General features: G+C 72.9%; 53 protein-coding genes and 1 tRNA gene (2 of these 54 cut by a window edge). 29 read left to right on the forward strand and 25 right to left on the reverse strand.

Annotated elements, in window-relative coordinates; genetic code table 11:
- A protein-coding gene (locus tag ASG41_RS21475; RefSeq protein WP_235564993.1) for a HAMP domain-containing sensor histidine kinase crosses the window boundary here: on the reverse strand, positions 1-670 show its beginning. The gene continues 824 nt to the left of window position 1, outside the view; 670 of the gene's 1,494 nt are visible here — the first part of the coding sequence; the start codon lies at positions 668-670; the stop codon falls past the left edge of the window.
- Between the two features lie 28 nt (positions 671-698).
- Entirely contained in the window at positions 699-1,025 is a 327-nt protein-coding gene (locus ASG41_RS21480) for a hypothetical protein (RefSeq protein WP_056300487.1), read from the reverse strand.
- 58 nt (positions 1,026-1,083) lie between these two features.
- On the opposite strand from ASG41_RS21480, the gene ASG41_RS21485 reads away from it, so the two are divergent.
- Positions 1,084-1,821, forward strand: coding sequence for a dienelactone hydrolase family protein (locus tag ASG41_RS21485; protein WP_056300491.1), 738 nt, complete (start codon positions 1,084-1,086; stop codon positions 1,819-1,821).
- Here the strand turns inward: ASG41_RS21485 and ASG41_RS21490 are convergent.
- Positions 1,811-2,434, reverse strand: a complete 624-nt coding sequence (locus ASG41_RS21490) for a methyltransferase domain-containing protein (RefSeq protein WP_056300496.1) — start codon at positions 2,432-2,434, stop codon at positions 1,811-1,813. The genes ASG41_RS21485 and ASG41_RS21490 overlap by 11 nt on opposite strands.
- 73 nt (positions 2,435-2,507) lie before the next feature.
- On the opposite strand from ASG41_RS21490, the gene ASG41_RS21495 reads away from it, so the two are divergent.
- A tRNA-Gly gene (locus ASG41_RS21495) sits at positions 2,508-2,581 on the forward strand.
- A gap of 351 nt (positions 2,582-2,932) precedes the next feature.
- Positions 2,933-9,637, forward strand: a complete 6,705-nt coding sequence (locus ASG41_RS21500; RefSeq protein ID WP_157519631.1) for an AAA family ATPase — start codon at positions 2,933-2,935, stop codon at positions 9,635-9,637.
- A gap of 253 nt (positions 9,638-9,890) precedes the next feature.
- Here the strand turns inward: ASG41_RS21500 and ASG41_RS23850 are convergent, their stop codons facing one another.
- Positions 9,891-11,360, reverse strand: a complete 1,470-nt coding sequence (locus ASG41_RS23850; RefSeq protein WP_235564994.1) for a pentapeptide repeat-containing protein — start codon at positions 11,358-11,360, stop codon at positions 9,891-9,893.
- Positions 11,361-11,693: 333 nt separating this feature from the next.
- Positions 11,694-14,180: a hypothetical protein gene (locus ASG41_RS23855; RefSeq protein WP_157519635.1), complete on the reverse strand. Its 2,487-nt coding sequence runs from the start codon at positions 14,178-14,180 to the stop codon at positions 11,694-11,696.
- Between the two features lie 1,229 nt (positions 14,181-15,409).
- Here ASG41_RS23855 and ASG41_RS23860 point away from each other — a divergent pair.
- From ASG41_RS23860 to ASG41_RS21525, 3 genes are all read left to right on the forward strand, one after another.
- On the forward strand, positions 15,410-15,997 hold the full coding sequence (locus tag ASG41_RS23860; RefSeq protein ID WP_157519637.1) for a hypothetical protein: 588 nt from the start codon (positions 15,410-15,412) through the stop codon (positions 15,995-15,997).
- Positions 15,998-16,082: 85 nt separating this feature from the next.
- A complete protein-coding gene (locus ASG41_RS23865) occupies positions 16,083-16,304 on the forward strand; it encodes an excisionase family DNA-binding protein (RefSeq protein ID WP_056300511.1) in 222 nt (73 codons plus the stop codon).
- 11 nt (positions 16,305-16,315) lie between these two features.
- Positions 16,316-17,476, forward strand: a complete 1,161-nt coding sequence (locus tag ASG41_RS21525; protein ID WP_056300513.1) for a tyrosine-type recombinase/integrase — start codon at positions 16,316-16,318, stop codon at positions 17,474-17,476.
- A gap of 537 nt (positions 17,477-18,013) precedes the next feature.
- Here the strand turns inward: ASG41_RS21525 and ASG41_RS21530 are convergent.
- On the reverse strand, positions 18,014-18,319 hold the full coding sequence (locus ASG41_RS21530; protein WP_056300521.1) for a hypothetical protein: 306 nt from the start codon (positions 18,317-18,319) through the stop codon (positions 18,014-18,016).
- Positions 18,320-18,823: 504 nt separating this feature from the next.
- Between ASG41_RS21530 and ASG41_RS23870 the strand changes: the two genes are divergently transcribed.
- From ASG41_RS23870 to ASG41_RS21550, 5 genes are all read left to right on the forward strand, one after another.
- On the forward strand, positions 18,824-19,036 hold the full coding sequence (locus tag ASG41_RS23870) for a hypothetical protein (RefSeq protein ID WP_157519639.1): 213 nt from the start codon (positions 18,824-18,826) through the stop codon (positions 19,034-19,036).
- 271 nt (positions 19,037-19,307) lie between these two features.
- On the forward strand, positions 19,308-20,111 hold the full coding sequence (locus ASG41_RS21535) for a hypothetical protein (RefSeq protein WP_157519641.1): 804 nt from the start codon (positions 19,308-19,310) through the stop codon (positions 20,109-20,111).
- A 413-nt stretch (positions 20,112-20,524) separates the two neighbouring features.
- Entirely contained in the window at positions 20,525-21,094 is a 570-nt protein-coding gene (locus ASG41_RS21540; RefSeq protein ID WP_056300526.1) for an NADPH-dependent FMN reductase, read from the forward strand.
- Positions 21,095-21,108: 14 nt separating this feature from the next.
- Positions 21,109-21,657 carry a GNAT family N-acetyltransferase gene (locus tag ASG41_RS21545; RefSeq protein WP_056300529.1) on the forward strand — a complete coding sequence of 183 codons (549 nt, stop codon included), beginning with the start codon at positions 21,109-21,111 and terminating at the stop codon, positions 21,655-21,657.
- Between the two features lie 134 nt (positions 21,658-21,791).
- A complete protein-coding gene (locus ASG41_RS21550) occupies positions 21,792-22,310 on the forward strand; it encodes a universal stress protein (protein WP_082557215.1) in 519 nt (172 codons plus the stop codon).
- A 52-nt stretch (positions 22,311-22,362) separates the two neighbouring features.
- Here ASG41_RS21550 and ASG41_RS21555 read toward each other — a convergent pair whose 3' ends face one another.
- The 3 genes from ASG41_RS21555 to ASG41_RS21565 are packed head-to-tail and all read right to left on the reverse strand — an operon-like array spanning position 22,363 to position 24,535.
- A complete protein-coding gene (locus ASG41_RS21555; protein ID WP_056300537.1) occupies positions 22,363-23,391 on the reverse strand; it encodes a type III polyketide synthase in 1,029 nt (342 codons plus the stop codon).
- A 22-nt stretch (positions 23,392-23,413) separates the two neighbouring features.
- A complete protein-coding gene (locus tag ASG41_RS21560; RefSeq protein ID WP_235564995.1) occupies positions 23,414-24,184 on the reverse strand; it encodes a bifunctional 2-polyprenyl-6-hydroxyphenol methylase/3-demethylubiquinol 3-O-methyltransferase UbiG in 771 nt (256 codons plus the stop codon).
- A gap of 9 nt (positions 24,185-24,193) precedes the next feature.
- Entirely contained in the window at positions 24,194-24,535 is a 342-nt protein-coding gene (locus ASG41_RS21565) for a DUF3140 domain-containing protein (RefSeq protein ID WP_082557216.1), read from the reverse strand.
- A 395-nt stretch (positions 24,536-24,930) separates the two neighbouring features.
- Between ASG41_RS21565 and ASG41_RS21570 the strand changes: the two genes are divergently transcribed.
- The 3 genes from ASG41_RS21570 to ASG41_RS23875 all read left to right on the forward strand — a co-directional run bounded on the left by ASG41_RS21570 (position 24,931) and on the right by ASG41_RS23875 (position 27,871).
- The gene (locus tag ASG41_RS21570; protein ID WP_056300540.1) at positions 24,931-26,640 is read left to right on the forward strand and encodes a CBM35 domain-containing protein; all 1,710 of its coding nucleotides are present in this window, start codon (positions 24,931-24,933) and stop codon (positions 26,638-26,640) included.
- A gap of 80 nt (positions 26,641-26,720) precedes the next feature.
- Positions 26,721-27,650, forward strand: coding sequence for a ribokinase (locus ASG41_RS21575; protein WP_056300543.1), 930 nt, complete (start codon positions 26,721-26,723; stop codon positions 27,648-27,650).
- Between the two features lie 44 nt (positions 27,651-27,694).
- Entirely contained in the window at positions 27,695-27,871 is a 177-nt protein-coding gene (locus tag ASG41_RS23875; RefSeq protein ID WP_157519643.1) for a hypothetical protein, read from the forward strand.
- Here the strand turns inward: ASG41_RS23875 and ASG41_RS21580 are convergent.
- From ASG41_RS21580 to ASG41_RS21615, 8 genes are all read right to left on the reverse strand, one after another.
- Entirely contained in the window at positions 27,868-29,493 is a 1,626-nt protein-coding gene (locus ASG41_RS21580) for an AMP-binding protein (protein WP_082557217.1), read from the reverse strand. The genes ASG41_RS23875 and ASG41_RS21580 overlap by 4 nt on opposite strands.
- An 11-nt stretch (positions 29,494-29,504) precedes the next feature.
- Complete coding sequence (locus tag ASG41_RS21585) at positions 29,505-30,662, reverse strand: acyl-CoA dehydrogenase family protein (protein ID WP_235564996.1); 1,158 nt, start codon at positions 30,660-30,662, stop codon at positions 29,505-29,507.
- Entirely contained in the window at positions 30,659-32,608 is a 1,950-nt protein-coding gene (locus ASG41_RS21590) for a biotin carboxylase N-terminal domain-containing protein (RefSeq protein ID WP_056300547.1), read from the reverse strand. The genes ASG41_RS21585 and ASG41_RS21590 overlap by 4 nt, the downstream gene beginning before the upstream one ends.
- A 74-nt stretch (positions 32,609-32,682) precedes the next feature.
- Positions 32,683-34,296, reverse strand: a complete 1,614-nt coding sequence (locus tag ASG41_RS21595) for an acyl-CoA carboxylase subunit beta (RefSeq protein WP_056300550.1) — start codon at positions 34,294-34,296, stop codon at positions 32,683-32,685.
- A complete protein-coding gene (locus ASG41_RS21600) occupies positions 34,293-35,444 on the reverse strand; it encodes an acyl-CoA dehydrogenase family protein (RefSeq protein WP_157519645.1) in 1,152 nt (383 codons plus the stop codon). The genes ASG41_RS21595 and ASG41_RS21600 overlap by 4 nt, the downstream gene beginning before the upstream one ends.
- A complete protein-coding gene (locus tag ASG41_RS21605; RefSeq protein ID WP_082557218.1) occupies positions 35,441-37,141 on the reverse strand; it encodes an acyclic terpene utilization AtuA family protein in 1,701 nt (566 codons plus the stop codon). The genes ASG41_RS21600 and ASG41_RS21605 overlap by 4 nt, the downstream gene beginning before the upstream one ends.
- The gene (locus tag ASG41_RS21610) at positions 37,138-37,914 is read right to left on the reverse strand and encodes a TIGR03084 family metal-binding protein (RefSeq protein ID WP_056300556.1); all 777 of its coding nucleotides are present in this window, start codon (positions 37,912-37,914) and stop codon (positions 37,138-37,140) included. Before ASG41_RS21610 ends, ASG41_RS21605 begins: the two co-directional genes overlap by 4 nt.
- A 49-nt stretch (positions 37,915-37,963) precedes the next feature.
- Complete coding sequence (locus ASG41_RS21615; RefSeq protein ID WP_200939174.1) at positions 37,964-38,677, reverse strand: TetR/AcrR family transcriptional regulator; 714 nt, start codon at positions 38,675-38,677, stop codon at positions 37,964-37,966.
- A 68-nt stretch (positions 38,678-38,745) separates the two neighbouring features.
- On the opposite strand from ASG41_RS21615, the gene ASG41_RS21620 reads away from it, so the two are divergent.
- The 9 genes from ASG41_RS21620 (at position 38,746) to ASG41_RS23880 (ending at position 44,688) form a co-directional block, all read left to right on the forward strand.
- Positions 38,746-39,795: a TIGR03617 family F420-dependent LLM class oxidoreductase gene (locus tag ASG41_RS21620; RefSeq protein WP_056300766.1), complete on the forward strand. Its 1,050-nt coding sequence runs from the start codon at positions 38,746-38,748 to the stop codon at positions 39,793-39,795.
- A gap of 45 nt (positions 39,796-39,840) precedes the next feature.
- Positions 39,841-40,833 carry a metal ABC transporter solute-binding protein, Zn/Mn family gene (locus ASG41_RS21625; protein ID WP_056300559.1) on the forward strand — a complete coding sequence of 331 codons (993 nt, stop codon included), beginning with the start codon at positions 39,841-39,843 and terminating at the stop codon, positions 40,831-40,833.
- Complete coding sequence (locus ASG41_RS21630; protein WP_082557219.1) at positions 40,830-41,630, forward strand: metal ABC transporter ATP-binding protein; 801 nt, start codon at positions 40,830-40,832, stop codon at positions 41,628-41,630. Before ASG41_RS21625 ends, ASG41_RS21630 begins: the two co-directional genes overlap by 4 nt.
- A 13-nt stretch (positions 41,631-41,643) precedes the next feature.
- Positions 41,644-42,555 (forward strand): metal ABC transporter permease, encoded by a 912-nt coding sequence (locus tag ASG41_RS21635; protein WP_056300562.1) that lies wholly within the window; start codon positions 41,644-41,646, stop codon positions 42,553-42,555.
- Between the two features lie 189 nt (positions 42,556-42,744).
- Positions 42,745-43,413, forward strand: coding sequence for a TetR/AcrR family transcriptional regulator (locus ASG41_RS21640; RefSeq protein ID WP_235564998.1), 669 nt, complete (start codon positions 42,745-42,747; stop codon positions 43,411-43,413).
- 61 nt (positions 43,414-43,474) lie between these two features.
- Positions 43,475-43,897, forward strand: coding sequence for a hypothetical protein (locus ASG41_RS21645; RefSeq protein ID WP_056300569.1), 423 nt, complete (start codon positions 43,475-43,477; stop codon positions 43,895-43,897).
- A gap of 28 nt (positions 43,898-43,925) precedes the next feature.
- Complete coding sequence (locus ASG41_RS21650; RefSeq protein WP_056300572.1) at positions 43,926-44,204, forward strand: lipopolysaccharide assembly protein LapA domain-containing protein; 279 nt, start codon at positions 43,926-43,928, stop codon at positions 44,202-44,204.
- A 37-nt stretch (positions 44,205-44,241) separates the two neighbouring features.
- On the forward strand, positions 44,242-44,475 hold the full coding sequence (locus ASG41_RS21655) for a hypothetical protein (RefSeq protein WP_056300574.1): 234 nt from the start codon (positions 44,242-44,244) through the stop codon (positions 44,473-44,475).
- Between the two features lie 36 nt (positions 44,476-44,511).
- Positions 44,512-44,688 carry a hypothetical protein gene (locus tag ASG41_RS23880; RefSeq protein WP_157519647.1) on the forward strand — a complete coding sequence of 59 codons (177 nt, stop codon included), beginning with the start codon at positions 44,512-44,514 and terminating at the stop codon, positions 44,686-44,688.
- A gap of 43 nt (positions 44,689-44,731) precedes the next feature.
- Here ASG41_RS23880 and ASG41_RS21660 read toward each other — a convergent pair whose 3' ends face one another.
- The 5 genes from ASG41_RS21660 to ASG41_RS21680 all read right to left on the reverse strand — a co-directional run bounded on the left by ASG41_RS21660 (position 44,732) and on the right by ASG41_RS21680 (position 49,077).
- The gene (locus tag ASG41_RS21660; protein ID WP_056300577.1) at positions 44,732-45,340 is read right to left on the reverse strand and encodes a response regulator transcription factor; all 609 of its coding nucleotides are present in this window, start codon (positions 45,338-45,340) and stop codon (positions 44,732-44,734) included.
- Positions 45,337-46,542 (reverse strand): sensor histidine kinase, encoded by a 1,206-nt coding sequence (locus tag ASG41_RS21665; protein WP_056300771.1) that lies wholly within the window; start codon positions 46,540-46,542, stop codon positions 45,337-45,339. Before ASG41_RS21665 ends, ASG41_RS21660 begins: the two co-directional genes overlap by 4 nt.
- A gap of 32 nt (positions 46,543-46,574) precedes the next feature.
- The gene (locus ASG41_RS21670) at positions 46,575-47,417 is read right to left on the reverse strand and encodes an ABC transporter permease (RefSeq protein ID WP_056300578.1); all 843 of its coding nucleotides are present in this window, start codon (positions 47,415-47,417) and stop codon (positions 46,575-46,577) included.
- Positions 47,414-48,385, reverse strand: a complete 972-nt coding sequence (locus ASG41_RS21675; protein WP_056300580.1) for an ABC transporter ATP-binding protein — start codon at positions 48,383-48,385, stop codon at positions 47,414-47,416. Before ASG41_RS21675 ends, ASG41_RS21670 begins: the two co-directional genes overlap by 4 nt.
- Positions 48,386-48,507: 122 nt before the next feature.
- Positions 48,508-49,077 (reverse strand): TetR/AcrR family transcriptional regulator, encoded by a 570-nt coding sequence (locus ASG41_RS21680; protein ID WP_056300583.1) that lies wholly within the window; start codon positions 49,075-49,077, stop codon positions 48,508-48,510.
- A gap of 24 nt (positions 49,078-49,101) precedes the next feature.
- Between ASG41_RS21680 and ASG41_RS21685 the strand changes: the two genes are divergently transcribed.
- Positions 49,102-49,482, forward strand: a complete 381-nt coding sequence (locus ASG41_RS21685; RefSeq protein WP_056300585.1) for a DUF1707 domain-containing protein — start codon at positions 49,102-49,104, stop codon at positions 49,480-49,482.
- A 46-nt stretch (positions 49,483-49,528) separates the two neighbouring features.
- Positions 49,529-50,356, forward strand: a complete 828-nt coding sequence (locus ASG41_RS21690; protein WP_056300588.1) for a tyrosine-protein phosphatase — start codon at positions 49,529-49,531, stop codon at positions 50,354-50,356.
- A 93-nt stretch (positions 50,357-50,449) separates the two neighbouring features.
- Here the strand turns inward: ASG41_RS21690 and ASG41_RS23885 are convergent, their stop codons facing one another.
- Positions 50,450-50,605: a hypothetical protein gene (locus ASG41_RS23885; RefSeq protein WP_162245593.1), complete on the reverse strand. Its 156-nt coding sequence runs from the start codon at positions 50,603-50,605 to the stop codon at positions 50,450-50,452.
- 308 nt (positions 50,606-50,913) lie between these two features.
- Entirely contained in the window at positions 50,914-52,629 is a 1,716-nt protein-coding gene (locus ASG41_RS21695) for a phosphoenolpyruvate--protein phosphotransferase (RefSeq protein WP_056300590.1), read from the reverse strand.
- Between the two features lie 282 nt (positions 52,630-52,911).
- On the opposite strand from ASG41_RS21695, the gene ASG41_RS21700 reads away from it, so the two are divergent.
- From ASG41_RS21700 to ASG41_RS21715, 4 genes are all read left to right on the forward strand, one after another.
- On the forward strand, positions 52,912-53,679 hold the full coding sequence (locus ASG41_RS21700) for a DeoR/GlpR family DNA-binding transcription regulator (protein ID WP_056300774.1): 768 nt from the start codon (positions 52,912-52,914) through the stop codon (positions 53,677-53,679).
- Positions 53,676-54,677, forward strand: a complete 1,002-nt coding sequence (locus ASG41_RS21705) for a 1-phosphofructokinase family hexose kinase (RefSeq protein WP_056300593.1) — start codon at positions 53,676-53,678, stop codon at positions 54,675-54,677. The genes ASG41_RS21700 and ASG41_RS21705 overlap by 4 nt, the downstream gene beginning before the upstream one ends.
- 74 nt (positions 54,678-54,751) lie before the next feature.
- Positions 54,752-56,896 (forward strand): fructose-specific PTS transporter subunit EIIC, encoded by a 2,145-nt coding sequence (locus ASG41_RS21710; RefSeq protein WP_056300596.1) that lies wholly within the window; start codon positions 54,752-54,754, stop codon positions 56,894-56,896.
- A gap of 40 nt (positions 56,897-56,936) precedes the next feature.
- Entirely contained in the window at positions 56,937-57,197 is a 261-nt protein-coding gene (locus tag ASG41_RS21715) for an HPr family phosphocarrier protein (RefSeq protein ID WP_056300598.1), read from the forward strand.
- A gap of 166 nt (positions 57,198-57,363) precedes the next feature.
- Here ASG41_RS21715 and ASG41_RS21720 read toward each other — a convergent pair whose 3' ends face one another.
- On the reverse strand, positions 57,364-57,671 hold the end of the coding sequence (locus ASG41_RS21720) for an AGE family epimerase/isomerase (RefSeq protein ID WP_056300600.1). The gene runs 871 nt beyond the window's last position; only the last 308 of its 1,179 coding nucleotides appear in the window; the start codon falls outside the window, past its right edge; its stop codon occupies positions 57,364-57,366.

Below are 57,671 nucleotides of genomic sequence, written 5' to 3' on the forward strand. Positions count from 1 at the left end.
CGGGCACCTCGATGCGCCCGGACAGGTCGGTCTCGGTGATGCCCTGCGCGGTGGCGGCGACGTCCCGGACCGGGCGCAGGATGCGGCCGGCGACGACCCAGGCGCCGCCGGCGGCGGCCAGCGAGGTGAGCCCGCCGACGAGCAGCATCAGCTGGGCGGTCCGGTCGGCGGGCTGCCGTTCCTCGTCGGCGAAGAACGCGGCGACGACGACGCCGGTGCTCGGGTCGCCTGCCAGGCTGACCGGCACCGCGATGTAGAGCACCTCGCCGGCCCCGGAGGCGTAGCTGCCGGTGCGGGTCTCGGTGACCGACCCGACGAGCGCGGTGAACGCGGCGTCCTGGGACAGCAGCACGGGGGCCTCGATGCGGCTCTGGAAGCGGTAGCCGCCGTCGACGTAGCCGAGGAACTTCTCGTTGGGCCGGGCCTGGTTGTAGGTGAGGACGGCCTGCAGGACGTCGGCGACCGAGGCGAAGGGCTGCCCGGTGCTGGGGTCCAGGCCGTTGTCGACCAGCGCCCGGAACTCGGTGATCTCCGCGCGCAGCGAGGACGTCATCCGGTCGTCGGCCTCGCGGACCAGCAGCCGCCAGGTGAGCAGCGTGACCGTGGCCAGGGAGAGCAGGACCAGCAGGAGGACCCAGCCGATGATCCGGGTGCGGGCAGCACGGGGCACCCACCGTCGCCGGCCCCGGCTGCCGCGGTCAGTCCTCACCGTCGTCGTCAACGTCGTCGGTGTCCGCATCGTCCCCGTCGTCGTCAGCGTCGTCGTCGTCCGCGTCGTCGTCCACCGGGGCCGGGGGGACGACGTCGGTCGGTGTGGCCGGGGTCTCCACCGGGGGCGGGGTGGTCGCCGGTGGGGCGGTGGTGGCCGGGGGCGTCGGGACGGCGGTCGGGGCCGGGACGCTGATCGGGGCGGGGTCGGGGCCCGGCTGGCCGGACGCGGGCCGCAGCGCCGTCCAGCCCAGGCCGACGACGGCCACGACCAGCAGCGCGGTGGCCAGCAGCCACAGGACCGAGCGGGTGCGCACCAGGTGACCGTGACGCAGGCTGGTGACCTGCTGGTGAGAACCCGATGAGAGGACTCTCATGTCCGCTGCTCCCGAGGACGTCTCGGTCCCCCTGCCCGACGGTCGGACGATGCGCGCGGTGGTGCTGCGTCCCGACGGCGAGGTCCCCGAGGGTGGCTGGCCCGGCGTGCTGGTCGTGCACGAGGCGTTCGGCCTGACCCCGGAGATCACCGAGGTGGGGCGCACGTTCGCCGACCGCGGGTGGGTCGCCGTCGTCCCCGACGTGTTCAGCGCGGGGTCCAGGCTGGGCTGCCTGGTCCGCACGGTGCGCGAGATGGCCGCCCGCCGGCCGGGGCCGGTCATCGACGACCTGGTCGCCGTGCAGCAGTGGCTCGGCGCCCGGGACGACGTGGCCGCCGACCGGACGACGGCGATCGGGTTCTGCATGGGCGGGGCGTTCGCGCTGCTGCTGGGCTCGATGGCCCCGGAGGGCCTGCGGGCGGTGAGCGCCAACTACGGCCAGCTCCCGCAGGACGACGTCGACCTGACCCGCTGCCCGCCGGTGATCGCCCAGTACGGCGAGCGGGACCGCACGCTGGCCGGCGCCGGTCCGGCGCTGGAGCGGCGGCTGGCCGCGGCCGGCGTGGAGCACGAGGTCACCACCCAGCCCGGCGCCGCGCACTCCTTCCTCACCGGGGACCACCGGCTCCTCGGCTTCGTGCCGCTGCCCGGGACCTCCTACGTGACCAGCGCCGCCGAGGACGCCTGGCCGCGCATCTTCGGGTTCCTGGAGGAGCACACCGCGGTCAGGCCCTGACCGCGGTCACCGCCCACAGCGGGTCGCCGCGGCCGGCCGGGGTGCGCAGCTGCACCTCGGGCTCGGTGAAGCCGCCGGCCCGGCGGACCAGCTCGGCGACCAGGGCGCCGTGCTGGGAGTCCGGCGTCCCGAGCCAGCCGTGCACGGCCTTGGTCGGGAAGCACCGGTTGGAGAAGGTCACCGCCAGGACGCCGCCGGGACGCAGCACGCGGGCGGCCTCGGCGAGCACCTCGATCGGCCGGGTCAGGTAGTCGATCGAGACGCAGCAGACGACGGCGTCCACGTCCGCGTCGGGCAGCGGGACGCGCGGGTCCACGTTGAGGTCGTGCACGACCCGCTGGGTGGCGGCCGGGTTGGCGTCCAGCTCGGCGGCGTTCATGCCCAGCACGACCAGCTCGGCCGGCGGGGTCTCGAAGTGCGAGACCCAGGAGCTCATCAGGTCCAGCGCCCGGCCGGTGATGCCCAGCTCGGTGTACAGCGCGCCGACCGCCGCGATCGCCCGGTCGTCGATGTGGGTGACCAAGCGCGGCGGGCCGTAGAAGACGTCGTCGGGAGTCGGGTCGTCGCGGTCGAAGAAGCCGGGCGGGAAGCCGTCGTACGGGTCAGCGGTCACCGTCCGAGTGTGCCCACGGTGCGGGGGCTCTGCCGGGGCTCGCGGGCCCTGCGGTAGTGTCTGGGAGCGCTCCGCGGGTGTAGTTCAATGGTAGAACATCAGCTTCCCAAGCTGACAGTGCGAGTTCGATTCTCGTCACCCGCTCCACCTGAAGCCCCAGGTCAGAAGGCTATTGGCCCCGTCTGGCGAGCCGGTCGATCATGGTCCTTTTTGACCTTAGAACCCCCTCTGTGACCTAACTTCGCCCCCACCTAGGTCATGACTAGGTCACGCCGACCCCTGTCCGCAGCGCGGGGATCGCACCGCCAACGTCACCCCGACGCGGGTGACAGCGACACAGGATCCGTGTTCGCCCACTAAGACGGGACCCGTTCACGGACCGGCCCGCTCGTCGTGTCTGCAAACGGGTGACGGTCCGGCGAGCAAGATGTTCGCCGTGACCGAGACCGCCCACGAGCGGACGCGCTGGTGCCAGACGGCGGTCGCTCAGTCCTGGTCTTGCTCGACGACCGGGCGGGCTTCGTCGGACGAGCTTCGTCCGGTGGGGCAGCGACGGGAACGTCGATCGTGACTGTCGAAGGCCAGGTGCTGACCTGGCCGACCGCCGACGCCATGCCCGTCGTTTGCAGTTCGCATGTCCACAAATCCGCTGGCGGCCTGTATGGCGAGGACGATGAGATAGTTGCGCGTGCACCAACCGCGACCCCGCCCGGCCCCGACGCCAAGGCTGGAGCGCTGCCGAGGGCGCCAGCGGCTGCCGTGGCCGAGCAAGCCGTTTTCGCGAGGGGTCGGGCGGTGACGGATCTAACCGCCGCGCACCGCGGCTATGAGTACCAGGACCTGCTGACGGCGTGCCGCCTCGTCGACGTCGTGCTGGGGACGGTCGCCGATGTCCTTGTAGACGAAAAGCTTTTCACCGGCGACCGGTTCGACGACCCCACGGCGAACGACCCGAACGCCGGGCGCGAGCGGACGCAGTTCAAGCACACGGACAGCGATTACAAGCCGCTGACACTCGCTTCCTTCACAGGAGACAAGCGGGACCTGCGGCTCGATCTGCTTGTCGCGGCGGCGGCATCCGACAACGCCGGGCCTGGCGCGGGCGCCGCGTCGGCGGCCTATCGGATCGTCCTTCGCGACGCCCGACCTGTGGACGAAAAGCTCCTCGCGGTTCTTCGCCCTGCGGCTCCCGACCCTGGCCCATACCAGCCCGGTATGGAGACGATCCGGCTGCGGTTCGATGCCGACGCGCTCTGGGGCTCGGCGGACAGCGGCAACGGCATCAAGGCCCCGTTTGCTTTCCTGCGAGAGGGCGACAGGCGTGTGCCGCGGGAGGACCTCGACTGGTTCTGCGACAGGGCCGTCATTGAAGTCGAGGCGCCGAGGGCAAGCTGGGACCTCACGGCGCCGGGCCCCGCCGAGGCGCTTCTGCTCGAACGGCTGCGAGCCGAGATCGGCGCCGGGGCCTACCCGAACCGCGACCGGTCCGCGGTCGACGTCGCCGAAGCATTCATCCGCCTGGCCCGCACGGCCCGACAAGGCACGGTGAACGTCTCCCGCGAGGACATCCTCCGTCGGTCGCAGCTGCGGCAAGACTACGGAGCGGTCGCCCGGACACGTCCTTCTGACCCGTCCGTCGCGATTGGCCGCGACACGGCGGTCGGCAAGGTCGCCGACGCCGCAGCGGCGGCCGCCCGCGGCGGCGGCTGCGTGGTCGTTACCGCACCGCCCGGGCACGGCAAGTCCTGGTTGTGCGACCAGCTCGTCTTCGGCCTCGCGAATGCCGGATGGCTCGTCGCGGAGCACTTCTGCTACCTGGGAGACGCAGACGACGATCGCGTCGCCCGGGTCGTCGCGGAGTCACTGTTCGGCAGCCTGCTCGCGCGGGTGGCCGACGCGGACCCCGCAGCGGTCGAGCAGCAGCGCCCGTTGCTCGCAGCAAACGAGGATGCCCTCGTCGGCGCGATCGCTTCAGCCGTCGCCAGAGACCCCGGAAGACGGGTCGCGCTCGTCGTCGACGGGCTCGACCACGTCACTCGCGTCAGGAACGACAGCATCGGCTTCGACGCCTCCCGCGCCATCGCCGAGGCGCTGGCCGCGCTCAAGCTGCCGCCAGGCAGCGCGCTGATCGTCCTAAGCCAGCCCGGCGGCCACCTCCAGCCCCTTCTCGACGGCACCCCGGCGACCGTCGAGGTTCCCGGCCTGACGCGGCCCGAGCTTGCGAAGCTGGCCGCGGCACTCGGCATGCCCGCCAGCCCGGACACCGGCGACACGGACGCGATCCTCGACGCGCTGGTAGAGCGGGCCGGCGGGAACGCCCTGTACGCCACCTACCTCTGCCGGGAGGTCCTCCGGGACCCCGCCCGGGCGGAGAACGCAGCCGCCGCAGTACTCAGGCTGCCGCCGTTCGACGGGACCCTCGCGAACTATTACCAACACCTGTGGTCATCCCTGGAGCAGCAGGCTTGGTGGATCGCAGAGGTAATCGGCGTCATTGACTTCGCCGTCACCCGCGACGAGCTCCGCGGGATCAACCCCGGCTTGGGGCACCGGGTCGACGGGGCGCTGGACGCGCTCGCGCCGGTCTTGGTCGAACGCCCGGGCCACGGGGCAGTCCGCATCTACCACGAGTCGTTCGGCCGGTTCCTGCGCCAGCGACTGCAACGAGACTCCGCCGCGCTTGCCGCCGTGCTCGGGTCAATCGCCGACTGGCTCCGGGCCCGCGGCATCTTCGAGGACAGCCGCGCGTTCCGGTCGCTTATCCCCGTGCTGGCCAAGGCTGGCCGTCATCGGGAGGCTGCCGAGCTGGTCGACCACGACTTCGTTGTCAACGCCGTAGCGGCTGCGTTCCCGATGTCGGCGATCCGTGCGTGCCTGGCGACGGCCGCGAGCAGCGCCGCCCAGGCCGGCGACTGGGCCGCGGCCGTCCGATGCGTCGAGCTCAGCCGGGCGGCCGCGACGCTGCAGGACGAACGATTCGAGTCGACCGTCGTGGCGTTCGCGGACGTGGCCACGTCCCTGGTCGGTGCTGACGCCGTTTCGGACCGCCTGCTGCACGAGGGCCGGCCCGTCATGGCCGGGCGGGCCGGCCTGCAGATGTGCGCGGCGGTGGACCGGCTCGGCGGAGTGCCGCCCTGGCATGAGTACATGGCCGCATACAGCGCCGAGGCCGACGACGACAGGACCAGCTACGGCGAGGAGTCCAACAGGGCGGTCGGGCTCGCGTGGCTTCGGGGCCGGCTCCGGCTGTCGGCGGCGTCGAGTGGCCCACCGCCCGCCACCGGGACCGGGACCGGGACCGGGACCGGGACCGGGACCGGGGACTCTCCGAGCCCGTCCTCGCCCGACAACGACTTCGGCGCGCCGATGAGGTGGGAGGAATTGGCGGACCACTACGACGAGGGGCGGCTGTCGGCCGCCGACCTCATCCGCCTCCTCGCCGACACCTACGGTGACGCAGCGGCCGACGCGTTCGCGCACCTGCCAGAGCGTGCCGGGCCGTACTGCCTGGCCATGGCCGAGGCAATCGCCGCGGATCGCGTGACCGGATCGTCTTGCACCGCCGTGGACTGGGCGTGGGCAGCAGTCGCGCATCGCCTGCCGAACGGCTCGCTCCCACGGCTCTTCGCCGCCGGGCTGAACCTGGACGACGTCGCCGCCGTGTCGCCGTACGACCGGGGCGCGCTGCTGCAGTTGACCCGCGATGTCCAGCAGTCCTCCGTTCGGTGGGAGCGCTCTGTCCTGCCGAAGTGGCTAGACAAGATTGCGTCGGCGGCCCGCGCAGACCCGGTTGGTTTGGACGCCGCCGAGGCGCTCGTTGACGGCCCCGGCTGGTACCGGTGCTGGCTGCGCTTTTGCATCGCCCTGGCCCGCAGTGAGACCGTCTCCGCTGCTGACCGGGACGCCGCGGTGGAGGCCGCGCTTGAGCTGCTCACGGCTGACCTGCGCCCGTTCGTCGGGGCCCCGCGGGCGTGCGACCTGAACCCAATTCATGGGACCCTGCAGGCCACCGTCCGCCGGGCCGTGTCGGCGATCGCCGACGACGACGCGTGGGAGCGGGCCGTTGGCGTTGTTCGGCGGGTCGGCGACGCCCTCGCCACGACGTTGTACGGCGAGGTCGGCGGGCCGCTGCCGTCCGACTGGCTGATGCTCCTCACGATCGAGACGGCGCCCGCGTCGAAGCTAACGGCGGTCCGCGCACTGGCCCGCGCCCAGATGGAGGAGTCCGGTGCGCGCTTCTACAGCGATATCGCTGAGACGCGGCTGTTCTCCGCACGGATCGAGCTCGCGGCCGGCGCGCGCGGAGAGGCAATCGCCCTGTGGACGCAGGCGTGCCAGCTGCTGGTCGCGTACGGGTGGCGCAAGGACAGGACGGTCTACGAGCTGCTAAACCCGTTCGCGGCGCTCATCGACGCGGACCCCCGGCGCGCGCGGCAGAGGCTCCCGGCGGTGCAGGGAATCTGCGAGCGGGTCTGGCTGCATACCGACGGGAAGGGAACCCGCGGCGCCCCCAGCCGGTGGTGGGAGCTGCTGGCCGCCGCAGACCCCGTCGCCCTTGCTGGGCTCGTCGCGCCGGCCGTGCAAGCCCGCTGCAACGAGCCGGACGACCACCTGCACGACGCGCTCGCCGAGCTCTGGCGCGCGTGCAGCGGGACAGCGGATCCGTTCGTCGCTGCCGCCTTGCGCCTCGCGATCAGCCTCCCGCTGGATCCGGCCGACCCCGATGCCGTCGCCCGGCTCGCCCAGATGTCGCCCGACCCGAAGAGCGGGCCGGGACGGCTGCTCGCGTCCTGCCTGGCCAGGTCCGACGAACGGCCGCCGCGGTACTCCTTCACCAACAGTGAGGAGATCGTGGCGTCCGACGAGAGCGTCGTCGTAGCCATCGACGCCGCCGCCCGATCGGCGCCCGGCGCGCCAACCGTGCGGCCGCTGCCCGTGGTCGCCGGGCCGCCTGAGCGCGACAACCCGTACAGCCGGCCCGCTCCGGACGCTCCGGACGGCCTCGCCGACCGGCTCGGCTCGCTGGTCCTGCCCAACTTCCCGACGGGACCGATAGGCCTGGCCCGTGCTATCCGGGCCTGGCAGTCCCGGCCGTACTCCGACCAGTCGGACGCCTGGGCCCTTGACAGAGCAGCGAGCGTCCTCGGCTACCGCCTGCTGGAGATGGCCCAGGACGGACGCTGTGAGGAAGCGTCCGCCCACCTGGAGCAGATCGCCGACGGCATCGGCCTGGGACGCGAGAGCGACCTGCTCGCCGCGCTGGCCGACGGGTTCACCCAACGGGGCGAGACCACGCTTGCTGCCGTGGCGGGTTCTCTGGCGTGGACACGCGCCCGCGGGCGCGGCGGTTGGCTTGCCTTCGGTGGAGAGACGCACCTGAACGCCCTGCGGACAGCGACCGCCGCCGACGCCGGCACCGCACTGGCAGTCATCGGCGACGAGATCGCCCGCGCCATCCGTAGCGACCACAGCGGGACCTGGGGCATCGCCCAGGCAATGGTCCTGGCGTTCGTCACCGGGGCGGCGACCCCCGACCACGCGGACGATGTCGACACAGCGTTCGCGTGTTTCGACGCAGCCCTGGAAGTCATCGACGCGCGGACGCCGCGCGTCCACCCCGACGACGACCCGGACCTGCCGTACAACGCGCCGTCGCCCGATCACGGCGAGAAGGCCCCCGGCGACGTCGACGCCGCTCTGGCCGCCGCCGCGATCGCGGGACTGGCCCGGCCCGAGCGCGAGGCCAAGCGCAGGGCGCTCCTGGCGACCGAGCACCTGCTCGCCGAACGGCCCGCGGCCGCCGCAGACGGGATCAGGCATGCACTCGAGAATCTGTCCGATCCGGCGACGCTGACCTGGCTGCTCTCACTGCTCGTCCGGTCCGCAGGCCCAGGTTCGGACGCGCTGGCCACGAGCGGCGACGCCCTGGCGGCCCTGGCCGGTGGACCGCACCTGGTCGTGCGCGCCCTCGCCCGGTCCCTGACCTACCCCCCGGCCTCACTCGGCTCGCCCGAGCCAGCCGAGCCGGAGCTGGTCGGCGCCGCGTCGACCAGACTGTGGACGCCCGACTCGCACAACCAAAACGATCACAACGACGACGGCACGGCGCAGGCGATCGTCGATGAAGTCGCCGGCCGGCGGCTGGCCGCCGCCGAGCCGCTCCTGCCCGGGCTTTCGGCCGCCGTCGTCCGGCTAACGGCCAGCGCGATCGACGACGGGAAACTAACGCAGAGGATGCGCCGCCAGCTCAAGGCGCTCGAGGACCGGCACGGCGACGAGCGCCGATGGCCCGATGCCTGGCTGGCGATCTCGGAGGCCGCTGAGGATGCGCTCCAGCGCGCCGCAGCCGGCGCCAGGTCGGCCGACCTACGCTGCGGCGCCCTGCAGGACCCTGGCGCGCGCGAAGCCGAACTCGCCGACTTCCTCTTAGACCCCCCGCGGCTGGCCCTGGCGCTCGAGGCGACACGCCTTCCCCGGCCGGCCGTTCCGCCTCCGCCGAGCCGCTACGACCGGCTCTGGAACACGCTCTCCCCAGCCCCTGCAGCAACGGCGGGCGCGGACGGACCCGAGCGACTTGCCGGTGCGGCGTCCGGGACCGTCGCCGCGCCGGTCATAACGGACTTTGGCGGGCTCGACGACGCTGGCGGTGGCTGGCGCGTCTTGGCCAGCGCCGAGGCGCTCCGCTCGTCTACGCCCCGCGGTGACAACCAGGGCGACGTGCTCGTCTTCCGGTTCCGGGGCCCAGAGGCCCGCGACGAGCACGAACAGACCGGCTCGGACCTGCCGCCGTTCGTCCGCGGCGATCTGGACCATTGGGAAGGGCTGCTATCGGTGCCCTTCCGGTTCAGCGACGTCGAACCGCTCGCAGGGCTTGACATGAGCGTCGGCGCAGCCACCGACGCTCGTGGCGGGCTTGGGCTCCCAAAGATGGCAGTTGTACCTGGGCCCGCACTGCTCGCCGCGTTCCGGGCGACCTCGACCGACAGGCCGTTCGAGCTGTACGACGGCGCAGGGCCGCTTGCCGCGCTGCGCACCTGGAGGACTCTCTACGAGACCAGCGATTACCACCAGCCGTGGCCGCGGCTGACCGGCGCCGCACTAGTCGTAACCAGGCGCGGATTCGACCTGCTCACGGCCGTCGCTCCACGGACGGTCATGCGCGACTACGTCAGCCGCGCTGCCTCCATCGACGGCGGCGGTTGACGGCGCGCCGGCCGGCGTGAGTGCGCCTAAGCCGTGGGCGGACCGAGGGGAGGCGGTCATCGGCGCTGCGGCAGAGACAGTCAGTGACGATAGAAAGCGAGACCGCCGACGAGCAGCAAGGGAATTTCGATGGCCCGTCACTCATCGGCAGGTTGTCGTTGCTGCCGACGTAACCGACAAGACCGTCCCAGCGTCGCGCGCCACCCGCGACCAGACATAAGAATTCATGGCTGCACGCGCGAGGCCGATCATTCTACGGCGGGCTGATGTCATCCGTCGCCGCAGCAATCAACCGTGCTCCGCCAGCCTGCGATGCTGCGGTCACGGCTCTTAGTGGCCCAGACCTCTGCGATTCCAGCATCACCACCTCACCGCCGGTCATGACCGGATTCAGAAAGCGGAGCGTGCCGGAGTCAACCTCACACGACGCTATGTTAAGGCGTCCATCCAGCATCTCGAAGTTTTCGAAGTGGACGTCACTGCCGTCGATGAGCACATGCCGTAGTGCGATCTCCCCGCCAGATACGCGCGCCCCGTCGAACGAAAATTCGGTCCCCTCTAGTCTTACTGGCCACTGAGACCACTCTGCCGCCCCAAAAATGAAGCTGCCCGCAGTCATATCGATGCCATTGCACCAGATGCTTCCCGCTTTGTGCTCGCCGCCGAGAATCCGAACGTCCGTCCCAGAGATTTTTGCCCTGCTAAATGCAATGGAGGCACCATCGTGAAGCATTGATGGATTCAACTCCAGCACGCCACCCGAGAAGTCAGCCTCGACAAAGCTGACGCTGCCGCCGTGCTTGCGCGGACCCAAGATTCGAAGCGTGCCGCTTGTTAGGGAAGCGCCTTGGAAGTTAGCGTCTGTTTTTTCCGTAAAGTCGCCGTAGAAAGTTATGTCCGATTCTTCGAACTTTGAGTACTCGAACCCAAGTCGCCCCGCGAAGACGGCATTCAGGAAGGACACGTCGCTGCGACGGAACGTGGTCTGCGAGAAACCGCATTCCCCTACAAAGAGGCAATCGTCAAAGCGCACATGGCAGTCCGAAAAGATGATTCCATCGAAAGATGCATCCTCCAGAACCGAGCCGGTGAAGTCGAACTCGGCGCCTTGCCAGGAGCGGCCGTCTTCAGATACGAGATGATCCCGCAGCACCTGAATGACGGTGGTGCGAACCTGCGCCTCACCCGCCGCGTCGACGTTTGGGCCTGCGACAGGCTCGCCGCCAATGAACATCTCCCACGGTCGGGGCCGTCGGTACTCCGGTTGGTCGAAGGTTGGAAGCGGCCCACGTGGCGCAAAAGGCATCCTGAGGTATGCACATAACACGTCAATGCAGGTTTGGCGCCCTTCGTGCCAGTCATCTGCAAGGCCAGCCATCGCATAGATTCCCGCTAGTCGGACTGCAGCTCTCTCCGAACCGATCTGGTCGGACGCACGCGCAAACCGCTCGTTGAACAGTCGGTTAGCGTCGCGTTGAGATGATTCCTCCTGCAAGCGGTGTTCTTCTTCGCCCAGCCGCTGCTTTCGGTAAGCGACGACCAGTGCAACGGCAGCACCGACTCCGGCCACCAGGCCCGCGGACACCTTTATCGCATCGAGGGCGCCTCCTGGCGACACCGCATCGACCTGCTGAAAGTCAGGCCGACCGTAGACAAGCCAGATACCGACGGTCGCGAGCCCGACAAGAGTCAGGCCTCCAAGAACGACGATCGAAACGCTCATTGCTAACCCATGCCGAAAGAGTGTGGCCCGCTGCTCAGACGACTTCACGTCCCGGTCCAATGTCGCACCCCCCTTTTCATCGCGCACCTTCGGTACCGGCCGGCCGCGGGCCGACCATTTCGGACACAGGCACCTCGTGGCGGCTCGATATATCTGCGGTCAATCTTCCTTATCCAGTCGACGATAGCTGGGCGGTCCGACGGACCTTCCTGAGCGCGCGGGTGCCGTCCTCAGGGCACTGGCTCGGGCCCCCCAAGCGGGGCCCGCTACCGTCGTGATTATTTCCTCTCAACCCCACATAGCCAAGATCCGACACGGCTGGTCGGCGTCCGGTCACCGCCTACTATTGCCCCGCTTCGCTCTTCCCGGTCTCGGCACCTTTGCGCCCATGGCATCAATCGGAATCAGTTGGGTCGCGTCTCGGGCTAGATTTTCGTCTGGGATCACGAGGCGGTTGTCGAATAGCAGCTCTAGTAGTTGCGCGTTACGCGAGTCGAAGAGCATCAGAGCTGCCCGGTGTGCGCGCATTTGATACTTCTTGGCCGACAGGTATCGCTGAAGGTATTGATGCGCCTCGTCGACCGACTCACCTTTCCCAGGGCAGGCCCAGGCAAGAACGAACGGATTACCAGCGGTATCTGTGACAACGTTCGTGACCGAGTGGTGACGACCGTCTTGTTTGACTGCACGGCTCAGGTCTCGCGCGTATCGTCCGAATTTACGCTGGACCTTATCGCTTCCCTCTAATAGGATGGCCGTCGTGGAGAGCCAACCATTCGGCTTCTCTTCTGAGATGTTGTCGATCAACTTAAGTAGAGCGGCATCAACCGGCAGTCGCGGCTTCTCAGCGCTAGCGTTCGAGGGCTCTCGCTGAGCCTCATACCAGGCGTCCAGAGGGGCGGTCTGGCTTGCGATCAGTTCGCGACCTTGTGCTGCATGGCGCCGAAGCGACGCGACGGTGGGTGACCCCGTCCACGGAAGTGCCTCCGCGCGCGCTTTCGGGTCAGGCTCGACGTATAGGCCGCGACGTAGGAATTGCAAGTACAGGTCGAGTTCATCGACGGCAAGGAACTTCTTCGTAACATCAGGGTGCGTGCGCCGACGTAAATAGAGGAGTAATTCACATGGACGTTCCACGAGCTCGCTAACAATTCGGAGGTCGTGCAGCGAGACGGTCCACGGTATGTTCTCCGGCTTGAGCACGCCAGCATCGACGAGCATCGCTGTGGCCGTCGTGACGCCTGACAAGTCCTCGAGACCAACAGCGATCGTATGAATTTCGCGAATGCCACCGACTTCTATCCACTTGTCATCATCAAGTCTGATACGTTTGTCTTCCACGATCCTTTCGCGTAGCCGTTCGGCCTGATTGGCCGCCGACGTCACGATGTCGCGCAACTTGCCTTGCAGGCGTCGCGCAACACCTCCCCGCGCCTCAGCGGTGAGCGACACGGCCTTGACCTCGATGATCAGCGCAACGTCATCGACGATAATCAGCCCATCCGCTTCCACCCGCTTCGTGAACTGCGCAGGAGTATCTTGCTTGCCTGCCGCCTTTGGATCTGGGACGAAGTAGTTAAAGGATCGATGGACTGCAGCGCCCGGCAAAGCTGCCGCGATAAGATCAAGAGCTGCGTCCTCCACCCACCGACCACGGTGTCGGTCATAGGCAGAGGTCTTGCCAGCCGCCTTGAGTTTCGTCTCGATGACTTCACGAACCGCCGGCAGGGCTAACGCATCATGAACCAACATTCGCCGACCATCCTGATCACGCACGAGCGGCGCTGTGCGCAGGGGGTTGTCGCCGTGAAAGAAACGTTCCATGGCTTCGTCCACATCGGTAATGCCCTGAAGTGTGAACGCGTCGAGGACGGCCTCGACGACTTCTTCCGTGTAGCCAGTCTTGCCCGCGACGGCTTGGATGTCGATCGCCGCAGAATGATCGACGTACGTCGTGAGGTCTTCTAGTGCAGCGAATAGCTCTTCGGCAACTGCTCGGTGTTCGTCTTCTAGCTGGGGCTCGAATTGCGCGCCAGCCCCATCGACGGCGCGCCTCACGCGGTTGATCGACTTGAGCATAGGAAGACTGGCGTCACGAGCGGCTTCCATGCGGGAAAAGCGTTCTTCAAGCGCCTCGATGGACAGCACTCTCACCGCTTCCATGACATCAACAGCTTCGAGACCCGAGAATCCAAGAGTGCCTCGGCAATCGCGGTCTACATTCGAATCCGAGAAAAGGCCTCGTAGCGTTTCTCTCAGCATGTGGGGATACACAGGGTTACGAAGCATGATTTCGCGTTGAACAGACGCGACGAGCACTTGGCTTATGGCGTCTGAAGGCGGGGTCTCAAATAGAGGAAGCATCGCCCCAGCTTCAACAGCGGCCTGAGCCGAGGCCTGGATACTTAGGGGGAAGAACTCGGGATCCTGTTCTGCCGGTTGAGCGCTTTCCTGATTGACGTCGCGGCAAGTCAACGCGATGGCAATGACCTCAAGCACTGCGGGCAATGGCTCCGGGCCACCCGTGGCGTGCTGCATCGCCATCGTGGCTCGAACACTTTGGACAACGCGCAAAATCCCCTGATTTCGGGCCGCTGAAAGCGTCTCACGAACCGCGCGACCGAGGTCTGCACGCGCCGCTGCGGCCGCTTCCTCGAAGCTGTTCGCGGCCTGGACGTATCCGGCGAGCCGCTCGTACGCGGACTCGATCGAGGAAACGGTCCGAGGGAATTGACGCGCGCCCGCGCGAACCTGTTGGGCGGCCTTTCGTGCCCGCCGCCTTCTCTCGCGACGCGCGCGCCGCTGACGTCCGGTACTCATGCCGCCATCATGAGCCGGACGGTAGCCCAGCGATCCGATATCTCAGTCGCCCTAGGCATCAAGCAGCGGAGAGGCGCAGGTCTGACGCCCATCACGCCTAATGCATCTCGGTGACCGGGACTCGTGATGACGAGAAACTAGAGGCCACTGAGAAGTGGCGCTGGCCTGGTCAGCAACGGGACAGCGCCTACCGGAGGTGGCGAGCAGAAGCCGAGCTGCGACGACGCAATCAGGCAGAGCGATGGCCGCGCGCACCGCGGCGAACCGACGTGGCTGAGGAGAATATGCGCTGCCCGGAGTGCCGGGCGGCTGCCGCTACCTGCGCGTGGTGCGGCAGCCGCATCACTCCAAGCAGCCGCGATCCGACCCCGAAGTGGTGCTCAGCCAGCTGGCAGCTCCCTACCTGGAGTACGGTCGGACACCCGCCTTCGGACATCTGGCCATTGAGGTGGTCGAACGGCTCGTCGAGGTCCCAGCCCCCGTCACGCCTACCCTTCGAGACGGGCTGCCCTCTTCAGTAAGCCCGCCGCCCAGATCGGCGACGGCCGCATCTGCGACCGCAAGCTCGTCGCCCTCCGACGCCGACGGCGGCGGCCCGGGTCGAGACGACGTCCCTGTGTGCCTACCAGAGCGCCTACGTTCGCGACGGATCGGTCGACGATCAACGCCAGGCACGGGCGCGACAGCATGCGGTCCTGTATCGGTCCTCAATGAATTTCATGTGTCTTCGATAAAGAGCTGGCTGCTTCCGATTAATGCGCCCTGCTAGCCAGCAAGCTAGCGCCGCACGCCTGACCCGTGCTCCTCGCCTCGCCTCGTGGGCCGACCATGCTGTCAACTCGGGCGCCATCAGCGTCTCTGGCCGAGCGCCTCCTGCAACGGCCCGGTGCAGCCCGTGACAACGAATTCGGCAACCGCCTGCGCGGAGCAGGTGTGTCCGTCGTGTTGTAGGTCGCCCTGGCGGTGACGAGGGCGGCTGCCAGCGGCGGGGTGGCGAAGCCAGGCGCTAGAGGCCCACGCGGGGGTCGCGGCCGCGCTCGGCCCACGCGCAGCTTTCGTTCCTGTCTTGCAACGGCAGCACGGATGTTCTGCCATCGTGCCCAGCCCGACGGTCAGCGCACTCCGCATCACCACCACGCCTTCGCACAACTGGCCCACACACCTCTTGCACTTCGGGTGCGCCCACTCGTCGTGACACCTGCCAAGGCCACATGTCACCCCCGTAGGACATGTCCACCCCCTACGCCCGCCGCCAGCAGGAACGCCGCCGCGAGCGCGAACGCCAGCGCCGGGTCGCCGACGAGCGACCGCGTCCCGCCGACCCGTCCACCCCGCCGCCGCGTGCGACCGAGCCCGTCCCGGCCGAGCACCGTCGACGGGCAGCCACGACCTGCGGCTGGTGCCTGGGATCCATCACGCCGAAGGCGCGGGGGCCGGTGCCGAAGTGGTGCTCCGCGTCGTGTCGGCAACGGGCGTGGGAACAGAGGCGTGCCGCAGCTTCCGGTCTGAGTGCGGTCGAGGTGGTCGAGCGGGTGATCGAGGTGCCCACTCCCCCACCGCCGCGCCGAGTACCACGACACCAGGAGTGGCACGCCTGGCTCCGCGAGCTCACCCGTCAGCTCGACGATCACCTTGTGTACGGCCGCCACCTGACCGGCATCGCCAACGAGGTCCGGCTCGTCCAGCAAGCGCTCGACCATCGGGGGATGGGCAGCAGCATCCGGTGGACCGACGTCACCCCACCGGCGTTCATGGGTCCAGGTAGCAAACCCGACCCCACCCACCGACGTCACCCCCGGCGCGGTGACACCTGGTGAACGCGCAAGCAACCTGGTCTGGCCGACGGGCAACCGTCCCCCGGGGCGGACCGCACGGGTGCGCACCAGTGCCAGGAGGCAACCCGTGACCACCGCCAGGAACCGGACCGCCGACCGCCTGCACGACATCGACAGCGCAGCCGAGTACCTCCGGTGCGGCCGGCGCCTGGTCTACCGCCTCGTCGCCGAGCGGAGGATCACCCACACGAAGGCCGGCCGCTCACTGCGCTTCTGGCAGTCCGACCTCGACGCCTACCTCGATGCGGGAACCGTCCACCCGATGGGTTCCACCTCCACCGCGGTCTGACGGCCGCCGGCATGGCGTCACGCGCCGGCTTCGGGGCCATCGACAAGATGGCGTCGGGCAAGTGGCGAGCCCGCTGCACCGGACCCGACGGGAAGCGCCGGTCCGCCACTTTCCCCAGCAAGTCCGACGCCCGGGTCTGGCTCGCGACCCAGCAGACCGACGCCGTCCGCCGCATGTGGCGGGCACCCGAGGGCGCTCGCCGCACGGTCGACCAGTTCGCCGGCGAGTACCTCCAGCGCCAGGATCTCCGCGACTCGACCCGGGTGCTCTACGCCAACCTGTGGCGGCTGCACCTCGCCGACCGGTGGACCGGCGTCGAGGTCGGCGACGTCACCCCGGCGATGGTGCGCACCTGGCACACCACCGCGGCCGCGACGACCGGGCCTGCCGTGCTCGCCCAGAGCTACCGCCTGCTGCGTGCCGTCCTGGGCGTCGCCGTCGCCGACGACGCCATCGCGGCCAACCCGTGCAAGTTGCGCGGGGCGTCCACGCCGAAGGCGGCCCGCCCGTCCCGGGCCCTCACCGCCGCGGAGGCCACCGCCGTCGCCGACCACCTCGGCCAGTCATCCCGCACGGAGAGGTACAGCGCCCTGGTAATGGTCCTGACCTTCGGCGGGCTCCGCTTCGGCGAGGAGGCAGCTTTCCGCCGGTCCGACGTCCTCGAAGGCGGCAACCGGCTGCGGATCGAGCGGGCAGTCCGCTACTACGACGGTCGCTGGGTCGTCGGCGAACCCAAGACCGAGGCCGGGCACCGCACCGTCGCCCTCCCCACCAGCGTGCGCATCGCCCTGGTCCGGCACATGGACCGCTACGTGCCAGACACCGCGGACGCCCTCGTGTTCGGCACCCGCAGCGGGACGTTCCTCAGCGCCGCCAACTTCGGGAAGACGTTCCGCCGGGCCGCGGACGCGGTCGGCCTCGGGCCTGTGCGGCCGCACGAGCTGCGGCACACCGGCGCCACGCTCGCCGCCGCAGCCGGGGCGAGCACCAAGGAGCTGATGCGCCGGCTCGGCCACGCCAGTCCCGACGCCGCGCTGATCTACCAGCACGCCAACGACGACCGCGACGCCGAGATCGCGCGCGCGCTCGAAGCGCGGATCACGCCCCCACAGCCGCCGCCCTCGATGGCACGACGGAGCAGGTCCGTGAACCGACCCGGACCAGGGCGTTAGGTCATTCCTAGGTCACGACCGGGGTGACAAGCTAAACAGGTGCTCTGAGCTGGGCTTTCCCGTCCCGCACTAGTCCTTCCCAAGCTGACAGTGCGAGTTCGATTCTCGTCACCCGCTCTACAGCAGACGCCCAGGTAGACGGCGTGTCAGCTGAGCCTGGGCCTTCGTCGTTCGGAGAGCCAACGGGGCCGCGTGCCCGCTACGTGCCCGATCCCCGCTGGGGCGTGTCCTACGGATCATGTGCGCCGCGACCGCTGCCGGTGTCCCGAGCGGCCCAATGTGGGCGGCTGGTCAGGGACCTGCCGGAAGCGCGGACTGTCGTTCGCCATCGATGCGGGAGCAGGTGGCCAAGAGCTACTCAGGGTCGTGCAGCGAAGCGCGGTCGCGGCCTGACCGGCGCTAGACGGACGGCTTTTCGACGGCCTCTCGCTTCGCCATGGCGTCAGGGTAGGGGCGTGCCTCCTGCCCGTGGGCCACGAGCTCTTCTGCCCTGAAGGCCGTCCCCGTGTCCATGAGCGGCCCACTGAGAGACATGAGCTAACAGCCGCGCCAGTCGCTCTGTAGCGGAGCTGGGCGCTCCGTTGCCGGATTGGGATGCTCGGGAAAGTGCCGCCCGAAGTGCGAGTGCGCTCTGTCCTCGATGAACAGGTAGCCCCAGGTTGAGCCTCCGAGGGCGTAGCCCTCGCCCAGCGCAAGAGGGTGGTAGCCGAGAAGTGGGCCACCCGTCAACGCGATCGTCTTGACGTGCGCGTGGCCGAACTCCAGGACCGCCGCGCCATCGACGCTCTCCGCCGAGGGCGGGGCCGGCTCACACCAATCGAGAAGGCCGATGACGACGTGCACGCGCCCTTCAGGCCATACACAGAGCACCCGGCCGCACGCGTACCAACCGCCTCGTCGCAGCGGGATGGCCCAAAAGTCACCAGCCCGAAGGTGCGCTGTTGACTTGGGGATGAACGGATAACCGGGGTGCTTCGGCACGGCTGAGGTATCGGCTCGACGGAGCTGTGTCTAAAGCCGCCTCCAGGGACGTGGGTGGTGGCGTTCAAGATCCGCAGGAGAGGCCCTAGGTGCCGCACCCGTGAGCAGCCCGTTGAGGCCTGTCACGACCGCACGATCCCGCTCCGGAGTGGGTGTGCAGGTAGATGCGAGCGACCCGCGTGGACGAGGGGCCCATGCCCGTCATGACGTCCGACAGGTTCGCGCCACCGTGAGCGGTCAGGGTGTTGCCGGTGTGCCGCAGATCGTGGAAGTGCACGCTCGTCACCTGGTCGTGAGCCATCGCCGCCCGCTTGTGCTTCTGGAACCCGATCTGCCGGATGCGGACTCCAGTCGGCCCTTGAAGACGTGAGCGGCTTCGTCGACGGCGACGTAACGGCACAGGTGCTTCCGCAGGTCGGGCAGAACGGCCTCGAACAGCGCCACGGTGCGGCGGACGGCAGCGGACTTGGGCGGCCCGACGACGAACCTCCCGTGCGGCTCGCTGGCGGAGACCCGCACGTGCGCCAGCCCGGTATCGACCGCTCCCCGAGACAGCGCCGCCAGCTGGGTGGTAAGTGACCGCCGCTCGCGAGAACTCCACGGCGTTCACGATCAGCAGGGGCACGTCGCGAACCAGGTAGAAGACGCCGCGGCCCAATCTGGACTGCGCCGAACACGGGCCGGAACCAAAGTGGCGTGAGCCATGGCCTGCGCTGACCCAGCGGCAATGCAAAGCAGACTCCCGGCACCAGCGGGTCTCACGCACGGACCTCAGCCTCCGCTCAGAGCCCGACACGTACACCCAGGCCGCAGCCACCGGGCTGTCGTGCAACTGGTCACGATTGCCCCCATGACCACGCCAGTGATCGACCCACAGGACGTCCTACGCGGTGCGCAGCTCAAGCTGGTCCGCGCCCGAGTCCTCGTGTCCTCCTTGCTGGAGGAGATCGACCGGGTCCTCACCACCCCGACTCAGGGGTCCGCCACGCCGAACCCAGACGGCACCTTCTCCGCGTACTACCGGCCCGCCGCCGAGCCCACTCCCGTGATGAGCCTGGTGCTCGGGGAGTTCGCGCACAACGCGCGCAGCGCTCTGGACAACGTGGTGACCTCGCTCGTCGTCAGCAGCGGCGGAACCCCGAAGTCGAACCACAAGTTCCCGGTGTTCAAGACCGAGACCGCGTGGCGAGGCAAGGTCGCCACTCCCTGGCCCGGCGCCGGGCCACTGGCCGGGCTCTCACAGGAGGACTTCGACTTGATCGAGGCCGTCCAGCCGTTCCACGCCGACGAGCCCGACCGGCACCCGCTCGCGTTGCTGGCCCAGATCAACAATGCGGACAAGCACCAGATGCTGCACGCCGCGATGGCCTACACCGCGCAGGACGCCGATCAACGGGTGCTGGAAGTGGTCCCCCCACTGCCCGTTGAAATTGTCTGGACGCCCCCACGAGGGACTCTGCTCGCCGCCGGTGCCGAGGCGACCCGCTACCGGTTTACGGACTCATCACCCAGCAGCTTCGGGCTCAAGCTCAACTGGCCCTTGTCGCTGCTGTTCCGGGATCACCTGGGGCGCGACGTCTACTTCTTCGAGCTGAACGACATCTACGTCGCCGCAGCTCTGGCAGTTCGGCCGTGGCTCGACCCACCGCGATGACCTGAGGGCTCCTCACCCACTCAGCTCCCCCACGTAGGCCCTCAACCGCCACGTAGAGCCCTCGTCACCCGCCTCGGGGCCCGATCACCCCAACCGGGCCACCTCGAGTCACACAGGCGCAACTCGCTCACAAGGACTTCTGAGCCCCCTGCGCTGGTCGTTACCCAGGCGCACCCACCTTCGGCCGCAGGCAGGCAGGCAGGTTGTCAGTCGGCGGGCGAAGAAGTCCGCAGAAGGAGCTGAGCGCCCTCACGCGGGTCGACGTCGACCGCGACGGCGGCGTGGTCCACGTCCGACGGTCCACCGTGCAGCTTTGTAGGCAGGCCCCGGTCCGCCGACCGGGGCCTTCGTCGTCCCCGGCCCGGTCGGCGTAGGTTGAGGACTCAAGCACTCACGCACCGAGGAGTCCCGTCGTGTCCCGTCCCGTCCTGCAGGTCATCGCCGCCAGCACCCGCCCCGGACGCAAGGGCATCGCCGTCGCCCGCTGGGTCGTGGCGCAGGCCGAGGCCCACGGCGGTTTCGACGTGGAGCTGGTCGACCTGGCCGACGCGGGCCTCCCGGTGCTGGACGAGCCGAACCACCCCCGGCTGCGGCAGTACACCCAGGACCACACCAAGGCCTGGTCGGCGACCATCGACCGCGCCGACGCGTTCGTCTTCGTCTTCCCCGAGTACAACCACTCGATGCCCGGCGGGCTGAAGAACGCGCTGGACTTCCTCTTCCACGAATGGGCCGACAAGGCCGCCGGCCTGGTCTCCTACGCCGGGGTCTCCGCCGGCACCCGGGCCGCCGCGGCCCTCAAGCCGGTGCTCGGCGCCCTGCGGATGGTCCCGGTGGTCGAAGCCGCCACCATCCCGTTCTTCACCCAGTTCATCGACGAGGACGGCGTCTTCACCGGCAACGCCGAGCTCGAGGCCGGCGCGACCGCGATGCTCGACGAGATCGCCCGGCTCACCCGCGGCCTGCAGACCGTGCGCCGCTGACCGAGGCTGTCAGGGTGACCCGCCCGGACCCCACCCTGCGCACGGTGCCCACCGCCGACATCGGGCCGGCGGAGCAGGCGCGGCTGCGGGCGTTCCTGGACACCGCGTTCGCCGGCGACTTCGACGACGCGGACTGGGGTCACGCACTGGGCGGCCTGCACGTCCTGGCCACCCGGGACGGCGAGCTGGTCGGGCACGCCGCCGTGGTCGCCCGCCAGCTCCTGACCGGGGGCACCACCCTGCGCACGGGGTACGTCGAGGCGGTCGCCGTCGCCCGCTCGGCGCGCCGGCAGGGCGTGGGCGGGGCGGTGATGGCCGAGGTCGAGCGGCTGGTCCGTGGCGGCCACGAGCTGGGCGCCCTCGCGGCCACCGAGGACGGCGCGGCGCTGTATGCCTCCCGCGGCTGGACCCGCTGGCGCGGCCCGCTCCGCTCGCTCACCCCCGAGGGCACCCGCGACGGCGACGACTCGCACGTCCACGTCCTCACCACCCCGCAGACGCCGGTGGCCCTGGACCCCGACCTGCCGCTGATCGGCGACTGGCGGTCCGGCGACCTCTGGTGAGCAGGACCCGGCGGGGTCAGTCGACTGCGGAGCGTGTCGGCGCTCCGACACGCTCGACACGCAGAGGAGGGACACGCGCAGCCGCCCGCATGTCGGGACTGGTCCTGGCGTGACGGACCGGTCACCATCTCCCTGTGAACGGAACTGACCAGTCCGCGCCTGCTCCGGCAGCCGCGGCACCTCCCCGGCCGACGACGTCCGTGGTCAGCTGCCCGACGGTCGCCACCGGACCGGCCGCGCAGGCGCCGACCGCTCCACGCCGGCCCCGGCCGTGGATCCTGGTGGTCGTCGAGGAGACCGACGCCGACCACGGCGCGCTGGTCTGGGCGCTGCGCGAGGCCGCCCGCCGGGAGGCGACCGTCGTCGCCGTCCGGGTGCTGGACGACGCCGCCGACGGGCCGCTGCTCGACGGGCTGACCCTGCCCGCCGGCGACGCGCACACCGCCGCCCTGGACGACGCGGTGCTGCGCGCGGTCGTCGAGACCGGCATCCAGGGCCGGACCCGCACCGCGGTGCTGGACCCGCACGTGTTCGCCGCCCTCACCGGCGCCGCCCGCGGCGCCGACCTGGTGCTGATGGGCGGGCGCGGCAAGACGCTGCTGCGCCGCCCCGCTCCACCCACCCACGCCCGGCTGTCCCCGCGGCGCGCCTGACCCCCAGACCCGACCGGGCCCTGCCCCTGCCCGGTCCCCAGCACTCCCCCGCTCAGGCGGGCAGCAGCAACGTCGCGTAGAGGGTCAGCCCGGGCCCGAACGCCATCGCGACGACCGGCCCGTCCACCGGCCCGAGCTCCTCGAGCACCAGCAGCACGGTCGCCGAGGAGCAGTTGCCGTGCTCGGCCAGCACCCGGCGCGACGGCGCGATCTGGTCCTCGGTGAGCCCCAGCTGGTCGCGCGCGACGTCCAGGATCCGGGGCCCGCCCGGGTGCACCGCCCAGCCGGCGACGTCCTCGACCCGCAGGCCGGCGGTGTCCAGCAGCTCCTGGACGACGTCGCCCACGTGCCGGGCCAGCACGTCGGGCACCCGCGGCGACAGGCCCATCTTGAAGCCCAGGTCGGTGACGTCCCAGGTCATGTGGTCGGCGGTCGAGTGGTCGGTGCGGGCGACCGTGCCGGCGACCCGCATGCCGCGCCGGGCGTCGGGCTGCAAGACCACGGCCGTGGCGGCGTCGCTGAACAGCGCGTGTGCCACCACCTGGGACAGGTCGTTGCGGGCCGGCTGCACGTGCAGGCTGGTCAGCTCGCAGCACAGCAGCACCGCCGGCCGGGACCGGGCGACGACGAAGTCGCTGACCGCGGCCAGCCCGGGCAGCGCCGCATAGCAGCCCATGTGCCCCACCAGCAGGCGCTGCAGGCCCGCGGGCATGCCCAGGTCGCTGGCCAGCCGGATGTCCAGGCCGGGGGTGGCGTACCCGGTGCAGGTGGCGACGGCGAACAGGCCGACGTCACCGGGGGCGAGCCCGGCGGAGTCCAGCGCCGAGGCCACGGCCTGCTTCCCCAGCGGCAGTGCCTCGTTCACGTAGCGCTCCATCCGGGCGCCGGTGCCCCACTGGGAGAGGTCCTCGTGCACGGGGTTGGCCACCGCGTGCCGGGTGGTGACGCCGGAGCCGCGGAACACCCGGCGCGCGGAGCGCAGGTCGGCGTAGTGCTCGGCGAAGAACCCGTCCCAGACGTCGTCCTGGGTGTAGGTGGCCGGCAGCGCGTGCCCGGCGCCGGTGATCACGGCGGCGGTCATCGCGCGGGCGCCAGACGGTTCGTCACCGGATCGACGGTACGTGCGGCTCGGGGGCCCCGCTGCTGGAACGCTTGCGGCCGTACCCGGCGAAGAGGATCCCGCTCCACCGCATCGTCCGCATCGGCACGACAGGGGTGCGCCCGCGGCGCCAGGCGACCAGCCCCCGCACCGAGGGCCGCAGGCCGACGAGCCGGAGGTCCAGGCCGAACCGGTCCGCCGCGGCCAGCAACCGGGCCCGGTCGACGAACAGCGCCGGGTCGTGGATGCCCGGCGGCGGCCCGCCGGGGATGCGCTCCCCGATGCCGACGGCCACCGGCCCGGCCAGCCGGCTGTCGGCGATCGCGTCGATGACCAGCACGCCTCCGGGCACCAACAGCCGGGCGCACTCCCCGAGCACCGCCACGTCGTCCTCGACGTGCTCCAGGACCTCCCCGCAGACGACGACGTCGGCGCAGCCGTCGGCCAGCGGCACCTCCAGCACCGAACCGCGCACCGGGCTCACCCCGTGCTCGCGGGCGGTGTGCAGCCCGGCGACGCCGATGTCGACGCCCACGTGCCGGTAGCCCAGGCGCTGCACGTGCGGGGCCATCAGGCCGCCGCCGCAGGCCAGGTCGACCAGGACGGCGTCCGGGCGGGGCGACGGCGGCACGTGCTCAGCGCGCGAGGCGGCCAGCCAGTGCAGCATGGCGAACCCGCCGGTCGGCTCCCACCACGAGTCGGCCAGCTGGTCGTACTGGGCCGGGTCGTTGCGGGCCAGCTCGGTGCGGGCCGGGTCTGCGCTGGCTGTCGGCACGGACGGACGCTACTTCTTCTTCAGCGGGTCGTGACCCCAGTTCATCAGCGAGTACCGCCACCGGGAGTCCTCGACCGCCTCCGAGGTGGGCTCCTGCGCCAGGTGCCGTTTCACGTACCCGGTCACCTTCCTCATGTGCGCCAGGTCGTCGTCGGTGAGGTCACCGGCCTTCGTGTGCAGCAGCTCGACGATCCGCCGGCCGGACTCGTGGCCGGTGGACTCCCCCGACCCGCCGGACTTCTGCCCGACCGCCTTCGACTCGTCGGTGTCCAGCCAGTGCTCCAGCTCCGACGGCGTCATGTTGACCGCGTCGTGGAAGTCCTCCCGGACCTGCTTGTCGTCGTCTGCCACGTCGTCCCCTCCGTCGAGTGTCCGTCCGGTCCGACGGGTACCGCACCGCGGTCAGGGGGAAACCGGGTGCCGACCGAGCGAGGCAGCGGCGCGGCGAGATGCCCGACCAGGTGCTCGACCGGAACACCGGTGAGCCGATGCGCCACCCACCGTCACCGGTACCAGTCGTTCTGGTACCGCCGCGTTCTCGCGACTGTTTTCGCCCGGTTTTCTGCCCACTCCACCGCGCCACACCCGAGGTCCGGTCCGACTCGAGGGTTCCCAGCAGGCATTCCCCAGGACGCCTTGACGGTGACTCAACCCACACAGCAGGGTCACAGACGGCAATGACGCAATCGGTTTCGGTCACCCCGGCACAGCTCCGCGGGGCCCGGCCACCACCCTGAGGAGAGCCCGTGCAAAGACGCACGTCCGTCCTGACCGCCCTGGCCCTCGCCGTCGGGCTGGCGGTGACCACCCCCGCGAGCCCCGCCGTCGCGGCCGGCAACACGCTCACCGTCGACGTGGGCACGGCCGTCCGGCCGGTCACCCACGTCGGCGCCGGCGGCCTCTACTCGGTCGGGTCGGACTCCCGACCCACCACCGAGCAGCTGCTCCCGCTGAGCGTCAACCAGTTCACCCAGCCGCCGCCCGGCACCACCCACCTGGGCAACGGCGCGACCGAACCCTGCTGCTCGGGGCTCGACGTCGCCGCCAACATCACCCGGGCCGGCGGCCAGCAGTTCCTGCGCCTGCCCGACGTCTTCCCGACGTTCCCCTACCAGTGGACGTCCTGGGAGGACTGGGAGGGCAAGGTCCGCCAGATGGTCCAGGCCCGTCTCGCCGCCACGACCACGACGAACATCAACGGCTACGAGCTCTGGAACGAGCCCGACCTGACCTGGCAGCCCGACCGGGCCGGGCCGTACCTCGACGGCTGGACCCGCACCCACCGGCTGGTGCGGAGCCTGGACCCGGTCACCCCGATCGTCGGGCCGAGCTTCACGCACTACGAGCGGGCCCTGATGGAGCCCTTCCTGCGCCACGCCCGGGACACGAACACCCTGCCCGACGTCGTCGTGTGGCACGAGCTCTACGACATGGGCTGGAACGGCCTGGGCGACCGGATCGCCGAGTACCGCTCCATCGAGCGCGAGCTGGGCATCAGCCCCCGTCCCATCTCGATCAACGAGTACGGGTCCCCGGCGCAGGTCGACATCCCCAGCGCCGCCGTGCACTGGCTGTCGGTCTTCGAGCGCTACGACGTCCGGGACGCCCAGCGGGCCTACTGGTACGAGGCGGGCACGTTCGACGGGCTGTTCACCACCTCCGGGCAGCCCACCGCCTCCTACTGGGCCTACCGCTGGTACGGGTCGATGTCGGGCAACGTCGTGCGCACCACCCCGCAGAGCTGGCTGGACGGGGTGGCCTCCTACGACGCCAGCCGGCAGGTCGTCACCACCGTCTTCGGCGGCGACTCCGGCAGCAACACCGTGCGGCTGACCGGTCTGGGGTCCTTCGGCTCCCAGGTCCGGGTGACCCTGGACTCGACGCCGGGCACCGGCCGCAACACCGCGGTCGCCGCCGCCACCCGGGTCTCCTCCACGACGTACCCGGTGGTGAACGGCGTGGTGACCGTGCCGGTGCAGGGCATGTCCGCCGAGAGCGCCTACCAGCTCGTCGTCACCCCGGTGAACGGCCCGACGACGCCGTTCCAGCAGGTGTACGAGGCCGAGAACTCCACCGTCGTCAACGCCGCCACCCGCACCTCCCCGTCGGCCTCCAACGGGGCCTACGTCGGCGGCATCGACGGCAGCGGTGACGCCCGCCGGGACAGCTTCGTGGACTTCGTGGTGAACGTGCCCGAGGCCCGCTCGTACTCGCTGTCCATCCGCTACGCCAACGGCACCGGCGCCACGGCCACCCAGTCGCTGGCGACCAACGGCGGCCCGTTCCGGACCGTCAGCTACCCGCCGACCGGCGCGTGGGGCTCCTTCGGTGCAGCGGCGGCGACCCAGCAGGTCACCCTGCGGGCCGGCTACAACGTCATCCGCCTGGCGAAGGGCTCCCCCTTCGCCACCGGTGGCACCGGGTTCGCCGAGCTGGACAGCATCACCGTCCGCTGACGCGACACCCGACGACGGGCCTCTCGACCACGGTCGAGGGGCCCGTCCCCGTCGCGACGGACACACCTAGGCTGCCCGGCGTGAGCCAGCCGAGCGTGACCGTCGTGGGCAGCCTCAACGAGGACGTCGTGGTGACCGTGCGACGGCTGCCCGGCCGCGGCGAGACCGTGATCGGCAGCGCCGTCGAGGTGCTGCCCGGCGGCAAGGGCGCCAACCAGGCCGCCGCCGCGGGCCGGCTCGGCGGGGGCGTGCACATGGTCGGCCGGGTCGGTGACGACGACGCCGGGGCCCGGCAGCTGGCCGCGCTGACCGATGCCGGCGTGGACGTGACCCGGGTGCACCGCACCGCCGGCGCCCCCACCGGGTCGGCCACCATCCCGGTGGAGGCCGAGGGCGGGGAGAACCTGATCGTCGTCGTCCCCGGTGCGAACGCCGCCCTGACCGCTGCCGACGTGGACGTCGAGCCCGTGCGCCGGGCCGGGGTCGTGCTGCTGCAGCTGGAGACCCCGATGCCCACCGTGCTGGCCGCGGCCCGGGCCGCCGAGGGCACGGTGGTGCTCAACCCGGCGCCGGCCCAGCCGCTGCCGGCGGAGCTGCTCGGCGTGGTCGACGTGCTGGTGCCCAACGAGCACGAGCTGGTGCAGCTGGCCGGGGCGGTGCCCGCGGCCCGCACGCACGCCGAGCTCGCGGAGCTGGCCCGTGGGCTGGCGGCGCGGTCGGTCGTGGTGACCCTGGGCGGGGACGGCGTCCTGGTGGTCCCGGCCGACGGGCCCGCCGTGCACCAGCCCCCGCTCGCCGTCGAACCGGTGGACACCACCGGCGCCGGGGACTGCTTCTGCGGCGCGCTGTGCCGGGCGCTGTCCGCCGGGCAGGGGCTGCCCGGGGCGGTGGGCTACGCGGCGACGGCGGCGGCGCTGTCCACCACCGGTCCCGGGGCGCGGGGCGGCCTGCCCGACGACGACGCCGTCCGCAGCGCGCTGATCCGGCTGCCCGCCGCCCGCGCCGTCTGAGCCCTCGACGGTTGGCCCGCACACCCAGCGGGCAGGGGCAGGGCATGACCGAGACCACGCCCACGCACCCCGAGGACCCCGCCGAGGGCGCCGACACCACCAGCACCGACGGGGCCGGCCGCACCCCGCACCCGGACCAGCCCGCCGAGGGCGGCGACCCCGACACCGAGCAGCGCGCCTCCGACGGGCTGGACCCGGAGAACCGGGTCACCGGCATCTAGCCCTCGCGGACCCGCAGCTCCCGGCGCAGGATCTTGCCGCTGGGGGACTTGGGCACCACGTCGATGAACTCGACCCGGCGGACCCGCTTGTAGGGCGCGGTCCGCTCGGCGACGTGGGCCAGCACGTCGTCCTCGGTGAGCTGCGAGCCCGGCGCCCGGACGACGAAGGCCTTGGGCACCTCGTCGCCGCGCTCGTCGTACACCCCGATGACGGCGGCGTCGGCGACCTCCGGGTGGGCCAGCAGCACGGCCTCCAGCTCGGCCGGGGCGACCTGGTAGCCCTTGTACTTGATCAGCTCCTTGACCCGGTCCACGACGTGCCACCAGCCCTCGGCGTCGACAGTGCCGATGTCGCCGGTGTGCAGCCAGCCCTCGGCGTCGATGAGGGTGTCGGTCTCCTCCTGCCGGCCGAAGTAGCCCTTCATCCGCTGCGGGCCGCGGATCCAGATCTCGCCGGGCTCGCCGTCGCCGACGTCGGCACCGGTGGCCGGGTCGACGAGGCGGCCCTCGGTGGAGGGGAACAGCCGGCCGATGCTGGCCGGCGGGGCGTCGGCGGCCAGGCCGTCGGGCACCAGGTGCGTGCCCGGGGACAGCTCGGTCATCCCGTAGGCCTGGCCGACCTCGCAGCCCAGCCGGGCCGCGGCGGCGCCGGCCAGGTCGCCGTCCAGCGGGGCCGCGGCCGACATGAGGAACGTCAGTGCGGAGAAGTCCCGGCCCTCCACGGCGGGGTGCTTGGCCAGCGCCAGCACCACCGGCGGCGCCACGTAGGCCCGGGTGATCCGGTGCTGCTCCAGCACGTCGAGGAACTGGGTCAGGTCGAAGCGGGGCAGCACGACGACGGTGGCGCCGTGCCGCAGCGGCAGGTTCATCAGGATCGTCATGCCGTAGATGTGGAAGAACGGCAGGACGGCGATGACCCGGTCGCCCTCGTCGACCCGGTGCAGCGCGTGGATCTGGGCCAGGTTCACCCCGATGCTCGCGTGGGTGAGCATCACGCCCTTGGGCAGGCTGGTGGTGCCGCTGGAGTAGGGCAGCACCGCGACGTCGCTGCCGGCGTCGACGGGGACGTCGGGCACCGGGCCCTCGGAGTCCAGCAGCTCGGTGACGCAGCGGTGCCCCTCGACCCGGTCACAGGTCCACACCGGGCGGTCGCCTGCGGCCTCCACCGCGACCGGCAGCAGCGCGCCGACGGTGACCACCAGCGAGGCCCCGGAGTCGCTGAGCTGGTTGGCCATGTCCTTGGCCGTGGTCATCGCCGACAGCGTGGTGACCGTGGCGCCGGCACGGCTGGCCGCGTAGTAGACGACCGGGTACAGGACCGTGTTCGGGCTGTGCAGCGCGACGACGTCCCCGGGCCGGACCCCGACCTCGGCGAACCCGGCGGCCATCCGGTCGACCATCGAGGCCAGCTGGGCGTAGGTGATGGTGTCCCCGGTGATCCCGTCGACCAGCGCCGGGTGGTCCCCGCGGGCGGCGGCCCCGTCGAGCACCAGCCGGTGGATGGGCTCGGTCGGGACGGCGACCGGGGGCTGGTCGGACAGCAGCACCCGGCCCGCGGACGGCGTCGTGCGGCGGGGCGGGGCGGTGGGCTTGCGCACCTGACCGGCGGGCTCGATGGGCATGGTCTGGCCTCTCAGTAGGACCGGGGCAGCTGGAGGTCGTGCTGGGCGATGAAGTTCAGGACCATCTCCCGGCTCACCGGGGCGATCCGGGAGAAGCGGGAGGAGGTGATCAGCGCACCGATGCCGGTCTCCTGGGACAGGCCGGACCCGCCGTGGGTCTGCACCGCGGCGTCCACGGCGTGCACCACGGCCTCGGCGGCGGCGTACTTGGCGCTGTTGGCCGCCGACGCCGCGTCCGCGCCGGTGTCGATGAGCCAGGCCGCCTTGAGCGTCATCAGCCGGGCCAGCTCGACCTCCACCTGGGCGGCGGCCAGCGGGTGCGAGACGCCCTGGTGCGCACCGATCGGGGTGCCCCAGACCCGTCGGTCCCGGGCGTAGGCGGCGGCCTTGGCCAGCGCCAGCCGGGCGGTGCCCAGCGAGTAGGCCGCACCCATCACCCGCTCGGGGTTGAGCCCGGCGAACAGCTGGGCGATCCCGGCCTCGGGCGAGCCGACGATCGCGTCGGCGGGCAGCCGGACGTCGTCCAGGAAGAGCTGGAACTGGTGCTCGGGGCTGACCAGCTCCATGGGGATCGGCGTCCTGGACAACCCCGGCGCGTCCACCGGGACGACGAACAGCGCCGGCCGCAGCGTGCCCTTGGCCGAGTCCGCCAGCTTGGCCACGACGAGCACCGCGTCGGCGACGTCGACACCGCTGATCCACACCTTCTGGCCCGACAGCACCCACTCGTCGCCGTCCCGGCGGGCCACGGTGGTGATCTCGTGGCTGTTGGAACCGGCGTCGGGCTCGGTGATGGCGAAGGCCATGGTCAGCGACCCGTCGGCGATGCCGGGCAGCCAGCGGTCGCGCTGCTCGGGGGTGCCGTAGCGGGCGATGATCGTGCCGCAGATGGCCGGGCTGACCACCATCATCAGCAGCGGGCAGCCGGCTGCGCCGAGCTCCTCCAGCACGATCGACAGCTCGACCATGCCCCCGCCCCCGCCGCCGTGCTCCTCGGGCAGGTTGACCCCGAGGAACCCGGCCTTGCCGGCCTCGTCCCACAGCGCCCGGGTGGTCCCACCGGTGCGGGACTGCTCCAGGTACCAGGAGTGCCCGTACCGGGAGGCCAGGTCGGCGACCGCCGCGCGCAGGTCGCGCAGATCGTCGCCCTCGTCGAAGTCCAGCGTCACGTCGTCTCTCCGCTCTCCAGGACGGTGAGGACCGCGCCGGCCTCCACCTGGGCGCCGACGGCCACGTCCACGCTGACGACGACGCCGTCGGCGGGTGCGGTCACCGGGTGCTGCATCTTCATCGCCTCGAGCACCAGCAGCCGCTGGCCCGCCGTCACCCGGTCCCCGACGCCCACGTGGACGGCGACGACGGAGCCGGGCATCGGGGCGACCAGCGATCCCGCGGCGACCGCGGTCGAGGGGTCGGGGAACCGGGGCAGCACCCGCAGCGCCACCGACCAGCCGTCGCCGTCGACCCACACGTCGTCCCCGTGGACGGCGACGGCCAGCCGCCGTTCGACGCCGTGCACGGCCAGCACCACCTCGTCGGGCCCGGCCGACACCAGCTCGACGCCCTCGGGGCCCTGCAGGCCGTCGCGGGTGAGCCGGTAGCTGACCTCGGCCGTCTCGAACGCGGTCCGCTGCGGCTGGGAGGCCACGTTGCGCCAGCCGCTGGGCAGCCCGCCCAGCGCGACGGCGTCCCGGCGTCGGGCGGCGGCGAGCGCGAGCGCGGCGGCCAGCGGGGCCAGCACGGCCTCCTCCTCGCCGGCCAGCGGCGCGGCGAGCGCATCCAGGCCGTGCCGGTCGAAGAACGCGGTGTCGGTCTCCCCGGCCAGGAACGCCGGGTGCCGCAGCGAGCGGACCAGCAGGTCGCGGTTGGTGGTCGGGCCGTGCAGCCGGGCCCCGGCGAGCGCCGCCGCGAGCCGGGCGGCGGCCTCGCCCCGGGTGGGCGCCCAGGCCACGACCTTGGCCAGCATCGGGTCGTAGTGCGTGGACACGACGCTGCCGGCGACCACCCCGGCGTCCACCCGGATGCCGGGGCCCGGCGGCACCGCGAACGCCGTCCCCGGGACGTCGAAGCCGTGCACCGGCCCGCTGACCGGCCGCCAGTCCTGCGCCGGGTCCTCGGCGTACAGCCGGACCTCGATCGCGTGCCCGGTCGACGCCGGGGGCTCCGCGGGCAGCCGCTCCCCGGCGGCGATCCGCAGCTGCCAGGCGACCAGGTCCAGGCCGGTGACGCACTCGGTGACCGGGTGCTCCACCTGCAGCCGGGTGTTGGTCTCCAGGAAGAAGAAGGCCCCGTCGTCCCGGACCAGGAACTCGACCGTGCCGGCCCCGACGTAGTCGATGGCCCGGGCCGCGGTGACGGCGGCCCCGCTCAGCGCGGCCCGCAGCTCCGGCGTCACGAACGGGGACGGCGTCTCCTCGACCACCTTCTGGTGCCGGCGCTGCAGCGAGCACTCCCGCTCCCCCAGCGACCAGACGGTGCCGTGCGCGTCGGCCAGCACCTGCACCTCGATGTGCCGGCCGGCCTCGACGTAGGGCTCCACGAACACCGTGGGGTCGCCGAACGCCGACGCGGCCTCGGCGCGGGCGGTCCCGATCTCGGCGTCCAGGTCGGCCAGCGCGCGCACGACCCGCATCCCGCGGCCGCCGCCCCCGGCCGAGGCCTTGACCAGCACCGGCAGGTCGGCCTCGGTGACCTCGTCCAGCTGCAGCACCGGCACCCCGGCGGCGGCCATCAGCGCCTTGGCCTCCACCTTGGACCCCATCGCGTCGATCGAGGCGGGCGGCGGGCCGATCCAGGTCAGCCCGGCGTCGAGCACGGCGCGGGCGAAGTCGGCGTTCTCGGACAGGAACCCGTAGCCCGGGTGCACCGCGTCGGCGCCGGAGGCCTCCGCCGCGGCGATCAGCAGGTCGGCGCGCAGGTAGGTGTCGGCCGGCGTCGCCCCCGGGAGCCGGACGGACCGGTCCGCCTCGGCCCGGTGCGGGCTGCCGGCGTCCGGGTCGCTGTAGACCGCGACGGTCCCGATGCCCAGCTCCCGGCAGGTCTGGAACACCCGCCGCGCGATCTCCCCCCGGTTCGCCACCAGCACCCGCGTGACCGGCCCTCCGCGCCCTGGCATGGGATCCCCCGCATACCGCTGAGCGCGTGATCCGTATGCGGGGGATCCCATGCCATCGCGCGGGGTGGAGGCGGTCACGGGCGGAACACCCCGTAGGCGGGGGTGCCGTGGCCGGCGCCGGTGCCGGCCACCTCGCCGGACGCGATCGCGGACAGGCACATCCCGAGCACGGTGCGGGTGTCGCGCGGGTCGATGATGCCGTCGTCGTAGACCCGGCCGGACAGGAACTGGGGCATAGACTCCGCCTCGATCTGGGCCTCGACGGCGGCGCGCATCGCGGCGTCGCCGTCCTCGTCGAACGGGGTGCCGCGGGACTCCGCCGCGGCCCGGGCCACGATCGAGAGCACGCCGGCGAGCTGGGCCGGGCCCATGACGGCGGACTTCGCCGTCGGCCAGGCGAAGAGGAACCGCGGGTCGAACGCCCGGCCGCACATGCCGTAGTGCCCGGCACCGTAGGAGGCGCCCAGCAGCACCGACAGGTGCGGCACCCGGCTGTTGGAGACGGCGTTGATCATCATCGCGCCGTGCTTGATGATCCCGCCCTGCTCGTACTCCCTCCCGACCATGTAGCCGGTGGTGTTGTGCAGGAAGAGCAGCGGGGTGTCGCTGGCGTTGGCCAGCTGGATGAACTGGGTGGCCTTCTGCGCCTCGGCGCTGAACAGCACGCCCTGCGCGTTGGCCAGCACGCCGACCGGGTGGCCGTGGATGCGCGCCCAGGCGGTGACCAGCGAGGGCCCGTAGCGCGGCTTGACCTCGTCGAGGTCGGAGTCGTCGACGACCCGGGCGAGCACCTCGCGGGGGTCGAAGGGCTGGGACAGGTCGGTGCCGACGACGCCGAGCAGGTCGTCCTCGGCGTACCGCGGGGGGACTTCGGCCGCGGGCGCCGGCCCGCGCTTGCGCCAGTTCAGCCGGGCGACGACCCGGCGGCCGATCCGCAGCGCGTCCACCTCGTCGACGGCGACGTGGTCGGCCAGCCCGGACACCCGCCCGTGCATCGCGGCACCGCCCAGGGACTCCTCGTCGGCGACCTCGCCGGTGGCCATCCTCACCAGCGGCGGGCCGCCGAGGAACACCTTCGCGCCGCCGTCGACCATCACCACGTGGTCGCTCATGCCGGGCACGTAGGCGCCGCCGGCGGTGGAGTTGCCGAAGACGATCGCGATCGTCGGGATGCCGGCCGCGGACAGCCGGGTGAGGTCGCGGAACATCTGCCCGCCGGGGATGAAGATGTCCTTCTGGGTGGGCAGGTCGGCACCGCCGGACTCGACCAGGCTGACCAGCGGCAGCCGGTTCTCCCGGGCGATCTGCATGGCGCGCAGCGTCTTCTTCAGCGTCCACGGGTTGCTGGCCCCGCCGCGGACCGTCGGGTCGTGGGCGATCACGACGACCTCGACGCCCTCCACCACGCCGACGCCGGTGACCACGCTGGCGCCGACGGTGAAGTCGGTGCCCCAGGCGGCCAGCGGGGAGAGCTCCAGGAACGGGCTGTCGGCGTCCAGCAGCAGCTCGACCCGCTCCCGGGCCAGCAGCTTGCCCCGCGTGCGGTGCCGGGCGACGGCCTTCTCCCCACCCCCGGCCACCGCACGGGCGTGCTCGTCGTCCAGCGCGCGCAGCGCGGCGAGCACCGCGGTCCGGTTGGCGGCGAACTGGTCGCCGGCGGTGTCCAGGGTGGAGCGGAACACGGTCATGCGGGGGCCTCCGAGTAGCCGAGGAGCCGGCCGGCCAGGTCGGTGAGCACCTCGGTGGCGCCGCCGCCGATGCCGAGGATCCGGACGTCGCGGTAGTGCCGCTCGACCTCGGAGTCGCGCAGGTAGCCCGTCCCGCCGTGCAGCTGGACGGCCTGGCTGCAGACCCACTCCCCGGCGGCGACGGCGGCGTTCTTGGCCAGGCAGGCCTCGGCGGCGACGTCCTCCCCCGCGGCGTGCCGGACGACGACCGAGCGGGTGTACGTGCGGGCCAGCTCGACCCGGGAGTGCATCTCGACCAGCCGGTGCACCACGGCCTGCCGGCCGGCCAGCGGGACGCCGAACGTCGTCCGGTCCCGGGTCCAGGCGCGGGTCAGCGCCAGCGCGCGGTCGGCGACGCCGTAGGCGTGCACGGCCAGCGCCAGCCGCTCGGTGACGAACTGCCGGGTGATCTGGCCGAACCCGCCGCCCTCGGGGCCGACCAGCTGGGACGCCGGCACCCGGACGCCGTCGTAGGCCAGCTCCGCGGTGTCCGAGCAGTGCCAGCCCATCTTGGGCAGCGCCCGGGAGACGGTGAAGCCCGGCGTCCCGCGGTCGACGACCAGCAGGCTGACCCCGCGGGCGCCGGGCCCGCCGGTGCGCACCGCGGTGGTCACGAAGTCGGCGCGGGTGCCGCTGGTGATGAAGGTCTTGGTGCCGTCAACGACGAAGGAGTCCCCGTCCCGGACCGCGCGGGTGCGCAGCGCGCCGACGTCGGAGCCGGCGTCGGGCTCGCTGACCGCCAGCGACCCGATCAGCTCCCCGGCCAGCGTGGGCCGGACGTACCGCTCGACCAGCTCGGGGTCACCGGCGGCGACCAGGTGCGGCAGCGCGATGGAGTGCGTGAACAACGCCGCCAGCAGCCCGGAGGACGCCCCGGCCGCCAGCATCGCCTCCATCACGGTGACGACGTCGACCAGGTCGCCGCCCTCCCCGCCGACCTCCTCGGGGAAGCCGATGCCCAGCAGCCCGGCGTCGGCGGCGGCCCGGTGCAGCTCGCGCGGCACCGCGCCGGCGGCCTCCCAGGCGTCCAGGTCGGGCAGCACGTGCCGCCGCACGAACCCCGCCGCGGACTCCCGCAGCTGCACCCGCTCCGCCGACTCCCAGCTCACAGCAGGGCCTCCGGGATCTCCAGCTCGCGGCCGCGCAGCCACTCGCCGACTGCCTTGCCCTGCGGGTCGAACCGGGTGCTCGCCGCGACGCCCTGGCCGAGCAGGCCCTCGACGACCACGTTCACCGCCCGCAGGTCCGGCAGCGCGTGCACGGTCACCGGCAGCTCGGCGGCCTCGGGCAGCAGCTCCCGGACGACGTCGGGGGTCAGCGCGGCGGCCAGCCAGGCGGCGCCCTCGTCGGTGCGCGCCCAGAGGCCGATGTTCGCCGTCCCGCCCTTGTCGCCGCTGCGCGCCCGGGCGACCGCACCCAGCGGCGCCCGCCGGGTCGGACCCGGCTCCACGGACGGGGCGGGGACGGCGGGCAGGTCGGCCAGCGGTGCGGTGACCGCGGGCGGTGCGACGTCGACCCGGGTGCCGTCGGGCAGCACCGCGACGTGCGGCACCGCGGTCTGCGGCACGTAGGCCGGCGTGTAGACGCCGTACGCCGAGCCCGAGCCGGGCGGCGCGGTCAGGTGGAAGCCCGGGTAGGAGGCCAGCGCCATCTCCACCGCGGCGCCGGAGAACGCCCGGCCGACGACGTCGGCGCTCGGGTCGGTGGCCTGGGCGCGCAGCAGCACGCTGGCGCCGGCCTCGGTGTCGGCGTCCGGGCGCTGCACGCCGACGGTCGACCAGACCAGCTCGGCCGGGCGCGGGTCCAGCGTGGCCTCGAACTGGGCCCGGGCCAGCGCCGCCTTGGCCTGGATCCGGTCGCCGGTGAGCACGAAGGTGACCTCGTTGCGGTGTCCACCCAGGGCGTTGAGGCAGACCTTGACGTCCGGCGGCGGCGCCTCGCCGCGCACGCCGGACAGCAGCACCCGGTCCGGGCCGTCCGGGGTCAGCCGCACGGTGTCGAACCGGGCGACGGCGTCGGGCCCGGCGTACCGGGCGCCGGTGATCTCGTAGAGCAGCTGCGCGGTGACGGTGTCGACGTCGACCACGCCGCCGGTGCCCGGGTGCTTGGTGATCACGCTGGACCCGTCGGCGCGCAGCTCGGCCAGCGGGAAGCCGGGGTGCAGCAGCTGCTCCAGCGGGTGCTCGTCGAAGGCGGACAGGTTGCCGCCGGTGGCCTGGGTGCCGCACTCCAGCACGTGCCCGCAGGCCATCGCGCCGGCGATCGCGTCGTGGTCCTCCTGCCCCCAGCCGAAGTGCGCGATGCCCGGGCCGACGACCAGCGAGGCGTCGGTGACCCGCCCGGTGACCACGACGTCGGCGCCCGCGCGCAGGCACTCGGCGATCCCGAAGGCGCCCAGGTAGGCGTTGGCGGTGATCGGCTCGCCGAACCCGAGCTCGGACGCGCGGGGCAGCAGGTCGTCGCCCTCGACGTGCGCGACCGCCGTCGGCACGCCGAGCCGGTCGGCCAGCGCCCGGACCGCGTCGGCCAGCCCGGCCGGGTTGGTGCCGCCGGCGTTGACCACCAGGCGCACCCCGCGGTCCCGGGCCAGGCCCAGGCACTCCTCCAGCTGCGCCAGGAACGTGCGGGCCCAGCCTCGGGAGGCGTCGCGAGCCCGGTCCCGGCCCAGGATGAGCATGGTCAGCTCGGCCAGGTAGTCCCCGGTCAGCACGTCCAGCGGCCCGCCCTCGAGCATCTCCCGGACGGCGGCCCGCCGGTCGCCGTAGAAGCCCGACGCGTTGCCGACCCGCAGCACCGGCGGCGTCACCGGGCCTCGCTGCCGGCGCCGGGCTCACCGGCGAAGGCCTGGGCCACGGCCATCCAGCGAGCGGCGGCCTCGCCGGTCGTGGCCAGGTCGAGCGCGGCGAGGGGACGGCGCTGGGTGACCCGCAGGCAGAAGTCGAGCGCCGGACCGGTCACCCGGTCGGCCGCGGACTCCTCGCCCCAGCTCCACACCGCCCCGGACGGCGCGACCAGCTCGACCCGCACGTCCCCGGTCGGGGCCGGCAGGCCGTGCTGGGCGTGCGCGAACCCGCGGGTGACCACGCCGAGGTGGGCCACCGCCCGGAGGCGGTCGGTCGCCGAGACCAGCAGCCCCAGGGCATCGCTGACGTCGACGCCGTGCGCCCAGGTCTCCATCAGCCGGGCGGTGGCCATCGAGGTCGCGCTCATCGGCGGGCCGTACCAGGGCAGCTTCTGGCCCGGGGGGACCGCCGCGAGCGCCGCGGCCAGAGCGGCGCGCCCGGTCCGCCAGCGGTCCAGCAGCTCGGCCGGGGGGACGGCGGCACCGGCGGCGGCTTCCTCGTCCACCAGGCCCTCGGTGTCGGGCAGGGCCCGGAAGGCGTCCGGGTCGGTGCCGGCCAGCGCGGCGACGTCGTCGGTCCAGGCGAGGTGGGCGACCTGGTGGGCGACCGTCCAGCCCGCGGCCGGGGTGGGCGTGGCCCAGCCGGCGTCGTCCAGGCCGGCGACCACGTCGTCCAGCGCGGCGCTCTCCGCGGCGAGGTCGGCCAGCAGCCCCTCGAGCAGTCCTCCGGCAGCCATCCCGACCTCCTCGTCGCGACGTGAGCGGAGTCACTGACCGCCCGTACGGTCAGCTTGTCGGGTGGCCCGGTCCGCCGTCAAGGGCATCGGCCGCCCGACCTGCGGCGAGCGCCTCGTCGACCACCGCCACGACCGCACCGGAGGGGTCGGCCAGTGCGGCCGCCCGCCCCGGGTCGGCCAGCACCCCACCCAGGAAGGTGTCCACGTAGGAGGCCGCGACCTCGGCGACCGGCAGCGACCCGGCCGGGTCGAACCAGGTCCACATCCAGTGCACGGAGCCGAAGACCTGCAGGGTGCGCAGCCGGTCGTCGCCGGGGCGGAAGACCCCGGCGGCCACCCCGTCGGCGAGCACCCCGACGACCAGCCCGCGGTACTCGTCGCGCAGCCCGCGCGAGGTCTCCATGCCGGCGGCGTCGGCGAACCGGCGGACCTCGCGCTGGAAGGCGACCGTCGCCGTCCGGTCCACCACCTGGTAGCGGACGCCCAGGTGCAGGAAGGCGGCCAACCGCTCCGCCGGGTCCGCCAGCGCGTCCCACACCACCCGGACCTCGGCCAGCCGGCGGCGCATGTAGGTCTCGTGCAGCTCGGTGAGCAGCTGCTCCTTGGTGCCGAAGTGGTGCACGATCGTGCCCTTGCTCATCCCGAGCCCGGCGGCCAGGTCACCGAAATTGGTGCCGTCGTAGCCACGCTCGGCGACCATCGCGGTGAAGGCCGCCAGGATCTCCAAGCGCCGGCTGTCCCGCCGGACCGGCATCGCGCTCATGGGGGCTGACCGTACGGACGGACGGCGGTCGCTGGCCAGCAGCATCACCCGTGCGGCAGAGTCCGGTCATGCTGCTGGACGCGTCACTGCTGACCGCCGGGACCGACGACGTCGCGGGCACCGCCCGCCGGCTGGAGGAGCGGGGGTACGCCGGCGTCTGGGCCTCCGAGGTCGCCCACGACCCGTTCCTGCTGCTGCACGCCGCCGCACTGTCCACCGAGCGCGTCCAGGTCGGTTCGGCCATCGCGGTGGCCTTCGCCCGCTCCCCCATGACGGTGGCGTACACCGGCTACGACCTGCAGCGGTACAGCCGCGGCCGGTTCGTGCTGGGGCTCGGGACGCAGGTCAAGGCGCACGTGGAGCGGCGCTTCTCCATGCCGTGGAGCTCCCCGGCCGCCCGGATGCGGGAGTACGTCGGCGCCCTGCGCGCGATCTGGGCCTCCTGGGAGGACGGCACCCCGCTGCGCTTCCGCGGCGAGCACTACCAGCACACCCTGATGACGCCGACCTTCACGCCGCCCCGGCACGAGTGGGGTCCGCCGCCGGTGCACCTGGCCGCGGTCGGGCCGCTGATGACCCGGGTCGCCGGCGAGCTGTGCGACGGCCTGCTCGCCCACGGCTTCACCACCGAGCGCTACCTGCGCGAGCGGACGCTGCCGGCCCTGCAGGAGGGACTCGAGACCGCCGGCCGCTCGCGCGCGGAGGTGCAGGTCAGCCTGCCCGGCTTCGTCGTCTCCGGCCGGGACGACGCCGAGCGGACCCGGGCCGCGGACGCCGTCCGGGCGCAGATCGCCTTCTACGGGAGCACCCCCGCCTACCGCCCGGTGCTGGAGCTGCACGGCTGGGGCGCGCTGGGTGAGGAGCTCCACGCGCTGTCCACGTCCCGCCGGGAGGACAAGTGGGAGGCGATGGCCGCCCTGGTGGACGACGAGGTGCTGGGCACGTTCGCCGTCGTCGCCGAGCCCGGACAGGTCGGCCCGGAGGTGCTGCGCCGCTTCGAGGGCGTCGTGGACCGGTTCAGCGTCTACAGCGGTGCCGGGCTGCCGATGGAGGTGTGGGACCCGGTGCTGGCGGCCCTGGGCCGACCCCCGCTGGAGCCCCCGTCGACGGCCGGGTGATACTGGTTCTGAGAATCATTCCCGGCATCACCCAGGAGTCCCATCGTGTCCCGCCGTTCCACCGCCCTCGCCGTGCTGGCCGCCAGCTCCCTGGGCCTCGCGGCCTGCTCCTCCGACGGCTCGGGCGGTGCCAGCACCGCTGAGGCCGACGCCGCCAACTGCCCCGGCGACGTGCTCGACGTCGTCGTGTCGGTCGACCAGTGGGGTGACGTCGTCCAGGCGCTGGGCGGGGACTGCACGAACGTCACCACGGTCATCAACTCCACCGCCGTGGACCCGCACGACTACGAGCCGACCACCGGGGACATCGCTGCCTTCGAGGGCGCCGACCTCGTCGTCGTCAACGGCGCGGACTACGACCACTGGGCCTCCGACGCGGTGCAGAACCTGGACCCGCAGCCCGTCGTGGTGGACGCTGCCGAGGTGGTCGGCATCGAGGAGGAGCACGCGGAGGACGAGCACTCCGAGGACGACGGCCACGCCGAGGGCGAGGAGGGCCACGGTTCGGTGAACCCGCACCTCTGGTACTCCCCCGAGTACGTGCAGCAGACCGCCGACGCCGTGACCGCCGAGCTCAGCGACCTCTCCCCCGACGCCGCGGACTACTTCGCCGACCGGGCCACCGCCTGGACGACGGACCTGCAGCCCTACACCGACGAGCTGACCACGATCGAGGGCCTGGCCGCGGGCAAGACCTACGCGGCCACCGAGACCGTCTTCGACTACACCGCGGCCGCCGTCGGGCTCACCGACGCGACCCCCGAGGGCTACCGGGACGCCGCCAGCAACGAGAGCGACCCGGCCACCGGCGACGTCGCCGCCTTCGAGGCCGCCCTGGCCGACGGCAGCATCGACGTGCTGGTCTTCAACACCCAGACCGAGGGCTCCGTCCCCGACCAGCTGCGCAGTGCCGCCGAGGCCGCCGGGGTCCCGGTCGTCGAGGTCACGGAATCCGTGCCCTCCGACGACGGTTCCTTCGTCCAGTGGCAGCTGTCCCAGCTGCAGCAGCTCGCAGACGCACTCGGTGGGGGTCAGTGACGCAGGCACACCCGACGGCGACCCCGTCCGGCCCGGGCTCCCCCGCCCTGGTGCTGGACGGGGTCTCCGTCGTCCGCGGCGGGCGCACCGTCTGGTCCGAGGGCACCCTGGCGGTGCCGGCCGGCTCGGTCGTCGGGGTCATCGGCCCCAACGGCGCGGGCAAGACGACGCTCTTCCAGGTCGCGCTGGGCCTGCTGCCGGTGGCCGGCGGACGCGTCGAGGTGCTCGGCGCCCCGCCCCGGCGGGGCAACCGGCGGATCGGCTACGTGCCGCAGAACTACACCGCCGCCCTCGGTGAGGCCGTGCGCGCCCGCGACCTGGTCGCCCTGGGCCTCACCGGCAGCCGCTTCGGCATCCGGCGCAGCACCCCCGCGGAGCGCGCCCGGGTCCAGGACGCCCTGCGCCGGGTGGGGGCCGCCGACTACGCCGACCGGCGGATGAGCGAGCTGTCCGGCGGCCAGCAGCAGCGGGTCGCCATCGCCCAGGCCATCGTCGACGACGCCGACCTGCTGCTGCTCGACGAGCCGCTGGCCAACCTGGACCTGCGCAACTCCCACGAGATCGTCACGCTGCTCGGTGAGCTCCGCCGCGAGCGCGCGGTGACGATCATGGTCGTCGCGCACGACCTGAACCCGCTGCTGCCGGTGCTCACCGATGCCGTGTACCTGCTCGACGGTCACCCGCACCACGACCCCATCGGCGAGGTCGTGACCGAGGACCTGCTCACCCACCTCTACGGCACACGCGTGCGCGTCGTGCGGACCGCCCAGGGTGACCTGTTCACCCGCAGCGGCTGAAGGGAACACCCCCGTGCACCTCGACGTGCTGGCCGCCGTGCAGTTCCAGGACAACTGGCTGCAGGTGCTGCAGACGACCTTCATGCGGCACGCCTTCCTGGGCGGCTCGATGGTGGCGGTCGCCGCCGGCCTGATGGGCTACTTCGTCATCACCCGGCAGAACGCCTTCGCCGCCCACGCGCTGGCCCACATCGGGTTCCCGGGTGCGACCGGGGCGATCCTGGTCGGCGCGCCGGTCACCCTGGGCCTGGCCGTCTTCTGCGTCGGCGGCGGGCTGCTCATCGGCCTGTTCGGCAAGCGGGTGGCCGAACGCGAGATCGCCACCGGCACCATCCTCGCCTTCGCCACCGGCCTGGGGGTGCTGTTCGCCTCGCTGGCCACCGCGAACGCCAGCACCACCACCAACGTGCTCTTCGGCAACCTGCTGGCCATCGGGCGCGACCAGCTGTGGGTGTTCGGCGGGTTCACCCTGCTGGTCGTCGTCGCGCTGGCCGTCATCGCCCGGCCGCTGGTCTTCGCCTCGGTCGACCCGGCCGTCGCCGAGGCCCGCGGGGTGCCGGTCCGCGCCCTGGGCGTCGCCTTCGTGGTGCTGCTGGCCCTCACGATCACCATGGCCGTCCAGGTCGTCGGCACGCTGCTGCTCTTCGCCCTGGTTGTCACCCCGGCCGCGGCTGCACTGCGGCTCACCGCCCGGCCCAGCCGGGTGGCCGCGCTGGCCGTGGTGTTCGCGCTGGTGTCGGTGTGGGTGGGCCTGGTGCTCTCCGCCCTGGTGAACCTGCCGCCCAGCTTCTTCGTCGTCACGATCGCCGTGCTGATCTGGGGCGGGGTGCTGCTGGCCACCCGCGACCGGCACGAGGTGCGCCCGGGCCGGGACGCCGACACCGCCCACGGTGCGCTCCCGCGGGTCCCCGAGCACACGCACTGACGTCTGCCCGCCGACCTCCTCGCGCGTTGTCGGCAGTCTGTCGCCAGGTGTGACGGATCGGTGTCACACGAGTCCCAGGGACCCCCTCGAACCCGGGTGGCACAGGGGTCCACGTGACTCTCAGTCGCGAGTCCGACACACCGGCGTGCCGTGAACTGCTCCGTCACGTCCGCGTGCACCATCGACGACGTGACCGCCGCACTCGCCTTCGACGCCAGCGCCGACCTCTCCCTCGGCTCCCTCGCCGCGGAACCGCACGGCGCCCCCGTGCCGGTGCGCCGCAGCCGGGCCGAACGGCAGGCGATCGTGCTGGACACCGCCGAGCGGCTGTTCGCCGGCCGCAGCTCGCGCAGCGTCGGCATGGACGAGCTGGTCCGCGAGACCGGCCTGGGCAAGATGACGGTGTACCGGCTCTTCAAGAGCAAGGACGACCTCGTCGGGGCCTACCTCTCGCGCAAGGCCGCCACCCTCCTGGGCTTCATCGACGCCCAGCTCGGCCACTTCGCCGAGGACCCGCGGGGCGCGCTGATGGCCATCGTCGACGTCGTCGAGCGCGACGTGACCCGCACCGGCTTCCGCGGCTGCCCCTTCACCAACGTCAGCAGCGAGTACGACGACCCGCAGCACCCGGCCCGCTCCGCCGCCGCGGACTACAAGTACGAGCTGCACATGCGCCTGGTGCACCTGGCCGAGGAGCTGGTGCCCGGCGGTGGCGACGACCTGGCCGCCCAGCTGCACCTGATCATCGACGGGATGCAGCTCTCCGGTGGCCTGCTGGGCCCCGACGGCCCGGCCAGCCACGGCCGCCAGCTCGCCGAGCGGCTCATCGACGCGGCCAGGGCCACGCCCCGCGCCTGAGACCGCAGACACCGGCCGGCGCCGGGGCTTGAGGCCGGTTCCGACGGGGCACGGTGCCGTCGTGACCGACCGATCCCGTCCGGAACTGGACGACACCACCGTCGAGGCGCTCGGCAAGCTCTCCGAGGCCCTGGAGACCGTGGAGCAGGCCCGCGGCTTCCTCTACGCCTTCCACCAGCTCTCCGGCAAGGCCGACATCCTGCTCGGTGAGTCCCTGGAGTCCTTCCGCGAGGCCGGCGCCACCGCGCTGGCCGACGACCTCGAACGCGACCTGCTGGGCCGCAACGTCGTCGCCGACCGGTGGACCTTCCAGCTGGTGGAGGACTACGACGCCGGCTACTGGTCCACCTTCCGCGACTTCGACGCCCGGGCCCGGGACGAGCTGGCCGGCGGTGACCGGCACGTGCTCGAGGCCCGGATGAAGCAGCGCGAGCGGACGCCGGGGCACCCGCGGCACGAGGCCGGGCCCGCCCTCGAGGACTGAGTGGCCGGACCCGGCTCCGGGCCCCAGCATGGACGCCGTGACCAGCCCCGCGACCGACCCGACCACCCCGCAGACCGCCCCCTCGCGCAGCCGCCGCAGGACCGCCGGGGCGACGCTCAGCGCGGTGCTGCTGGTCGCGCTCACCGTGGTGCTGGTGCTCTTCGTCGTCTTCAACACCCAGACGGTGCGGGTCAGCCTGGTCTTCGGCGTCGTGGACCTGCCGCTGGTCGTCGCGCTGGTGGCCGCCGCCGTCCTGGGTGGGCTGATCGCCGCGCTGGTCGTCCTGCGCGCCCGTCGCCACCGCTGACCCGCATGACCCCCGCGACGGCGGGCACGAGGAACGCATGAGCGATCCCCAGGGCAGCGAGAGCACCACCCCGCCGATCAGCGAGGAGACCAGCGCCGCCGGCAGCGGCGGCGACCTGGCCACCGGTGGTGACGACGACGACACCGCCGGTGTGCACGACGGCGTGCCGCTCACCCGGGAGGCGGCGCTGCAGCGCGACGACCCCGACGACGACCTGCCCGCCCGGGGCGCCGACGACGTCACGGCCAGTCAGGAGTCCGGCCCCTCCTGAGGTGTGCGCGGGCGACGGAGTGGGCAGCGGACCGGCATGACCGACCCGATCACCGACCCGGCCGACTCCCCGCGCAACGACGATAACCTGGTCGACGGCCGTCCGGGCGACGACGCCCCGGACCTGGGCGCGACCGACACCGGCGACCCCACGCTGACCACCGACGACGAGGCGCAGGCCGACGACCGGGAGATCCAGCCCGGCAACAGCTGAGCGGAGTGCGGGGGCGCAGGGACCCTGCGCCGTCAGCCTCCGGTCAGATCCAGCCGTGCCGGCGGGCGGCGTCGACGGCGGCGTGCCGGTTGGGGGCACCCAGCTTGGTGGCCGCCGCCGACAGGTGGTTGCGCACGGTGCCCGGGGACAGGTGCGCCCGGGCGGCGATCTCCTCGACCGGCGCGCCACCGGCGGCCAGTTCCAGCACGTCGGCCTCCCGCGGGGTGAGCGGGGAGTCCCCGGCGCTGATCGCCTCGGCGGCCAGCTCCGGGTCGACGTAGCGCCCGCCCCCGTGCACGGTCCGGACGACGTCGGCGAGCACGGCGGCGTTCACCGTCTTGGGCAGGAACCCCCGCACCCCGGCCTCCAGGGCCCGCTTGAGGTGCCCGGGCCGACCGTGCCCGGTGACGATCACGACCCGGCAACCGGGCAGCACGGTGCGCAGCTCCCCGGCCACGGAGATGCCGTCCCGGTCGGGCATCTGCAGGTCCAGCACGCAGACGTCGGGGGTGTGCGCCCGGGCCATCGCCAGCGCCTCGGCGCCCGACGCCGCCTGGGCGACCACCTCGACGTCGTCCTCCAGGCCCAGCAGGGCGGCCAGCGCGGAGCGGATCAGGTTCTCGTCGTCGGCCAGCAGCACGCGCACGGTCACGCCGGCACCCCCGCCCGGACGGTGAACCCGGTGTCCGCCGGGCCGGCCTCCAGACGACCCCCGCCGGCGGCCAGCCGCTCGGCCAGACCGGTCAGCCCGTTGCCCCAGCCGGTCGGCGCGCCGGCACCGTCGTCGTGCACGGTCAAGATGGTCCCCCCGGGGTCCTGGGTGAGGGTGATGTCGCAGCGGCCGGCCGAGGAGTGCCGCAGCACGTTGGTCACGGCCTCCCGGACCACCCAGCCCAGCAGCTCCTGGGTGGCGGCCGGCACGGCAGCGACGTCGTCCTCACCAGTGACGGTGGTGGTGACGCCGGCCGAGCGCAGCACCGAGCGCGCCCCGGCCAGCTCGGAGGCCAGGTCGGTGGCCCGGTAGCCGCGGACCACCTCGCGGACCTCCCGCAGCGAGGACTCGGCCAGCGAGCCGACGCCGTCCATCTCCTCGGCGGCGCCGTCCCGGCCGCGGCGGGTCAGCTCGGCGGCCAGCTGGCTCTTGACCGCGATGGCCGAGAGGTTGCGGCCCATCACGTCGTGCAGGTCGCGGGCGAAGCGCAGGCGCTCCTCGGCCACGGCCAGCTGCAGCTGCACGCCGCGGGTGCGGTCCATCTCCTGGACCACCTCGAGGATCCAGACGGTGAACCGGAACGCCGAGGCCACCGCGACCAACGCGATGGCGATCGCCACCCCGGAGGCGACGGCCGGGCCGGGGAGGGCGCCGTCGACCAGCGCGACACCCGTGGCCAGCGCGCCGCAGCCCAGCGACGCCCAGGTCAGGCGGCGCATCGACCAGGTGACCGACAGCGCCATCAGCACCGCCCCGCCGAGCATGCCGACGGCGCCGGGGGCCGAGGGCGTGGGCTCCGGCCCGCCGGTGACCGCGGCGACGGCGACCACCGCGGTCAGCCCGGCGACCGTGCCGACCACGGCGAGCTGGCCGGCCGTCGGCATGCTGGCCGGCGCCGCGGCCCGGGCGTCGAGCCCTGCGCGGGTCAGCCAGGTGCAGGCCAGGGCGGTGGCCACGGTGCCCACGACCAGCAGCAACGGCAGCACCAGGCCCGACGCCGACCAGCCGGGGGCGACGGCGAAGAGCAGCAGCGGGGGCAGGCCGAGGTACGCGGCGTAGTAGGACCACCGGGTGTAGAGCTCGATCCGCTGCGGGTCGGTGCGCGTGCGCCACCAGCGCGAGACGGTCGGCACGGCGCTCATGCTGCCGTACCGACCGTCCCGCAAGGCCGAGGTCACCGGCGCGGGGCCCACCGGAAGCCCCGGGCGGCGGCGACGCCGGCCACGACGAGCCAGACCGCGAGCACGGCGGCCGGCTGCAGGGCCGCGGCCCACAGGTCCCCGCCGGAGACGGTCTCGCCGTCCCAGGTGGTGCCGGCCAGGCCCAGCTGGACCAGCTCGATCACCGGGGTGACCGGCAGCAGCCGGGCCACCGTGGCCAGCCAGTCCGGGAAGACGCTGATCGGGTACAGCAGGCCGGACAGCGCGGTGTTGACCAGCACGATCGGCAGGGTGGTGATCTGCGCGGACTCCGGGGTCCGGGTGAACGACGTGCTCGCCGCGGCCAGCAGCACCATCAGCAGGATGCCGGCCAGCACGCCGACGACGGGCAGGACGACGTCGGCGGGGGCGGTCCACTCCCCCAGCGCCAGCACGCCGACGGCGACGACGGCCAGCTGGCCCACGGTGATGAGCAGCGTGGGGGCGGCGGTGGCGGCCAGCACCTCGGTGCCGGTGAGCTCGCCGGTGCGCATCCGCTGGAGCACCAGGTCCTCGCGCCGGGCCACGTAGGTGGTGACCAGGTTGTAGTAGGTCAGGTAGATGAGAGTGATGCCGACGGCGGCCTGCAGCAGCAGCGGGCCGAGGGCGACGCCGTCCTCGCCGGCGCCCAGGACCGGGACGGCGGCGACCAGCAGCAGCGGCAGCACGACGGAGTTGACCAGGGCGGTGCGGTTGCGCAGCAGCAGCCGCGTCTCGGCGGCGGCCAGCGACCGGACCCGGCTCCACCGGGACGGCCCGCCGGTGGCGGTGGCGGTGGCGGGGGTGGTGGTGGTGGTGGTGGTGGTGGCGGCGGTCATCGGTTCTCCTCCGGGGTGGTGGCGACGGCGGGGTGGGCGCCGTCGGCGACGGCGAGGAAGGCCTGCTCCAGGGAGCCGGCCCGGGCGAGCAGGGTGCGCAGCACGACCCCGTGCTGGGCGGCCCAGGCGAGCAGCTCGGCGAGGACCGGCTGCAGGGAGCCGGTCTGCCACTCGACCCGGCGGCCGGTCGAGACGACCTGGACACCGGCGGGCACCGGCGGCTGGGGGGCGTCGTCGTCCAGGACGAAGCGGACGGTGGCGGGCTGGGTCTCGGCGATCTCGGCCTGGGTGCCCGACAGCACGACCTGGCCGGACCGCATGACCGCGACCCGGTCGGCGAGCACCTCGGCCTCCTCCAGGTGGTGGGTGGTCAGCAGCACCGCGGCGCCGTCGGCGACCAGGCCCTGCACCAGCTCCCACACCTGGCGGCGGGACTCGGGGTCCAGCCCGGTGGTCGGCTCGTCCAGGACGACGACGCTGGGGCGGCCCAGCAGCGCCAGGGCCAGGTCCAGCCGGCGGCGCTCGCCGCCGGACAGCGACCGGACCCGGACGTCGGCCCGGCCGGTCAGGCTGACCTGGGCGAGGGCCTCCTGGACCGGGCGGGGCGCGGTGAGCGTGCCGGCCCAGGTGCGCAGGGTCTCGGCGACGGTGAGGTCACCGGGCAGCCCGCTGGTCTGCAGCAGCACGCCGAGCTCGCGGCGGACCCGGGCCCGGTCACGGACCGGGTCCAGGCCCAGCACCCGGACGGTGCCGCCGCCGGCCGGTGCGAGGCCCTCCAGCACCTCCAGCGCGGAGGTCTTGCCGGCGCCGTTGACACCGAGCAGGGCCAGCACCTCGCCGGGCTGGACCTCGAAGGAGATGCCGCGGACGGCCTCGAAGTCGCCGTAGCTGCGGCGCAGGTCGGTGACCTCGATGGCCGGGGTGGTGCGGGTGCTCCGGGGTGCCGGGGGTGCGGTGGCGGGCTGCATCGTCGTCCTCCTGGGTGGGTCCTCGTCCGTCACCACCGACGGTGCCCGCCCCCGGGCCCCGGGGGAGGTGCCGTCCTCCACGACCTGCGCGGGGGGTCTGCACGGTCCACCCGTGAGGTTCGTCAGGGGTGGGGCGTGTCCACAGGAGCGAGCAGCAGCGCGAGGGCCCGGTCCAGCGCCCGGAGGACCTCGTCCGCGGCCTCCGGGGCGTAGAGCAGCCGCGTGGTCCAGCCGTCGGCCAGCGCGACGACGGTGCTGGCGACCGCTGCCGGGTCCGGCTCGTCGGGGCGCGCGTGGCCGACGGCCCCGGTCAGCCAGCCCAGCACCGTCGCGTCCTGGTCCCGCAGCACGTCGGCCATCCAGGGGACGGTCGCGGCCCGGCCGGCCACTGCGGTCCAGACCAGGCCCTCCTCCCGGCGGACGGCGTCCAGCGGCAGGGTCTCCTGGACCAGCGCGGCGACGTCGGTGGCCAGGTCCCCGGTCTGCGGGAGCGCGGCCATCCGGGCACCGACCCGCTCGGTCATCCGCTCGACGGCAGCCGTGAGCAACTCGTCCTTGGTGCCCAGGGTCTTCTGCAGCGCCCCCGCCGACCAGCCGGCCTCGGCCGCGACCGTGCGGATGCTCACCGCCTCCAGTCCACCGCGGGCCACCAGACGCAGCGCGGCGTCGGCGAACTCGGTGCGCCGGGTCATGGATACGACTGTATCCTGTTTCGCATGAGCACCGACCACCGCCCCGGCACCCAGCTCCGGGCGACGTCCCTGGACCGCCTCGGCAGCGCCCTGACCACCGGCGAACTCGACCTGGAGGAGTACGAGCGGCGCACCGGCCTCGCCCGGTCCACCACCTCGACGGCCGAGCTGACCGGGCTCACCGCCGACCTCGCCGAGGACCCCCGCGCCGCCCGCCGCCGAGACCGGCGCGAGTGGGTCGAGGAGTGGCGGTGGTGGCTGGCCGGCGTCGTGGTGCTGGTCGGCGCATGGGCGGCACAGAGCGCCGTCGACGGCGTACCGCGGGCGTTCTGGCCGGGCGTGCCGCTGGGGGTCTGGGCCGCCGTCCTGCTCGCGCTCGCCGTCGTCCCGCGCGGTCGGGACTGACCCGCCCAGCCGCGCGCCGGGACGCCGTCCTGGATAGGTTCGACCCGTGCCCGACACCGACCGCTGGCTGGCCCTGCAGGGGACCGCGAACACCCGCGACCTGGGCGGGCTGCCGCTGGTCGGCGGCGGGGCGACGGTGCCGGGCCGGGTGCTGCGCAGCGACGACCTACAGGAGCTGACCGAGCAGGACGTGCACCTGCTGGTCGACGAGCTGGGCGTGACCGACGTCGTGGACCTGCGCACCAGCGCCGAGGTCCGGATGGAGGGCCGCGGGCCGCTGCGGGGTCTCCCGGGCGTCAGGCACCGGCACTTCACGCTGATCCCCGAGGCCGGGGAGCACACCGACGTCTTCGCCGCCGAGGACCCGCAGGCCGACGTCGACCTGCCCTCGGACTGGGTGGAGACGCTGCTGCCGCGGGCGGTCGCGGCCGGCGACGAGGACGAGACCCCGGCGGTGAAGTCCTACCTGGGCTACCTGTCCGACGGCGCCGAGAACGTGGTGGGTGCGCTGCGCGCGGTGGCCGCGGCACCCGGCGCGGCGGTCGTGCACTGCGCCGCTGGCAAGGACCGCACCGGCGTGGTGTGCGCCCTGGCCCAGTCGGTCGCCGGGGTGGAGCGGGAGGCCGTGGTCGAGGACTACGCGCTGACCGCCGAGCGGATCCAGGGCGTGGTGGACAAGCTGTCGGCCCGGTCGACCTACGCCCAGGACATGGCCCGCCGGGACGTGGCCAGCCACACCCCGCGCGCGGAGACGATGCGCCGGGTGCTGGACCTGCTCGACGAGCGGGACGGCGGCCCGCTGGGCTGGCTGACCGCGCACGGCTTCGGCCCCGAGGAGCAGGCCGCGCTCCGGGACCGGCTCACCCGGCCCTGAGCCCTCGGCCCCACCGGGCCCGGACGGCGAACGACCCCGCACTCCGCGAGGGAGTCGGGGTCGGTTGCCGTGCGCCGTCGGGACGGCGCTGCGTCAGCGGATGACGGCGGTGAACTGGCTGCTGTTCGCCAGGGTCAGCAGGTCGTCGCGCATCGCGGGGCTGCTGCTGCGGGCGAGCGCCTTGTCCAGGGCCCGACGGGTCCGCGACGCCTGACGACGCTGACGCCAGGTGCTGGTCACGCTGCTCATGGTGTGTCCCTCTTCCGTACTGCTGCGGTTGTTGTTACGCCTGTATTAAAGCAGGCGAGCGTCCGTTTGTTCCAACGGAACGGAGGTGATGTCGGCGTTTGATCTACGGATGTTCACCCGAAAGCAGCAGGGACCTACGAATGGTGTCCGGCGCCACACGCTGGGGGTGGCCCCGGACACCCCGGCGCCGGGAGCGCCGTGCCCAGGGCCACAGCGGGCCCGCGCGTGTCGACCCCGGACACGACGAGCCCCCGCCGACCGGGTGGTCGACGGGGGCTCGGCACGGAGCGGCGCGGCGCGGCGCGGGGTCAGGCAGCGGCGTCCAGCACCTCGCGCACGGCGGCGCGGGCCGCCGTCGGGTCGTCGGCCGCCAGCGCCACCTCGGCGGCCTGCTGACAGGTGGCCAGCGTGACCGTGCCGAGCTTGGCGCCGACCCCGGCGACCGAGGACGCCGCGCACGACAGCGACGTGATCCCCAGACCCACCAGCACGCAGGCCAGCAGCGGGTCGGCCGCTGCCTCGCCGCACACCCCGACCGGCTTGCCCACGCGCTGCCCGGCCTCGGCGGTCAGCTGCACCATCCGCAGCAGCGCGGGCTGCCACGGGTCGGTGAGGTCGGCCAGGTCGCCGGAGAGCCGGTCGGCGGCCAGCGTGTACTGGGAGAGGTCGTTGGTGCCGATGGACAGGAAGTCCAGGTGCTGCAGGAACCGGTCGGCCAGCAGCGCGACCGAGGGCACCTCGACCATGACGCCGGGGACCATGCCGCGCTCGCGCACCAGGGCGGCGAACTCGGCGGCCTCGGCCACAGTGGAGACCATCGGTGCCATCACCCAGGGGGTCGCACCGGTCCGCTCCGCGGCCTGGGCGACGGCGTCCAGCTGGCGGGTCAGGATGCCGGGGTCCAGCCGCGAGGTGCGCAGTCCGCGGACGCCGAGGGCCGGGTTGGCCTCGTCCGGCGGGGTGGCGAAGGCCAGCGGCTTGTCCGAGCCGGCGTCCAGGGTGCGCAGCACGACCTTGCGGCCGGCGAAGGCCTCGAAGACCTCCGCGTAGCCCTTCGCCTGCTCCTCGACGCCGGGCTCCTCGGAGTGGCCGAGGAAGGCCAGCTCGGTGCGCAGGAGGCCGACGCCCTCGGCGTGCGCGGCGGCCGCGGCACGCGCCCCGGCGCCGTCCTGCACGTTGGCCAGCACCTGCACGGCGTGCCCGTCCGACGTCGTGGCCGGACCCTCGTAGCCGGCCAGCGCCTGGGCCGCCTGCCGGGCGGCCTCCACGCGGGAGCCGGCCTCGGTCGGGTCCGGGTCGACGGTGACGGTGCCCTGCTCGCCGTCGACGAGCACGACGGCACCCTCGGGGACGTCGGAGAGCCCGCCCACGGCGACGACGCAGGGCAGCCCGAGCTGGCGGGCGATGATCGCGGTGTGGCTGGTGGAGCCGCCCAGGCGGGTGGCCAGCGCGACCACCCGGGTCGGGTCCAGCCCGGCCGTGTCGGCGGGGGCCAGGTCGTCGGCCAGCAGCACCGACGGGGTGTCGGGGTTGGTGACGCCGGGTTCGGACTGCCCGGTCAGCTCGGCGACGATCCGGTCCCGGACGTCGTTGACGTCGGTGACCCGCTCGGCCATCAGACCGCCCAGGCTGGCGAACAGCTCGGCGAACTGCTGGGCCGCGCCGACCGTGGCCACCGGCGCGGACGCCCCACCGTCGATGCGCTGCTCGACGGTGGACAGCAGGCCGCGGTCGCGGGCCAGGCCCGCGGTGGTGCCCAGCACGGCGGCGCTGACGCCGCTGGCTGCGGCGGCCCGCTCGGACAGCCGGGTGGCGACCACCTCGGCGGCGGCACCGAACCGCGCCTTCTCCGCGGCGCGGTCGCCCTCGGCGACCGGCTCGGCGTCCTCGGTCGGCAGCTGGACCGCGCCGTGCGGCCGGATGACCGGCCCCCACGCCACACCGGGGACGACCGGGGTGCCGGTGAGCACCGTCGGGCCGTCGGCGCTCGGGGTGACGGCGGCGTCGGGGGTGGTGGTCGACATCGTGTGCGGGGCCTCTCTGTCGGGCTGCGGAGCGGCCGGTGGCCGTTCACGGGCGGACTGCGCGGTGGTGCGGTGCGTGCGCCGGCGCCGGTGCCGGACGAGTGCGGGGCGTGCGGGGAGCGACACGGCGGGCGTTCGTACACCCACCGCGGGCCCCGGTGACCAGAGTCACGACAAGGCCTTGACTTGTCAACGTAACCAACGTAAAACAACACCAACACAGACGCGAAGCCACACGAACGGGCAGCGAGACGTGACCCGGACGACGCCGAGGAGGTGACCGTGTACGCAGAGGAACGCCAGCAGGCCATCGCCGGTCTCGTCGCCCAGCGCGGACGGCTCGCCGTCACCGCCGTCGCCGAGCGGTTCGGCGTCACCACCGAGACCGTCCGCCGCGACCTCGCCGTCCTCGAGCGCGCCGGGATGCTGCGCCGGGTGCACGGCGGCGCCGTCCCCACCGGCGCGCTGACCGTCGTCGAGCCCGGCCTGGGCGAGCGGCGCGGCACCCGCACCGAGCACAAGCGCCGGATCGCCTCCGCCGCGCTGACTTTGGTGCCCGACGTCGACGGCAGCCTGGTGCTCGACGGCGGCAGCTCCACCGCCGCGCTGGCCGAGATCCTGCCCGCCGACCGGCGGCTGCTGGTGGTCACCAACTCGGTGCCGATCTCCCACCGGCTCACCGTCGCCCCCGGCGTCAGCCTGCACGTGCTCGGCGGCCGGGTCCGCGGCATCACCCAGACCGCGGTCGGGGAGAGCACCGTGGCCGCCCTGGCCGACCTGCGCGTCGACGTCGTCTTCCTCGGCGCCAACGGGGTCAGCGCCGGCCACGGCTTCTCCACCCCGGACGAGACCGAGGCCGCCAGCAAGCGCGCCATGGTCCGCGCCGCCCAACGCGTGGTGGTCCTGGCCGACAGCAGCAAGCTCGGCCGCGAGCACCTGGTCCGCTTCGCCAGCGTCGACGACGTCGACGTCCTGGTCACCGACGACGAAGCCGACCCGGACGTCGTCGCCGAGATCGAGTCTCACGGGATCGAGGTGCTCACCGCATGAGCAACACCATCGTCACGCTGACCGCCAACCCCAGCCTGGACCGCACGCTGGAGCTCCCCGGGCCGCTGGAGCGGGGCCTCGTCGCCCGGCTGGGCGTCAGCCACACCGAGCCCGGCGGCAAGGGGGTCAACGTCTCCCGCGCCGTCGCCGCCGCCGGCGCCGACGTGGTCTCCGTGCTCCCGGCCGCCGACGAGGACCCGATGGTCCGCGCGCTGCAGACCCTGGGCCTGCGGCTGGCCACGGTCGCGATCACCGACGCCGTCCGCACCAATTACACCCTCACCGAGCCCGACGGCACGACGACGAAGCTCAACGAGCCCGGCGCCCGCCTGGACGACGCCGTCCGCGCGGCGCTGCTCGCCGCCGTCGTCGAGCACGCCGCGACCGCCTCCTGGGTGGCGCTGTGCGGCTCGCTGCCCCCGGGCACCCCGGTCGGCTGGTACGCCGACCTGGTCCGGGCCGTCCGCTCCACCGGCGCCCGGATCGCCGTGGACACCTCCGAGGGGCCGCTGCTCGCCCTGCTGGCCGCCGGCCCCGACGCCGCCCCGGACCTGCTCAAGCCCAACACCGAGGAGCTGGCCCAGCTCGCCGGGGTCGACGAGGCCACCGTCGTCGCCGACCCCGACGCGGCGCTGGCCGCCGTCGCCACCCTGCACGAGCGCGGCGTGGGTGCGGTGCTGCTGACCCTGGGCGGCGACGGCGCCGTCCTCAGCACCGCCGACGGCGGCCTGTTCTCCGCCCGTCCGCCGGCCATCACCGTGCGCAGCACGGTCGGCGCCGGTGACTGCAGCCTGGCCGGCTACCTGCTCGCCGACCTGGCCGGCGCCCCGCCGGCCGACCGGCTGCGCAACGCCGTCGCCTACGGGTCGGCCTCGGCCTCCCTCCCCGGTTCCGCCGTCCCCACCCCGGCCCAGGTGGACGGCGCCGCCGTCCGGGTCACCGCCGGCCTGCCCGGCAGCAGCACCGCACCGCCGCACGAGCACGCCCCCGCGCACTGACGCACGCCGCGCCCCGCACCCGCACCCGAGCCACCCCGACCGCGAACCACCCCACCGCGACCCATGGAGCACCCGTGTCCGCACTGATCACCACCGACCTGGTGGCGCTCGACGTCAGCCCAGGCGCTGACAAGACCGCCGTCATCCGGCACCTGGCAGGGCTGGTGTCCGCCACCGGGCGCGCGAGCTCGACCGAGGGCCTCTACGACGACGCCATGGACCGCGAGTCCAAGGTGGCCACCGGCCTGCCCGGCGGCATCGCGATCCCGCACTGCCGCTCCGAGGCCGTCACCGAGGCCTCGCTGGCCTTCGCCAGGCTCTCCCCGCCGGTGGACTTCGGCGCCTCCGACGGCCCCGCGGACCTGGTCTTCCTGATCGCCGCGCCGGCCCACGGCGACGCCGACCACCTCACCCTGCTCACCGCGCTGGCCCGCGCCCTGGTCCGGCCGGAGTTCGTCGCCTCGCTGCGCGCCGCCTCCTCCGACACCGAGGTCGTCGCCCTGGTGCAGGACGTCGTCTCCCCCGAGCCGGCCACCGCCACCACCGCCACCCCGGCCACCGCGCCGGCCGCCGGCGCACACGCCGACCCGGCCGCTGCCACCCCCGCCGCAGCCACCCCCGCCGCGTCGGCCGACCGCCCGGTGCTGGTCGCCGTCAGCGCCTGCCCGACCGGCATCGCGCACACCTACATGGCCGCCGACAAGCTGGCCTCCGCCGCCCGCGAGATGGGCGTCGAGCTGCACGTGGAGACCCAGGGCTCCTCCGGCGCGACCCCGATCGACCCCTCCGTGGTCAGCAAGGCCGCCGCGGTCATCTTCGCCGTCGACGTCGGCGTCCGGGACCGGGAGCGGTTCGCCGGCAAGCCGGTCGTCCAGTCCGGCACCAAGCGGGCCATCCAGGAGCCCGAGGTCATGATCCGCGAGGCCCTCGCGGCCGCGCAGAACCCCAACGCCCGCCGCGTCCCCGGCGCCGGCGCCTCCTCCGACGCCCCGGCGACCACCGGCGGCCGCCCGAGCGCCGGCTCGGAGATCCGCCGCTGGCTGCTCACCGGCGTCAGCTACATGATCCCGTTCGTCGCCGCCGGTGGTCTGCTCATCGCGCTGGGCTTCCTCTTCGGTGGCTACCAGATCGTCAACGGCGACCCCTCGGCCGAGGGCCTGAGCTACGGCCAGAACTGGCTGCTCAACAACAACCTCTTCGACCTGCCGGTGGCCCCGGGCATCGAGGGCCTCAACGACGGCTTCCTCGGCTACCTGGGCGCGCTGTTCGTCGTCCTGGGCCAGGCCGCGTTCGGCTTCCTGGTCCCGGCCCTGGCCGGCTACATCGCCTTCGCCATCGCCGACCGCCCGGGCATCGTCCCCGGCTTCGTCGTCGGTGCGGTCTCCCTGACCGTCGGCGCCGGCTTCCTCGGCGGCCTCGTCGGCGGCATCCTGGCCGGCTTCGCGGCCAAGTGGATCGCCGGCTGGAAGCTCCCCGCCGGTGTGCGCGGCCTGCAGCCCGTCGTGATCATCCCGCTGCTGGCCACCGTCATCTCCAGCGGCCTCATGGCCCTCGTGCTCGGCCGCCCGCTCGCCCTGGCCCTCGAGGGCCTCAGCAGCTTCCTCACCGGCCTGTCCGGCTCCTCGGCGATCCTGCTCGGGGTCATCCTCGGCCTGATGATGTGCTTCGACCTCGGTGGCCCGGTCAACAAGGCCGCCTACGTCTTCGCCACCACCGGCATCGGCGTCGCCGACCCCAGCCCCGCCTCGCTGCGCATCATGGCGATCGTCATGGGCGCCGGCATGGTCCCCCCGCTGGCCATGGCCCTGTCGACCTTCCTGCGCAAGCAGCTCTACACCCCCGCGGAGCGGGAGAACGGCAAGGCCGGCATCCTGCTGGGCCTGTCCTTCATCTCCGAGGGCGCCATCCCGTTCGCCGCCGCCGACCCGCTGCGGGTCATCCCCTCGATGATGCTGGGCGGGGCCACCTCCGGTGCCCTCATCGCGGCCTTCGGCACCGAGCTGCGGGCGCCCCACGGCGGTGTCTTCGTCTTCTTCGCGATGACGAACTTCTTCCTCTTCCTGCTCGCCGTCCTCATCGGGGCCGTCGTCGGTGGCATCGCCGTCACCGTCGCCAAGGGCATCGGCCGCACCCCGGAGACCACGCCGGCAGCGGCCACCCCGGACGCGATGGTCGGGGACGCCGGCACGACCCGTGGTGCCACCGTCGGCGCCAACTGACACGATCAGTGCCAGAACTCGACGCAGAGGAGCGCACCGCATGCCCAGCCAGACCGTGACCGTCGGATCCGCCGTCGGCCTGCACGCCCGCCCCGCCGCCCTGATCGCCGAGGCCGTCGGCAAGTCCGGGGTGCCCGTCACCCTGGCCACGCCCGGTGGCAACCCGGTCGACGCCGGCTCCCCGCTGATGATCATGACCCTGGGCGCCAAGAAGGGCGCCGAGGTCGTCGTCACCAGCGACGACGAGGCCGTGCTGGCCGACATCGCCGGCATGGTCTCCCGGGACCTCGACGCCGAGTAGCAGCCCCACACGACGCCCCGTCCCCCTCACGGGGGGCGGGGCGTTCGTGCGTCCGGGCCCGGCGTAGGAGGAGGCAAAGGACGCTCTACACCCCCCTTGTAGGCCAACAGGGGGTGCAGAGCTTCCTCCGCCGCAGGTCCACCGGCGGCGGAGGACGGGTGGGGCCTCAGGGCAGCAGGGACGCCGCCACGCTGCCGCGGACCGGGCGGTCGGCTCCCAGCAGGAGCATCTGGGCCAGGTGGTAGGCGTCGGGCTGGCCGGTCCAGGTGCCGGTGCCGACCTCGCCGGTGGGGGTGAGCTCGTGGTGCCAGCTGCCGGTGGAGCGGTCCAGGAAGTGCGCGTCGCCGTGCGCCTCCCAGGTGTGCTGCAGCCCGGCGGCGCGCGGGTCCCCGGTGACCGCGTACCGGACGGCGGCCGCGGCGACCGCCTCGCACAGCACCCAGTGCATCCGGGCGACGACGACGGGCCGGTCCG

The organism is Modestobacter sp. Leaf380 (genome assembly GCF_001424485.1).
GTDB lineage: Bacteria > Actinomycetota > Actinomycetes > Mycobacteriales > Geodermatophilaceae > Klenkia.

Bases quoted from the DNA above. Each gene is read 5' to 3' on its own strand.
- ASG41_RS21610 (WP_056300556.1), bottom strand. From the start codon at position 37,914: ATGGCTGCCGGAGGACTGCTCGAGGGGCTGCTGGCCGACCTCGCCGCG.
- ASG41_RS21555 (WP_056300537.1), bottom strand. From the start codon at position 23,391: ATGACCGCCGCCGTGATCACCGGCGCCGGGCACGCGCTGCCGGCCACC.
- ASG41_RS21655 (WP_056300574.1), top strand. From the start codon at position 44,242: ATGAGCGATCCCCAGGGCAGCGAGAGCACCACCCCGCCGATCAGCGAG.
- ASG41_RS21580 (WP_082557217.1), bottom strand. From the start codon at position 29,493: ATGCCCATCGAGCCCGCCGGTCAGGTGCGCAAGCCCACCGCCCCGCCC.
- ASG41_RS21670 (WP_056300578.1), bottom strand. From the start codon at position 47,417: ATGACCGCCGCCACCACCACCACCACCACCACCACCCCCGCCACCGCC.
- ASG41_RS21620 (WP_056300766.1), top strand. From the start codon at position 38,746: ATGCTGCTGGACGCGTCACTGCTGACCGCCGGGACCGACGACGTCGCG.
- ASG41_RS21675 (WP_056300580.1), bottom strand. From the start codon at position 48,385: ATGCAGCCCGCCACCGCACCCCCGGCACCCCGGAGCACCCGCACCACC.
- ASG41_RS23855 (WP_157519635.1), bottom strand. From the start codon at position 14,180: ATGAGTACCGGACGTCAGCGGCGCGCGCGTCGCGAGAGAAGGCGGCGG.
- ASG41_RS21535 (WP_157519641.1), top strand. From the start codon at position 19,308: ATGACCACGCCAGTGATCGACCCACAGGACGTCCTACGCGGTGCGCAG.
- ASG41_RS21615 (WP_200939174.1), bottom strand. From the start codon at position 38,677: ATGAGCGCGATGCCGGTCCGGCGGGACAGCCGGCGCTTGGAGATCCTG.
- ASG41_RS23875 (WP_157519643.1), top strand. From the start codon at position 27,695: ATGACCGAGACCACGCCCACGCACCCCGAGGACCCCGCCGAGGGCGCC.
- ASG41_RS21590 (WP_056300547.1), bottom strand. From the start codon at position 32,608: ATGCCAGGGCGCGGAGGGCCGGTCACGCGGGTGCTGGTGGCGAACCGG.
- ASG41_RS23880 (WP_157519647.1), top strand. From the start codon at position 44,512: ATGACCGACCCGATCACCGACCCGGCCGACTCCCCGCGCAACGACGAT.
- ASG41_RS21525 (WP_056300513.1), top strand. From the start codon at position 16,316: ATGGCGTCACGCGCCGGCTTCGGGGCCATCGACAAGATGGCGTCGGGC.
- ASG41_RS21665 (WP_056300771.1), bottom strand. From the start codon at position 46,542: ATGAGCGCCGTGCCGACCGTCTCGCGCTGGTGGCGCACGCGCACCGAC.
- ASG41_RS21595 (WP_056300550.1), bottom strand. From the start codon at position 34,296: ATGACCGTGTTCCGCTCCACCCTGGACACCGCCGGCGACCAGTTCGCC.
- ASG41_RS21485 (WP_056300491.1), top strand. From the start codon at position 1,084: ATGTCCGCTGCTCCCGAGGACGTCTCGGTCCCCCTGCCCGACGGTCGG.
- ASG41_RS21705 (WP_056300593.1), top strand. From the start codon at position 53,676: ATGAGCAACACCATCGTCACGCTGACCGCCAACCCCAGCCTGGACCGC.
- ASG41_RS23885 (WP_162245593.1), bottom strand. From the start codon at position 50,605: ATGAGCAGCGTGACCAGCACCTGGCGTCAGCGTCGTCAGGCGTCGCGG.
- ASG41_RS21685 (WP_056300585.1), top strand. From the start codon at position 49,102: ATGAGCACCGACCACCGCCCCGGCACCCAGCTCCGGGCGACGTCCCTG.
- ASG41_RS21680 (WP_056300583.1), bottom strand. From the start codon at position 49,077: ATGACCCGGCGCACCGAGTTCGCCGACGCCGCGCTGCGTCTGGTGGCC.
- ASG41_RS21695 (WP_056300590.1), bottom strand. From the start codon at position 52,629: ATGTCGACCACCACCCCCGACGCCGCCGTCACCCCGAGCGCCGACGGC.
- ASG41_RS21650 (WP_056300572.1), top strand. From the start codon at position 43,926: ATGGACGCCGTGACCAGCCCCGCGACCGACCCGACCACCCCGCAGACC.
- ASG41_RS23850 (WP_235564994.1), bottom strand. From the start codon at position 11,360: ATGAGCGTTTCGATCGTCGTTCTTGGAGGCCTGACTCTTGTCGGGCTC.
- ASG41_RS21715 (WP_056300598.1), top strand. From the start codon at position 56,937: ATGCCCAGCCAGACCGTGACCGTCGGATCCGCCGTCGGCCTGCACGCC.
- ASG41_RS23860 (WP_157519637.1), top strand. From the start codon at position 15,410: ATGTCCACCCCCTACGCCCGCCGCCAGCAGGAACGCCGCCGCGAGCGC.